Annotated in this window: 48 protein-coding genes and 4 pseudogenes (1 of these 52 running past the window's edge); 26 read left to right on the top strand and 26 right to left on the bottom strand. The window is 63.9% G+C overall.

Going from position 1 to position 57,671, the window contains the following annotated elements; translation table 11 throughout:
* Positions 1–5 precede the first annotated feature (5 nt).
* Both HU766_RS22895 and HU766_RS22900 read right to left on the bottom strand, forming a co-directional pair.
* Positions 6–644, bottom strand: a complete 639-nt coding sequence (locus HU766_RS22895) for a response regulator transcription factor (protein WP_186660873.1) — start codon at positions 642–644, stop codon at positions 6–8.
* A pseudogene (locus tag HU766_RS22900) lies at positions 644–1,360 on the bottom strand (sensor histidine kinase); the annotation flags it as partial. The pseudogene HU766_RS22900 and the gene HU766_RS22895, both read right to left, overlap by 1 nt.
* A 266-nt stretch (positions 1,361–1,626) precedes the next feature.
* Between HU766_RS22900 and HU766_RS22905 the strand changes: the two are divergent.
* Both HU766_RS22905 and HU766_RS22910 read left to right on the top strand, forming a co-directional pair.
* Positions 1,627–2,187 (top strand): PQQ-dependent catabolism-associated CXXCW motif protein, encoded by a 561-nt coding sequence (locus HU766_RS22905; RefSeq protein ID WP_186660875.1) that lies wholly within the window; start codon positions 1,627–1,629, stop codon positions 2,185–2,187.
* A 57-nt stretch (positions 2,188–2,244) separates the two neighbouring features.
* Complete coding sequence (locus HU766_RS22910; protein WP_033698488.1) at positions 2,245–2,910, top strand: response regulator transcription factor; 666 nt, start codon at positions 2,245–2,247, stop codon at positions 2,908–2,910.
* Here the strand turns inward: HU766_RS22910 and nahK are convergent.
* Positions 2,895–5,555, bottom strand: a complete 2,661-nt coding sequence (gene nahK / locus HU766_RS22915; protein WP_077068451.1) for a hybrid sensor histidine kinase/response regulator NahK/ErcS' — start codon at positions 5,553–5,555, stop codon at positions 2,895–2,897. The genes HU766_RS22910 and nahK overlap by 16 nt on opposite strands.
* Positions 5,485–6,648: a nitric oxide-sensing protein NosP gene (nosP, locus tag HU766_RS22920; protein WP_186660877.1), complete on the bottom strand. Its 1,164-nt coding sequence runs from the start codon at positions 6,646–6,648 to the stop codon at positions 5,485–5,487. Before nosP ends, nahK begins: the two co-directional genes overlap by 71 nt.
* Before the next feature lie 224 nt (positions 6,649–6,872).
* On the opposite strand from nosP, the gene HU766_RS22925 reads away from it, so the two are divergent.
* The 8 genes from HU766_RS22925 (at position 6,873) to HU766_RS22960 (ending at position 16,038) form a co-directional block, all read left to right on the top strand.
* On the top strand, positions 6,873–7,469 hold the full coding sequence (locus HU766_RS22925; RefSeq protein ID WP_033700120.1) for a paraquat-inducible protein A: 597 nt from the start codon (positions 6,873–6,875) through the stop codon (positions 7,467–7,469).
* Positions 7,466–8,110, top strand: coding sequence for a paraquat-inducible protein A (locus tag HU766_RS22930; protein WP_033698493.1), 645 nt, complete (start codon positions 7,466–7,468; stop codon positions 8,108–8,110). The genes HU766_RS22925 and HU766_RS22930 overlap by 4 nt, the downstream gene beginning before the upstream one ends.
* Positions 8,091–9,746 (top strand): MlaD family protein, encoded by a 1,656-nt coding sequence (locus HU766_RS22935; protein WP_186660879.1) that lies wholly within the window; start codon positions 8,091–8,093, stop codon positions 9,744–9,746. Before HU766_RS22930 ends, HU766_RS22935 begins: the two co-directional genes overlap by 20 nt.
* Before the next feature lie 17 nt (positions 9,747–9,763).
* On the top strand, positions 9,764–10,318 hold the full coding sequence (locus tag HU766_RS22940) for a PqiC family protein (RefSeq protein ID WP_238338656.1): 555 nt from the start codon (positions 9,764–9,766) through the stop codon (positions 10,316–10,318).
* A 111-nt stretch (positions 10,319–10,429) separates the two neighbouring features.
* On the top strand, positions 10,430–12,217 hold the full coding sequence (locus HU766_RS22945) for a thiamine pyrophosphate-requiring protein (RefSeq protein WP_186660884.1): 1,788 nt from the start codon (positions 10,430–10,432) through the stop codon (positions 12,215–12,217).
* A gap of 97 nt (positions 12,218–12,314) precedes the next feature.
* Entirely contained in the window at positions 12,315–12,842 is a 528-nt protein-coding gene (locus HU766_RS22950; RefSeq protein WP_186660888.1) for a (2Fe-2S)-binding protein, read from the top strand.
* On the top strand, positions 12,839–13,840 hold the full coding sequence (locus HU766_RS22955) for a xanthine dehydrogenase family protein subunit M (protein ID WP_186660890.1): 1,002 nt from the start codon (positions 12,839–12,841) through the stop codon (positions 13,838–13,840). The genes HU766_RS22950 and HU766_RS22955 overlap by 4 nt, the downstream gene beginning before the upstream one ends.
* Positions 13,837–16,038 (top strand): xanthine dehydrogenase family protein molybdopterin-binding subunit, encoded by a 2,202-nt coding sequence (locus HU766_RS22960; RefSeq protein ID WP_186660894.1) that lies wholly within the window; start codon positions 13,837–13,839, stop codon positions 16,036–16,038. The genes HU766_RS22955 and HU766_RS22960 overlap by 4 nt, the downstream gene beginning before the upstream one ends.
* A 143-nt stretch (positions 16,039–16,181) precedes the next feature.
* On the opposite strand, the gene HU766_RS22965 is transcribed toward HU766_RS22960, so the two are convergent.
* Positions 16,182–16,544 carry a hypothetical protein gene (locus HU766_RS22965; protein ID WP_339468965.1) on the bottom strand — a complete coding sequence of 121 codons (363 nt, stop codon included), beginning with the start codon at positions 16,542–16,544 and terminating at the stop codon, positions 16,182–16,184.
* A gap of 124 nt (positions 16,545–16,668) precedes the next feature.
* On the opposite strand from HU766_RS22965, the gene HU766_RS22970 reads away from it, so the two are divergent.
* Positions 16,669–17,871: a zinc-dependent alcohol dehydrogenase gene (locus HU766_RS22970; protein WP_186660897.1), complete on the top strand. Its 1,203-nt coding sequence runs from the start codon at positions 16,669–16,671 to the stop codon at positions 17,869–17,871.
* 44 nt (positions 17,872–17,915) lie between these two features.
* Here HU766_RS22970 and HU766_RS22975 read toward each other — a convergent pair whose 3' ends face one another.
* A complete protein-coding gene (locus tag HU766_RS22975; RefSeq protein ID WP_186660899.1) occupies positions 17,916–18,440 on the bottom strand; it encodes a hypothetical protein in 525 nt (174 codons plus the stop codon).
* A gap of 192 nt (positions 18,441–18,632) precedes the next feature.
* Here HU766_RS22975 and HU766_RS22980 point away from each other — a divergent pair, with 192 nt between their 5' ends.
* Positions 18,633–19,490, top strand: coding sequence for an SDR family oxidoreductase (locus HU766_RS22980; RefSeq protein WP_186660901.1), 858 nt, complete (start codon positions 18,633–18,635; stop codon positions 19,488–19,490).
* Between the two features lie 21 nt (positions 19,491–19,511).
* On the opposite strand, the gene HU766_RS22985 is transcribed toward HU766_RS22980, so the two are convergent.
* Entirely contained in the window at positions 19,512–19,745 is a 234-nt protein-coding gene (locus HU766_RS22985) for a hypothetical protein (RefSeq protein ID WP_186661003.1), read from the bottom strand.
* Between the two features lie 343 nt (positions 19,746–20,088).
* On the opposite strand from HU766_RS22985, the gene HU766_RS22990 reads away from it, so the two are divergent.
* A complete protein-coding gene (locus HU766_RS22990; RefSeq protein ID WP_238338658.1) occupies positions 20,089–20,298 on the top strand; it encodes a hypothetical protein in 210 nt (69 codons plus the stop codon).
* Positions 20,299–20,355: 57 nt separating this feature from the next.
* On the opposite strand, the gene HU766_RS22995 is transcribed toward HU766_RS22990, so the two are convergent.
* From HU766_RS22995 to HU766_RS26465, 7 genes and pseudogenes are all read right to left on the bottom strand, one after another.
* Positions 20,356–21,903 carry a histidine kinase dimerization/phosphoacceptor domain -containing protein gene (locus tag HU766_RS22995; protein ID WP_186661011.1) on the bottom strand — a complete coding sequence of 516 codons (1,548 nt, stop codon included), beginning with the start codon at positions 21,901–21,903 and terminating at the stop codon, positions 20,356–20,358.
* A 200-nt stretch (positions 21,904–22,103) separates the two neighbouring features.
* The gene (locus tag HU766_RS23000; protein WP_186660904.1) at positions 22,104–24,041 is read right to left on the bottom strand and encodes a response regulator; all 1,938 of its coding nucleotides are present in this window, start codon (positions 24,039–24,041) and stop codon (positions 22,104–22,106) included.
* On the bottom strand, positions 24,031–24,906 hold the full coding sequence (locus HU766_RS23005) for an ATP-binding protein (RefSeq protein ID WP_186660905.1): 876 nt from the start codon (positions 24,904–24,906) through the stop codon (positions 24,031–24,033). The genes HU766_RS23000 and HU766_RS23005 overlap by 11 nt, the downstream gene beginning before the upstream one ends.
* Positions 24,899–25,915, bottom strand: a complete 1,017-nt coding sequence (locus HU766_RS23010; RefSeq protein WP_186660906.1) for an anti-sigma regulatory factor — start codon at positions 25,913–25,915, stop codon at positions 24,899–24,901. Before HU766_RS23010 ends, HU766_RS23005 begins: the two co-directional genes overlap by 8 nt.
* Positions 25,906–26,310 carry an anti-sigma regulatory factor gene (locus HU766_RS23015; protein ID WP_186660907.1) on the bottom strand — a complete coding sequence of 135 codons (405 nt, stop codon included), beginning with the start codon at positions 26,308–26,310 and terminating at the stop codon, positions 25,906–25,908. Before HU766_RS23015 ends, HU766_RS23010 begins: the two co-directional genes overlap by 10 nt.
* Positions 26,307–26,543: pseudogene (locus HU766_RS23020) on the bottom strand (STAS domain-containing protein); the annotation flags it as partial. The pseudogene HU766_RS23020 and the gene HU766_RS23015, both read right to left, overlap by 4 nt.
* Positions 26,537–26,749, bottom strand: a pseudogene (locus tag HU766_RS26465) (fatty acid--CoA ligase); the annotation flags it as partial. The pseudogenes HU766_RS26465 and HU766_RS23020, both read right to left, overlap by 7 nt.
* Before the next feature lie 16 nt (positions 26,750–26,765).
* Here HU766_RS26465 and HU766_RS26470 point away from each other — a divergent pair.
* The 6 genes from HU766_RS26470 (at position 26,766) to HU766_RS23055 (ending at position 33,729) form a co-directional block, all read left to right on the top strand.
* The gene (locus HU766_RS26470) at positions 26,766–27,080 is read left to right on the top strand and encodes a helix-turn-helix domain-containing protein (protein WP_346656723.1); all 315 of its coding nucleotides are present in this window, start codon (positions 26,766–26,768) and stop codon (positions 27,078–27,080) included.
* 118 nt (positions 27,081–27,198) lie between these two features.
* Positions 27,199–28,704 carry a PLP-dependent aminotransferase family protein gene (locus tag HU766_RS23035; RefSeq protein WP_186660911.1) on the top strand — a complete coding sequence of 502 codons (1,506 nt, stop codon included), beginning with the start codon at positions 27,199–27,201 and terminating at the stop codon, positions 28,702–28,704.
* Between the two features lie 113 nt (positions 28,705–28,817).
* Entirely contained in the window at positions 28,818–29,879 is a 1,062-nt protein-coding gene (locus HU766_RS23040; protein ID WP_186660922.1) for a TIM barrel protein, read from the top strand.
* A 33-nt stretch (positions 29,880–29,912) separates the two neighbouring features.
* Positions 29,913–31,178, top strand: a complete 1,266-nt coding sequence (locus HU766_RS23045) for an MFS transporter (RefSeq protein ID WP_186660924.1) — start codon at positions 29,913–29,915, stop codon at positions 31,176–31,178.
* Positions 31,179–31,284: 106 nt separating this feature from the next.
* Positions 31,285–33,138, top strand: a complete 1,854-nt coding sequence (locus HU766_RS23050) for an ABC transporter ATP-binding protein (protein WP_186660926.1) — start codon at positions 31,285–31,287, stop codon at positions 33,136–33,138.
* Positions 33,139–33,264: 126 nt separating this feature from the next.
* Entirely contained in the window at positions 33,265–33,729 is a 465-nt protein-coding gene (locus tag HU766_RS23055; protein WP_033698571.1) for a MarR family transcriptional regulator, read from the top strand.
* 78 nt (positions 33,730–33,807) lie between these two features.
* Here the strand turns inward: HU766_RS23055 and HU766_RS23060 are convergent, their stop codons facing one another.
* From HU766_RS23060 to HU766_RS23095, 8 genes are all read right to left on the bottom strand, one after another.
* Entirely contained in the window at positions 33,808–35,550 is a 1,743-nt protein-coding gene (locus HU766_RS23060) for an acyl-CoA dehydrogenase family protein (protein ID WP_186660928.1), read from the bottom strand.
* Positions 35,551–35,563: 13 nt separating this feature from the next.
* The gene (locus HU766_RS23065) at positions 35,564–36,811 is read right to left on the bottom strand and encodes a thiolase family protein (protein WP_186660931.1); all 1,248 of its coding nucleotides are present in this window, start codon (positions 36,809–36,811) and stop codon (positions 35,564–35,566) included.
* Positions 36,808–38,667 (bottom strand): feruloyl-CoA synthase, encoded by a 1,860-nt coding sequence (locus tag HU766_RS23070; RefSeq protein WP_186660933.1) that lies wholly within the window; start codon positions 38,665–38,667, stop codon positions 36,808–36,810. The genes HU766_RS23065 and HU766_RS23070 overlap by 4 nt, the downstream gene beginning before the upstream one ends.
* A 79-nt stretch (positions 38,668–38,746) precedes the next feature.
* Positions 38,747–40,195, bottom strand: coding sequence for an aldehyde dehydrogenase (locus HU766_RS23075; RefSeq protein ID WP_186660935.1), 1,449 nt, complete (start codon positions 40,193–40,195; stop codon positions 38,747–38,749).
* A gap of 47 nt (positions 40,196–40,242) precedes the next feature.
* Positions 40,243–41,073, bottom strand: a complete 831-nt coding sequence (locus HU766_RS23080; protein WP_186660939.1) for a p-hydroxycinnamoyl CoA hydratase/lyase — start codon at positions 41,071–41,073, stop codon at positions 40,243–40,245.
* 89 nt (positions 41,074–41,162) lie between these two features.
* The gene (locus HU766_RS23085) at positions 41,163–41,702 is read right to left on the bottom strand and encodes a DUF3237 domain-containing protein (RefSeq protein WP_033698580.1); all 540 of its coding nucleotides are present in this window, start codon (positions 41,700–41,702) and stop codon (positions 41,163–41,165) included.
* Positions 41,699–42,931 carry a 3-(3-hydroxy-phenyl)propionate transporter MhpT gene (gene mhpT, locus HU766_RS23090; RefSeq protein ID WP_033698581.1) on the bottom strand — a complete coding sequence of 411 codons (1,233 nt, stop codon included), beginning with the start codon at positions 42,929–42,931 and terminating at the stop codon, positions 41,699–41,701. The genes HU766_RS23085 and mhpT overlap by 4 nt, the downstream gene beginning before the upstream one ends.
* 32 nt (positions 42,932–42,963) lie before the next feature.
* Positions 42,964–44,355, bottom strand: coding sequence for an alginate export family protein (locus tag HU766_RS23095; protein ID WP_186660942.1), 1,392 nt, complete (start codon positions 44,353–44,355; stop codon positions 42,964–42,966).
* Between the two features lie 283 nt (positions 44,356–44,638).
* On the opposite strand from HU766_RS23095, the gene HU766_RS23100 reads away from it, so the two are divergent.
* Complete coding sequence (locus tag HU766_RS23100) at positions 44,639–46,303, top strand: arylsulfatase (protein ID WP_186660947.1); 1,665 nt, start codon at positions 44,639–44,641, stop codon at positions 46,301–46,303.
* Positions 46,304–46,323: 20 nt separating this feature from the next.
* Positions 46,324–47,337, top strand: coding sequence for a formylglycine-generating enzyme family protein (locus tag HU766_RS26315; RefSeq protein WP_346656724.1), 1,014 nt, complete (start codon positions 46,324–46,326; stop codon positions 47,335–47,337).
* A gap of 4 nt (positions 47,338–47,341) precedes the next feature.
* On the opposite strand, the pseudogene HU766_RS23110 reads toward HU766_RS26315, so the two are convergent.
* Positions 47,342–48,826 (bottom strand): annotated as a pseudogene (locus HU766_RS23110) (PLP-dependent aminotransferase family protein); the annotation flags it as partial.
* A 90-nt stretch (positions 48,827–48,916) separates the two neighbouring features.
* On the opposite strand from HU766_RS23110, the gene HU766_RS23115 reads away from it, so the two are divergent.
* Positions 48,917–50,617, top strand: coding sequence for a M24 family metallopeptidase (locus HU766_RS23115; protein WP_186660953.1), 1,701 nt, complete (start codon positions 48,917–48,919; stop codon positions 50,615–50,617).
* 370 nt (positions 50,618–50,987) lie between these two features.
* Here the strand turns inward: HU766_RS23115 and HU766_RS23120 are convergent, their stop codons facing one another.
* Complete coding sequence (locus tag HU766_RS23120; RefSeq protein ID WP_050506076.1) at positions 50,988–51,758, bottom strand: helix-turn-helix transcriptional regulator; 771 nt, start codon at positions 51,756–51,758, stop codon at positions 50,988–50,990.
* A 175-nt stretch (positions 51,759–51,933) separates the two neighbouring features.
* Between HU766_RS23120 and HU766_RS23125 the strand changes: the two genes are divergently transcribed.
* From HU766_RS23125 to HU766_RS23140, 4 genes are read left to right on the top strand one after another with little or no spacing between them, the layout of a single operon-like run.
* A complete protein-coding gene (locus HU766_RS23125; protein WP_186660956.1) occupies positions 51,934–52,884 on the top strand; it encodes a PDR/VanB family oxidoreductase in 951 nt (316 codons plus the stop codon).
* A 31-nt stretch (positions 52,885–52,915) separates the two neighbouring features.
* The gene (locus HU766_RS23130) at positions 52,916–54,025 is read left to right on the top strand and encodes an aromatic ring-hydroxylating dioxygenase subunit alpha (RefSeq protein ID WP_186660963.1); all 1,110 of its coding nucleotides are present in this window, start codon (positions 52,916–52,918) and stop codon (positions 54,023–54,025) included.
* A 46-nt stretch (positions 54,026–54,071) separates the two neighbouring features.
* The gene (locus HU766_RS23135; RefSeq protein ID WP_186660965.1) at positions 54,072–55,322 is read left to right on the top strand and encodes an OprD family porin; all 1,251 of its coding nucleotides are present in this window, start codon (positions 54,072–54,074) and stop codon (positions 55,320–55,322) included.
* 31 nt (positions 55,323–55,353) lie between these two features.
* Positions 55,354–56,655 (top strand): MFS transporter, encoded by a 1,302-nt coding sequence (locus HU766_RS23140; protein ID WP_186660969.1) that lies wholly within the window; start codon positions 55,354–55,356, stop codon positions 56,653–56,655.
* A 56-nt stretch (positions 56,656–56,711) separates the two neighbouring features.
* Here the strand turns inward: HU766_RS23140 and HU766_RS23145 are convergent, their stop codons facing one another.
* Both HU766_RS23145 and HU766_RS23150 read right to left on the bottom strand, forming a co-directional pair.
* Positions 56,712–57,209, bottom strand: coding sequence for a RidA family protein (locus HU766_RS23145; RefSeq protein ID WP_033698594.1), 498 nt, complete (start codon positions 57,207–57,209; stop codon positions 56,712–56,714).
* A gap of 81 nt (positions 57,210–57,290) precedes the next feature.
* Positions 57,291–57,671, bottom strand: the 3' end of a protein-coding gene (locus tag HU766_RS23150) for an FAD-binding oxidoreductase (protein WP_033698595.1). Its footprint extends 1,035 nt past the window's final position; the window shows 381 of its 1,416 coding nt (coding positions 1,036–1,416); the start codon falls outside the window, past its right edge — the gene reads right to left on this strand; it ends in the stop codon at positions 57,291–57,293.

Consider the following 57,671-nt stretch of genomic DNA (forward strand, 5'->3'; position numbering starts at 1 on the left):
CACCCTCACCCCGCCACCCTCACCACCCCCATGTCGATCCCCAGATGCACCAGCTCGGCATGGGAACTGACTTGCAACTTGCTCTTGAGCAACGTCAGGTGGTTGGACACCGTCTTGGCGCTGATGCACAACTGCTCGGCAATCACCCGCATCGGTGTGCCCTTGGCCAGCATCACGAAAATCTCCATTTCACGCTGGGTCATGCGCCGCATGCGCGGGTCGCTGCCGCGCTGTTGTGGGGTACACGCCAGCTGGGTGGCCAACGCTTGTTCGATGTAGGCATGCCCGGCCAACACCCGCTGCACCGCTTCGATCAACACCTCGGGCGCCGCGTTCTTGGTCAGGTAACCCGAGGCCCCCGCATCCAGCGCCTGGCGCACCAGGGGCAGTTCATCGTGCAGGCTGAAAAACAGCACCCGCAACTGTGGCAGGCGCTGGCGCAGGCGGCGGGTGGTTTCCAGGCCGCTGATGCCTGGCAAGCCAAAGTCCATGATCACCAGGTTCGGCACTTGCTCCTGAACCCGGGCCAGGGCCTCTTCGCCGCTGGCGGCCTCGCGCACCTGCAACGCCGGCAGCACTGCCCGCAGCAGGCTGGCGTAACCTTGACGGACCACCGCGTGGTCATCGACCAGGACGATATTCATCAGACCTCCACGGGCATGTTCAGGGCCAGCGCCCAACCGGCACCCGGCCGGCTGAGGATGCGCAATTCGCCGCCCAGGCTGCGGGCGCGCTCGGCCATCGAATGCAGCCCCACCCCGGGGCGCTGGGGCTGGCATGCGCCGCAGCCGTTGTCGCGGATCAGCAGGCGCACGCCCTTGGCGCTGCGTTGCAGGCGTACCCGCACCTGGCTGGCGCCGGCATGCCGGGCGACATTGGTCAACGCCTCCTGCAGCAACCGATACAAGTGCACCCGGCTTGCCCCACTCAGCGTCGGCAGGTGCTCAGCGACCCGCAGGCGGCAATCGATGCCCTGGCTGGCCTGCCATTGGCTTACCAACTGGCCGAAGGCTTCGGCCAGCGGTACCTGGTGCAAGGCCACCGGATACAGGTCGTGCACCAGCGCACGAAAGCCCTGCTGCAGGTATTCGCAATGGAGTGCCAGGGCCTGCGCGGTCTGCTCCACCCGCGCAGGCTGGTCGGCCACCCTGCGCAGCAGGCAGGCCTGGGCGCGGATGCCCGCCAGGTATTGCCCGAGGTCGTCGTGCAGGGCCTGCGCCAGCCGTGTGCGCTCCTGCTCCTGCACCGCCAGCAGGGCCTGAGTCAGCTGGGCATTGGCGGCCTGGGCCTGGGCCAGCTCATCCAGCAACCCCCTGCCCCGGCGCACCGCCCAGCGGATCTGTAGCAACGGCAGAAGCAGCACTTTGACCAGGCGCATGGGCGGTTCTCCTCAAGGGTTGCGCGCCCAGCCTGGGGTGCGCTGCTGCCCATCGTAGAACCGAGCACCCCCAGCGGATTTACTACCTTGGTGCCGGGTAACCGCTACTTTCTGCATAGGCCCGCAACCCACTGGGGTCATCAGCCACGGCCAACTACTACTTTAGTACTGGCTTTGCTGTCTATCGTCGCATTCACAAAGCACCCCTGCTGGCATGTAATGGGCCTATAACAAAAAGGACAAAGCCCATGCCACGTGCCCTGCCCAGGCTGCCGCGCCCTTTGCTGGCGGCCCTTTCGCTGAGTCTGTCGCTGGGCGTCGCCCAGGCCGACACGACGCCGCTGTTCTCCGCCGAGGGCTATCGCACCGCCCTCTATCGCAGCCCGACCCCGCACCAGGTCGAGGGCGCCCAGGTTATCGATACCGCCACACTGCAGGGCCTGCTGGGGCAACAGCCCAGGCCGGTACTGGTCGATGTCTATCGCCGGCAATGGCTGCAAGGGCGCTTCATCGAAGACCACCCCCACACCAACCTCCCCGGCAGCTACTGGCTGGCCAACACCGGTGACGGTGAGCTGAGCCCGCCCTGGCAAGCCTACTTCGCACGCCATCTGCAAAAAGCCACCGGCGGCCATGTGGATCAACCGCTGGTCTTTTACTGCCGCGCCGATTGCTGGTTAAGCTGGAACGCGGTAAAACGCGCAGCGACCCTGGGCTATAAGAACCTGTATTGGTATCGCGATGGCCTGGACGCCTGGCAAAACGCCAAGCTGCCGCTGCAAGCCGCGCAGCCAGAGCCCTTTCCCTGAACTGACCGCCTGCGAACGCGTGCCCGCCCCATCCAATAACAACGAGGTGAAAAGGCCATGTACAAAATTCTGATTGCCGACGATCACCCACTGTTTCGCGAAGCCATCCACAACGTCATCAGCGATGGTTTCCAAGGCAGCGAAGTCATGGAAACTGCCGACCTGGACAGCGCCCTGGCGCTGACCCAAGCGCATGACGACCTCGACCTGATCCTGCTCGACCTGAACATGCCAGGCATGCACGGCCTCAATGGCCTGATCACCCTGCGCAACGAGGCACCGACCACACCGGTGGTGATCGTCTCGGCCGAGCAGGAAAAACAGATCGTGCTGCAGGCCATCACCTATGGCGCCGTGGGGTTCATCACCAAGTCCTCGCCGCGCTCACAGATGATCGAAGCGATCGAGCAGATCCTCAACGGCAATGTCTACCTGCCCCCAGACATCATCCGCGCCCAGAAGCCCGGCACCAGCCGACGCCTGAACGAGGCCCCGAGCTTCCCGCCGGAGATGCTCCAGGCCCTGACCCGCAAGCAACTGCTGGTACTGGAACGCATGACCAAGGGCGAGTCGAACAAGCAGATCGCCTACACCCTGGATATCGCCGAAACCACGGTCAAGGCCCATGTCTCGGCGATTCTGCGCAAACTCAATGTGCACAATCGTGTACAGGCAATCCTCAGTGCCGGCGATATCGACTTCGGCGACTACCTACGCCGCTGATCAGGCTGCGTGGCGTTGCCGGCCAGCAGGTGGCTCATCGCGGTCTTGAGTTTCATCGGCCGCACCGGTTTGTGCATCAGGGTGTGGCCCAACTCACGGATCTGTTGCTTGAGTTCGTTGCTGTAGTTGGCGGTGATCATCATCACCGCCAACGGCACCGCACGGCGGGCATTGATCCGCGCCACCGCATCAACGCCATTGCAGCCGTTGCCCAGGTGGTAGTCGGCGATCAGCAGGTCGGCTTCGGCGTGGTAGTTGTCCACCTGGCGCGCCAGGTCTTGCTCCGAGAGTGCCGTGACCACCCGGCAACCCCAACCTTCCAGCAGCGTGCGCATGCCGGCGCAGATCGCCGCGTCGTTATCCAGCACCCAGACCCGCGCCCCGCGCAGGCGTTCGAGCATCGGCTCGCTGATTGCCAGGCTCGGCTGTGGCTTGGGCGCGGTGGCGCTCAGCGGCACCTCGACAGCGAACACCGAGCCCTTGCCGAGCCATGAGCGCACACGGATCCGATGGCCGAGGATGCCGGCGATCTTCTCCACGATAGCCAAACCCAGGCCCAAGCCTCGGTCCTGGTCCGGGCGCTGCACATCGCCACGTTTGAACTCCTGGAACATTTCGTCAAAGCGTTCTTCGGCGATGCCGATCCCGCTGTCCCACACCTCGATCCACAGGCCGCGGTGCTGGCGCCGACAGCCCAGCACCACGCGGCCACTGCGGGTGTAGCGGATGGCATTGCTGAGCAGGTTGCGCAGGATCCGCGCCAGCAGCTGGATGTCGCTGTGCACCACGGCCGAACAGCCCACGAAGTGCAACTCAAGCCCTTCGCTGCGCGCCACCTGGGCGTACTCGGCAGCGAGGTTGTCCATCAGCTCGCTGAGGGCGAAGGGTGCGATATCGGCCTTGATAACCCCGGCATCAAGCTTGGAAATGTCCACCAGGGTGCCTAACAGGTTTTCCACGTCTTCAAGGGAATTGCTGACATTACGCACCAATTGAACACTCTGTTGCGGCTCGCGGCGCTCGAGCAAGGCGCTGGTGAACAGCCGCGCCGCGTTCAAGGGTTGCAGCAGATCATGGCTGACGGCGGCGAGGAACTTGGTTTTCGACAGGTTGGCCTGCTCGGCCTCGCGCTTGGCCTCGCGCAAGCGCGATTCAGCGTGGCTGCGCTCATCGATCTCGCGCAGCAGCTGGTCGTTGAGGCGGGTCAGTTCGGCGGTGCGCTCGCGCACCCGTTGCTCCAGGTTCTGGTAGGCCTGGTGCAGGGCCTCGGCGGTCTTGCGGCGCTCGGTAATGTCGCGGATCAGCACGAAGATCCCCACCACTTCACCGTTGGCCAGGCGGTTGGGGACGTAGGAGCGCAGCATGTAGCGCTCCTGATCGTTGATGTTGGTTTCGGCAAGCTCGAACGTCACGCTCTCCCCCGCCAGCGCCCGCGCCACGTAGGCTTCAAGGCGCTGGTAATGCTGCTCGCTGTGGGCCTCGCGCAGGCTCTGCCCGAGCATTACGCCGCGCGGCCAGCAATACCACTGTTCATAGACCTTGTTGGTGAACTCGTAGACCAGGTCGGCATTGAGGTAGGCGATCAGCGCCGGCACATGGTCGGTAATCAGCCGTATCCAGCGCTCGCTTTCGCTGAGGGCTTCGGCGTGCTGGTAGCGCTCGGTGATATCGGTGAAGGTGTTGACGAAACCGCCGGTGGGCAGCGGATGTGTACGGATTTCCAGCATGCGCCCGTCGTACAGGCGTTGTTCGCACTCGTGGATGACCCGCCCGTTGGCGTCGCGGCTGTCTGGGGTCAACAGGCTCAGTTCGCTGTCGCCGATCACCTCGGCAAAGGGCCGGTGGGCAGCGACTGGAGCCAAGCCGCTGAGCTCCAGAAAACGCCGGTTCCACAGTTCCAGAACCCCCTCGGCATTGACCATGGCCACCCCCTGGGACAGGTTGTCCACCGCCCGCTGCAACAGGTGCGACTTCTGTGCCACGGCCTGCTCGCGGCGCAGGGTTTCGCTGAGCTTGACCTCGGTGATATCGGTAAACAGGATCACCCGCCCGCCTTCGCAGGTCGGCCGTTCACTGACTTGCAGCCAGCGCCCGTTGTACAGCCGGTACAGCAGGTGCTCGTCGGCGTGCCCGCGGGTTTCTTCGCTGAACAGGCCACTGGCCGTCATCAGCCGCTTGACCTCGGCCAGGCGCATGCCGGCAATGATGCGCACCCGGGTGTTGGCCCAGAAGGCCTTGAAGCGGCTGTTGCACAGCACGATCCGCTGGTTCTGATCGAACAGCACGAAGGCGTCCGAGATGCTTTCGATGGCGTCTATCAGGTGCTGGTGGGCCGTCTCGGCCCGCAGTCGGGCTTCGCCGAGCAGATGGTTGCCGGCCTTGAGCTCGGCCATGGCCTGGTTCAGGGCATCGGTGCGTTCACGCACCTGCTCGGCCAGCACTACCGAATGCTGGAACGCCGCGTACGGGTCGTTGCCACGCGTCACGCCGGACTCGATGCGCTCGATCAGTGCGCCATTGATCCGCTGCAGCTTATGATTTTCGTGCTGCAGCCGGGCGACCTCGGCCTGCAGTTCAGCGGCTGAGCGCAGCTCGGTTGCGGGCAATGGCGACCCCGGTGAAGGTCTGGTTGATGTGCATGCCATTGAACTGCTCTCCGTAGGTGTTGAAGCCCATCACCCGCTGCTCGCGCAAGAACCCGCCGACCTGCGCCAGGCTGCCCTGGGCTTCCAGCTCCAGGCGCCGCAGGAAGCAGTCACAGCCGATGGTCAGCAGCAACGGGCCGAGGCGCCGGTGCAAGCCATCGAACACGTTGTGCAGGTTTGGCAACAGTGGCCCTGGGGCCATGGCCGTGAGCACGATGCCGTTCTCCACCGCGCAGTAGAAGCTCAGGCTCAGGTCCGGGTGCACTTGCTGGATCGCCCGCACGTAGTACTGGTCGTGGAGACGTACTGCCAGCGGGTGGGCGGCGAAAACCCGGTGATCGAGCTCGGCCACCGGCACGCCGATGTGCCGGGCGTACTCCTCGGCAGCGGGCTCGGCATTGAGCTCGAAGACCCGGCGCTGGGCACTGTCGGCGCCGGTCACCACCAGCTTTTCCTGGCGCGGCAGGATGTGGTGGGTGGTGAACACTTCGAAATCGAGCCAGGTGTTGACCAGCACCACCACCGCCGCACCGCTGTGGAAGGCGCCGCCGAAGTACACATGGGTGCGGGTCAGGTAGTTGTCATCGCCGGCCGAACCGCCGAAATGCGGGATGTCCCCCAGTGCTGCGCTAAGGGCGGCGAGGATCATCTCCTCGCGGCTGGACAAGCCGTCGAGCAGGGTCAGGGCAAAGCTGTGGCCTTTGATCGGCGCCAGGGTATTGCTGCGGCAGGTGCCGACCAGGCGCTCGACCCGCTGTTGGGCGTCGATCAGGCTGAAGCGCTCCATTTCATCGATCAGTTCGGTGGCGATGGAGAAATGCCGATGATCGAACCCCACTGCCGTCACGCAATTGCGGCCGTAGCCCAGCGGGGTGATTTCGCCGGCACTGGTGCAACCGACCAGGCGGATGCCGCCGAAACCTTGTTCGAGGGCCTCGCCCAGCTCGCGTAGATTGTATTCGGCCGAACAGAAGAACAGCACGAAGCCCAGGTGCGGGTGCAGCAGTTGCCGCGCCAGGTCCTGGGCCGCCAGCCGCGCGTCGGTTGCCTGGGACATGGCGCTGACAACACCATCGTTTTGGGCCTGCTGCATCGTGGTCTCCGGCGCGGGGTGTCTGAGGCTTGAGTGTACGGAGGGCGCACGGGGGGACGAATGCTACTTGGGTAGCGGGTTTGGGGTTCGATGGGTGTAGAGGGGGCGGATTGGGGCTTGGCCAGCCAAGGGCCAATCCGTGTTTCGTCCGCCGGCCATTTGCCTAATGCCAGAGCGCTTCTATATTCAGAAAGGCCTCACTGCCGGTTGATCAGAGCATCATGATGTCCACACCCGAGCAATTGATCATCTGCGAGCACTGCGATTGCGTTTATCAGAAGGCATTGCTCGCCAAACATCAGAAAACCGTGTGCACGCGCTGCGGCGGTGTGCTGCAGCGGCACAACGGCTTGACGGTGGAACAACGCCTGGCATTAAGCTTCACGGCTGCGGTGCTGTGGTTGTTTGCCAACTTCTACCCGGTGATGAGCATCAGCCTGCAGGGGCTTAAAAACAGCGCCACGTTATGGGACTCGGTGCTGGCGTTGAGCCAGGGGCCGATTACCTTCATGGCCATGGTCGCGGCCATTTCGATCATCATCGCCCCCGCCTTCCAGCTGCTGTTGCTCATCTGGGTGCTGGGTTTTGCCCTCACCGCCCGCCGCTCCCCCGCGTTCAAGCTGTGCATGCGCTGGCTGGAGACCTTGCGCCCCTGGAGCATGCTCGAAGTGTGCCTGCTGGGGGCGATGGTGGCGGTGTTCAAGCTCGCCGGTATGCTCGATGTGCTGCCGGGTATCGGCCTGCTCGCACTGGCTGTGTTGAGCCTGTTGATGATCCGTATCGCCGGGCGCGATATTCGTGACTTGTGGGACATGCCATGAGCCGGCCACCAACCGCCAGCGAGCTTGACTTGTGCCTGTGCCACAGCTGTGGCCTGGCCTGCGACATGCACGACGAACCGCACCAGTGCCCGCGCTGCGACGCCCCTTTGCATCGGCGCAAGACCAATTCTCTGGGCCGCACCTGGGCTTACCTGCTGGCCGCCCTGGCCTTCTATGTACCGGCGAACGTGCTGCCGGTGATGAACACCATGATGCTCGGCAGCGGCGCCGACAGCACCATCATGAGCGGCGTGCTGGAGTTCTGGGAGCACGGCGCCTGGGACATTGCGCTGATCATCTTCATCGCCAGCATCGCTGTGCCGGGGGTGAAGTTCGTGGCCCTGTCGATGCTCTTGATCACCGTCCAGCGCGGCAGTACCTGGGCGCAACAGCAGCGCTCGAAGCTCTACCGTTTCGTTGAACTGATCGGCTATTGGTCGATGCTTGATGTGCTGGTGGTAGCGCTGGTCGCGGCGCTGGTGAAGTTTCAATCGCTGGGTGACATCGAGCCGCGTCCGGGCATCCTGTTCTTTGGCCTGGTGGTGGTGTTCACCATGCTCTCAGCAATGAGTTTCGACCCCCGCATGATCTGGGACACGCCACCTGACAAGGAGCTCATGGATGACCCCATCCAGCAATGACCGCCCGCCCATTCCCGGCCCTGCACCGGTCAAGACTCGGCGCTTCGGCTTTTCCCTGGTGTGGATCGTGCCCATCGTGGCCGTGCTAGTCGGGCTTTCCCTGGTCGTGCACAACCTGATGCAGGAAGGCCCGACCATCACCCTCACCTTCAAGACCGGCGCGGGGCTGGCGGCCAACAAGACCGAGGTACGCTACCGTAACGTGGTGATCGGTCACGTCACCGAAGTGGCCCTGAGTGACGACCAGAAAAACGTCAACGCCACCGTCAAGCTCGACAAGCAGGCCGAGAGCTTCACCCGCGAGGACTCGAAGTTCTGGGTAGTCCGCCCGCGCATCGGCGCCGGTGGCGTGTCGGGCATCGACACCCTGCTTTCGGGCGATTACATCGGCGCCGACATCGGCCAGTCGAGCACCCGCGTGAAGCACTTCATTGGCTTGGAGAACCCGCCGGCCATCACCTACGGCGAGCCCGGCAAGCACTTCACCCTGCACACCCAGGACCTGGGCTCGCTGGACATCGGTTCGCCCGTGTATTACCGCAAGATCCCGGTCGGCCAGGTGGTCGCCTACGCCCTCGACCAGGAAGGTAAAGGGGTGGACGTGGAGATCTTCATCCATGCACCCAACGACGCCTTCGTGAGCGCCAACACACGCTTCTGGAACGCCAGCGGCATTGATGTGGAGGTCGGCGCCAATGGTTTTGCGTTGAAAACCGAGTCATTGTCGTCGATCCTGGTCGGCGGCATCGCCTTCCGCGCGCCGGACTACAACCCGAACGACACGGCCGCCAGCGAGAACCAGCGCTTTGAACTGTTCGCCGACCAGGCTGGTGCATTGGCCCCGCCCGCCGGCAAGGCGCAGTACCTGGCGCTACGCTTCGACCAGGCGATGCGCGGCCTCAAGGTCGGTGCGCCGGTCGAGTTCCTGGGCGTGGAGATTGGCCGGGTGGTCGCGGTGAACCTGGACTTCGATGAAGTCAAACGCAGTTTCCCGGTCAATGTCGGCATCGTCATCTATCCGCAACGCTTGGGCCGGGCGCACGAGAAGATGCTCAAGGTATTGCAGCACGACCCCAATGACGAAGCCTCCGCCGCCAAGCTGATCGGCACCTTTATCGACAACGGGCTGCGTGCCCAGGCGCGCAGTGGCAACCTGCTCACCGGCCAGCTGTACATCGCCCTGGACTTCTTCCCCAAAGCCGAGAAGGTGGCCTTCGACCCGGCGGCCCGCCCGGTGGTCATCCCGACCATTCCAGGCAGCCTGGAGCTGCTTCAGGAGCAGTTGCAGACCATGGTCGACAAGCTCAACCGGCTGCCGCTGGAGCGTATTGCCGGTAACCTCGATGCCAACCTGGTAGAGCTGCGCAAGGGCCTGACCCAGTTCAACGCACGGACCTTGCCAGGGGTGCAGAACACCCTGGCAGAGGTCAGCAATACCTTGAAGTCGGCCAATTCGACCCTGGCAGAAGACTCGCCACAGCGTGAACAGCTGACCCAGACGCTCGACGAGCTGGGGCGCATGTCGCGCTCCCTGCGCGAGCTTGCCGACTACCTGGGCCGCAACCCCGAGTCGCTGATCCGTGGCCGCCCGGACAACGCAGGGCCGATGGACCTGCAAGGGCCGCCCCGCAAATGACCACAGGAGTGTTGAACATGACCCCGTTGCCAAGGATTACCCTGCTGGTCGCGCTATTGGCCCTGGGCGCTTGCCGCAGCGACCCGATCCAGTTCCATACCCTCACGCCGGCGCAGCCGGCACCCACGTCGCACAACGCTGCGGACGAGATCCTGATCGAAAGTGTCAGCGTTCCACCACAGGTCGACCGGCCACAGCTGGTGATCCGCCAGGGCGACAGCAGCCTGGCGATTCTCGAGACGCAGTGGTGGGGCGCCACGCTGGTGGATGAGCTGCGCAGCGCGTTGGTCGACCAACTGAGCAATACCCGCCCCGCTCGCAAGCTGTCCCTGCGCGTGGATGTGCAACGCTTCGATTCACTGCCGGGGCAGTACGCACTGCTGGACGCCAGGTGGCGCTTGCGCGCCCGCGAAGCCAATACCCAGCTGACCTGCCGCAGCACCTTGCAGACCGCCGCTGGCAGCAGCATCGATGACGTGGTGATTGCCCAGCAAGCCAACGTCAAGCGCCTGGCGGCCCTGATCAGCCAGGCCGCCGCGTCGTCAAGCGGCACCTGCCCTGCCAATGGTTGAAGCTGCGGGGTCGTCACGCCAGCCGCCGCGCTAGCAGTTGTTCACACCGTTGAAACTTTCCCAGCGCAAGCCCAGTCCAGACCCCTATCGACCACAGCACGGGAGCAGACAATGACGGGCACGGTAGGCGACTTTCTGGTGGAGCGTTTGTATCAATGGGGGGTGCGGCGCATCTTCGGCTACCCCGGCGACGGCATCAACGGCGTGTTCGGCGCGCTGAGCCGGGCCAACGGCAAGATCCAGTTCATCCAGGCGCGCCACGAGGAGATGGCCGCGTTCATGGCCAGTGCCCACGCCAAGTTCACCGGCGAACTGGGCGTGTGCATTGCCACTTCAGGCCCCGGCGCATCGCATTTGCTCACGGGCCTGTACGACGCGCGCATGGACCACATGCCGGTGCTGGCCATCGTCGGCCAACAGGCACGGGCGGCACTGGGTGGGCACTATCAGCAGGAGCTGGACCTGCTGTCGATGTTCAAGGACGTGGCCGGTGCATTCGTCCAGCAGGCCTCCACACCTTCGCAGGTACGCCACCTGCTCGACCGCGCCGTGCGCACTGCCGTCGGCGAGCGGCGGGTGACGGCGGTGATTCTGCCCAATGACCTGCAGGACCTGCCCTACCACGAACCGCCACGTGCCCACGGCACCGTGCATTCGGGCATCGGCTACAGCAAACCCAAGGTGGTGCCCTATGACAGCGACCTGCAACGCGCCGCCGACGTGCTCGACGCCGGGCGCAAGGTCGCCATCCTGGTGGGCGCCGGGGCCTTGCAGGCAACCGAAGAAATCATCGCCATCGCAGACACGTTGGGCGCTGGGGTGGCCAAGGCGCTGCTGGGCAAGGCTGCAGTAGCCGATGACCTGCCCTGGGTGACCGGCGCCATCGGCTTGCTGGGGACCGAGCCCAGTTACCAGATGATGAACGAATGCGACACCCTGCTGATGGTCGGTTCGGGGTTCCCCTATGCCGAGTTCCTGCCCAAGGAGGGCCAGGCCCGTGGCGTGCAGATCGACCTGCAACCCGACATGCTGAGCCTGCGCTACCCCATGGAGGTCAACCTGGTCGGTGACGCTGGCGAGACCTTGCGTGCATTGCTGCCCCTGCTGCAACACAAGACCGACCGGCGCTGGCGCAAGAAGGTCGAGGGCTGGCGCGCACGCTGGGACAACACCCTGGCCAAACGTGCCATGGTCCATGCCGAGCCGATCAACCCGCAGCGCGTGGTGTACGAGCTGTCCCCGCGCCTGCCAGACGACAGCATCGTGACCAGCGATTCCGGCTCTTGCGCCAACTGGTATGCGCGCGACCTGCAGATTCGCCAAGGCATGCAGTGTTCATTGTCCGGCGGCCTGGCCTGCATGGGCGCCGCCGTGCCCTATGCCATTGCCGCGAAATTCGCCCATCCGCAGCGCCCGGTGGTGGCCCTGGTCGGCGATGGCGCGATGCAGATGAACAACCTGGCCGAGCTGATCACCGTGGCCAAGTACTGGCAGCAGTGGGAGAACCCGCAATGGATCTGTGCGGTGTTCAACAACGAGGACCTCAACCAGGTCACCTGGGAACAGCGGGTCATGGAAGGCGACCCCAAGTTCGAAGCGTCGCAGTCGATTCCCGACGTGCCCTACCACCTGTTCGCGATCTCCATCGGCCTGCAGGGCATTTTCGTCGACCGTGAAGAAGACATCGCAGCCGCCTGGGAACGCGCACTGAACGCCGATCGCCCGGTGCTGATCGAGTTCAAGACCGACCCCAACGTGCCGCCCCTGCCGCCGCATATCAAGCTGGAACAGGCGAAGAAATTCGCCAGTACCTTGCTCAAGGGCGACCCTGACCAGGCCGGGGTCATCGTGCAGACGGCCAAGCAGGTGCTCAGTTCGGTGCTACCGGGGAAGAAGTGACGGCAGCTGGGCAGAAACGCTGAACGTTTGCCCGCCAGGGTCAGTCGCACACCGTAGACGCAGTCGACTGTGCGACCCCCAACCGTGAGGACACCCAATGAGCGCAAACTCCCCCCAGAGTGGCGAAGCACATCCCCTCCGCCTGACGATCAACGGCCAGGCCAGGTCGCTGCAGGTTCACCCCTGGACGACACTGCTCGACCTGCTGCGCGAGCAACTGGATCTGATCGGCACCAAGAAAGCCTGTGACCATGGCCAATGCGGTGCCTGCACGGTGTTACGGGACGGCAAACGCGTCAACGCCTGCCTGACCCTGGCCGTCATGTGTGACGGCGCTGACCTGGTCACCATCGAAGGCCTGGCCGAAGGTGACAAACTGCACCCCCTGCAGCGCGCATTCATTACCCATGATGCCTTCCAGTGCGGTTACTGCACCCCAGGCCAGATCTGCTCCGCCGTTGGCCTGGCAGAAGAAGGGCGCGCCTGCACGCGCGAAGCCATTCGCGAGCAGATGAGCGGCAACCTCTGCCGCTGCGGGGCCTACAGCAACATCATCGCGGCGGTGGAAGAAGCACTGCCGCTGATGCGCGCCAAGGCCAACCTGCAGGGAGGGCCGCGCGCATGACGCCGTTCAGCTACCACAAGCCGGCATCGGTCGGCGAAGCCGTCGGCCTGGCCGACGTGTCCTCACGTTTCATCGCCGGTGGCACCAACCTCGTCGACCTGATGAAAGAAAACGTGGTGCGCCCCGAGCGCCTGATCGACATAACAGGCCTCGGGTTGAACGGTATCCAGCCCACCGCGAACGGTGGCGTGCTGATCGGCGCACTGGTCAGCAATGCCGAGCTGGCCTGGGCCTCTGTGATCGAACAGCACTATCCCCTGCTGGCCGAGGCCATTCTGGCAGGCGCCTCGCCGCAGTTGCGGAACATGGCCAGTACCGGCGGCAACCTGTTGCAACGCACCCGCTGTTACTACTTTTATGACACCGGCACACCCTGCAACAAGCGCGCGCCAGGCAGCGGCTGCCCGGCGCGCACAGGCCTGAACCGCATCCACGCCATCCTCGGTGCCAGCGATGCCTGCGTTGCGACACACCCTTCGGACATGTGTGTGGCGCTGGCAGCGCTCGAGGCCGTGGTCCATGTTCAGGGCCGGGCCGGCAAACGCCAGATACCCTTCGCCGACTTTCACCGCCTGCCCGGGGACGCACCGGAGCGCGACAATCAGCTGGCCGCCGATGAGCTGATAACCGCCCTCGAACTGCCGCCCCCCACGTTCGAAGACCACTACCGCTATTTGAAGATCCGCGATCGGGCGTCTTATGCGTTTGCACTGGTATCGGTTGCCGCCGGGTTGAACCTCAATGGCGGCGTGATCCAGGACGCACGCCTGGCGCTGGGTGGCGTGGCCCACAAGCCCTGGCGAGACCCGGCTGTCGAACGCACGTTGATCGGCCAGGCGCCCACGCAGGCGCTGTTCACCCAAGCGGCCGACGCCCTGCTGCAGGGGGCAGAACCCTTGGCCCACAACGGCTTCAAGGTGCCCCTCGCGCAACGTACCATCGTGCGCGCATTAAGCGATGCGGCGCTCGGGGCAAAAGCCAGGGGGGCAACTTCATGAACATCAAAACAGCGGTAGTGGGCACGGCCATGGACCGTGTCGACGGTGTGGCGAAAGTCACCGGGCAGGCGCGCTATGCGGGCGAGTACCCACAGGCCGGGTTGCTGCATGGCAGCGTGGTGTCCAGCACGATCGCCCGTGGGCGGGTGCTGAGCATCGACACTGCCCAAGCACTGAGCGTGCCGGGGGTAATCGCCGTGCTGGACCATGCCCATCGCCCTCGCGTTTCCAGCTACGACGACGATTACAGTGACGCCGACTCGGCCGAGGGCACGCCCTTTCGGCCGTTGTTCAACGATCGCGTGCTGTACAGCGGCCAGCCCCTGGCGCTGGTGGTCGCGCAAAGCCTGGAGCTGGCAAGGTATGCAGGCTCGCTGGTGAAGGTCGAGTACCTCGAAGAACCCCATGAAACCGACCTGGCCAGCGTACTCGACAAAACGCACCCGGCACCCGCCGAAACGCCCGACCCTCGCGGCGATTTTGCCGGGCAGTTTGCCAACGCCGCGGTGCAGGTAGACGCGACCTACCTCACTGCCAACGAACACCACAACCCGATGGAGCCCCATGCTTCGACGGTGCTGTACCAGGCCGACGGCAGCCTGGAAATCCATGACAAGACCCAAGGTACGCAAAATTGCCAGGACTACCTGCACAAGGTATTCGACCTGCCCAAGGAAAAAGTCCGGGTGCTGGCAGCGTTCGTCGGCGGTGCCTTCGGCTCGGGGTTGCGCCCGCAGTACCAGCTGCCCCTGGCGGTGATGGCGGCCTTGCACCTGCAACGTTCGGTGCGTGTCACGCTGACCCGCCAGCAGATGTTCACCTTCGGCTACCGGCCCCGCACCCAGCAACGACTGCGCCTGGGGGCCGATTCGCAGGGGCGGTTGCTGGCGATTGCCCATGACGCGCTTGGCCAGACCTCACGCTTCGAGGACTTCACCGAGCACCTGGTGGAATGGAGCGGCATGCTCTACCAGTGCGACAACGTTGCCCTGAGCTACCGCCTTGCGCCCCTGGATGTGTACACCCCGCTGGACATGCGCGCACCAGGCGCCGCGTCCGGGATGATCGCCCTGGAATGCGCCATGGATGAGCTGGCGTGCGCAGCCGATATCGACCCGCTAGAGCTGCGCCGTCGCAATTTCGCTGCCATCAATGGTAACGAGGGCAAACCCTATTCGAGCAAGGAGCTGTTGGCCTGCTATGACCAGGGTGCCCAGCGTTTTGGCTGGGGCAACCGCCGCCCACAACCTCGCAGCATGCGCCATGGGCAGCAGTTGGTTGGCTGGGGCATGGCAGGCGGGGTCTGGGAGGCCATGCAGATGAAAGCCAGTGCCAAGGCGCGCATCGATGGCGCAGGGCATTTGACCGTCAGCAGCGCGACTACCGACATCGGCACCGGCACCTACACCGTCATGACGCAGATCGCGGCCGACGCCGCTGGCGCCCGTGTGCAAGACGTGACCTTTGTGCTGGGGGACTCTTCGCTGCCGACCGCGCCGCTGCAGGGTGGGTCTTTCACGGTGTCGTCGGTAGGTTCGGCCGTCCGCCAGGCGTGCCTGGCCCTGCGCAGCAAGGTGCTTGCGCATGCACGCCAGCATTACCCTGAGGTCGGCAACACGCCGGTGGAAGCAATCGCGTTCGCTGACGGCTACCTGCTGGCAGGTAACCACCGCCTTGCACTCGCGGACATCGTCGCCAGTGCCCCCGAGGGGTTTTTCGAGGTGCAGGTCGAAGCAGCGCCCAGCGCCAAGCGCAAACCCTTCGCCACCGCGACCCATTGCGCCGTGTTCGTCGAAGTGCAAGTGGATGAAGACCTGGGCTCGGTCAAGGTCACCCGGGTGGTCAGCGCTGTGGCAGCGGGCCGCGTCGTCAACCCCAAGACCGCACGCAGCCAGATCCTCGGCGGTGTCATCTGGGGTATCGGCATGGCATTGCACGAAGCGACGCAAACCGATCACCGCTTGGGGCGAATCCTCAACCACAACCTGGCGGAATACCACATACCGGTACACGCCGACAGCGGTGAAATCGAGGTCATCTTCGTCGAAGAGCACGACGACATCGTCAACGAACTGGGCTCCAAGGGCGTGGGGGAAATCGGCGTGGTCGGGGTGGCAGCGGCGGTGGCCAACGCCATTTACCACGCCACCGGCAAGCGGGTGAGGGAATTTCCGATCACGCTCGATAAACTGCTGTAGCACGCCCTCAGCTCAGGCAGGCCAGCGTTGTCAGGGCATTGCCCAAGGCTGCGCCCGAAGCGGTATTGTCGAAGATGCACCAGGTTTTGCATCGGCCTCAAACCGCGCCGGGCTGGCAGCCACTCAGGCGATCTGAAAATCAATCATCCTGGTGTTCCTGAATGAGGTGCCGGCGCTGTAACACGCCCGTATGCATGCACAACGGGGGTATGAAAAGCATGATAATCCAGGCCCGCCACCGCCTTGAGAAAGGCCCAATCGGCCAGGCGCCGCAAGTCACGCCACTCTTGCCATTCGATCAGGTGCAAGCGGTCCATTTCATCGGCCTGGCGTAGCAGCTGCTCGTGGTAGCTGCTGGGGCAATCGCGGCGCAATTGGTGGTCATCGAAATGCTGGAACCATCGGTTGATGGCTTCGAGGCGGCGCTGCGCCAGCCCTGTCTGCTGTGTAAACGCATTCATCCCGGTCATCCCGCGCGCTTCTGACAATCGAGCCGTCGGCAGCACGATAGGTTCATTCAGAACTATCAACGGTCGAAGTCGCCGCTGAACCTGTTGGTCTGAACTTTGCCGTGCCCGCCAGTTTCCTCTGCTTAGCCTCGTACATCCACCACTGCAGGAGATGCATGCCATGAGAGCGTTGACCTATCACGGAGCCAACGATGTCCGGGTCGATACCGTGCCTGACCCCAGCCTTCAGGAGCCGGACGACATCATCCTCAGGGTGACGGCCACCGCCATCTGCGGCTCGGACCTGCACCTCTATCGGGGCAAGATCCCGCAGACTGAATCGGGCGATATCTTCGGCCATGAATTCATGGGCATCGTCGAGGCCACCGGCAAGGACGTCACCCACCTGCAGGTTGGCGACCGTGTGGTGATCCCCTTCGTCATCGCCTGCGGCAGTTGCTTCTTCTGCCAGCACGATTTGTTTGCCGCGTGCGAAACCACCAATACGGGGCGCGGCTCCATCGTCAACAAGAAAGGCATCCCACCGGGGGCAGCCTTGTTTGGCTACAGCCATCTGTATGGCGGCATTCCTGGCGGGCAGGCCGACTATGTGCGCGTGCCCAAAGCCAATGTCGGCCCCTTCAAAGTGCCCACCGACCTGGCCGACGACAAGGTACTGTTTCTCTCCGATATCCTGCCGACCGCCTGGCAAGCGGTGGTCAATGCTGAAGTCGGCCCGGGTTCGTCGGTGGCAATTTACGGTGCCGGGCCGGTGGGGCTGCTGAGCGCTGCCTGTGCGCGAATGCTTGGGGCACAGACCGTGTTCATGGTCGACGACAATGACTACCGCCTGGCGTATGCCCAAGAGGCTTACGGGGTTGTCCCGATCAACTTCGAGCAGGATGACGACCCGGCCGACAGCATCATCCGCCACACACCGGGGATGCGCGGTGTGGATGCCGTGATCGATGCAGTCGGCTTCGAGGCCAAGGGCAGCACCGCAGAAACCGTGATGACGGCGCTGAAGATCGAGGGCAGCAGCGGCAAGGCCTTGCGCCAAAGCATCGCTGCCGTGCGTCGCGGCGGCGTGGTCAGCGTGCCCGGGGTGTATGCCGGCTTCATTCATGCCTTCATGTTCGGTGACGCGTTCGACAAGGGCCTGACATTCAAGATGGGCCAGACCCATGTGCACAAGTACTTGCCTGAACTGTTGGAGCATATCGAGGCCGGGCGCTTGCAACCGGAGATGATCGTTACGCACCGACTTGCCCTGGAAGAAGCAGCCCTTGGCTACAAGCTGTTCGACCAGAAACAGGACAGTTGCCGAAAAGTCATTCTTGTTCCGGGGGCGGCACCCGGAACCCTGGGCAGCGAGTTCGCATAGCGCTGATGAGGGCGGTGCAATCAGGCCCCGCCCTCCCCAACCGATCAGGCCAGCTGGATGTACACCGCGTAAGTGCCCAGCAACACCCAGAAGCCAAGAAAGATCCAGGGCGTGCGAAGTGAGAACAGCAGGGATTTGCGATGCCCCGCCCGGGAGGTTTCAGCCTCACAGAACAGCGGCGATTCATCGTAGGCCAAGCCCATCATCGGCTCACTGCGCAGCAGGTGGCTTTGCTTGAGCTGCCAGTGATCGATGATCCGATAGGCAGCGCGAATACCCGGCCAGGCATTGAGCGAACTCAGAACACCCAGCAGCGCGAGAAAGGCAGGCACGATCAGGGTGAACATCTCACCCCAGCTCTGGTTCAGGTTGCCCATGGATGACACGAACGCAATCACCAGAAAAGACTGTGCAGCAAGATAGGCGTCGGTCCGGTTGGCCAGGATGGTGGTTTCGTACTGGATTTCCCTTCGATAGAAATCAAGACGTTCCTTGGCGGTACCAAACATTCTTGCATTCTTTTCCTCGACCTCATGTTCAGGCGTCGATGGCGTGATGATACGAGGCACTTGCAGGCTCCGGTGTCGTTAAGCCTTACGCGAAATGCGGGCTGTTCAGCGATAGAGCCATCAAGCGAGCGAAAAATTCAGTGTATCCGCGTGGCCTGACCGTCCGTCGTTGAAACCCGGCATCCACTCCAACACTCGCGATACGACCCTTTCGAATCGGTATGAACGTTCTCAACTGAAGGAGCTTCTGCCATGCGCGACTACCCCACCCCACCCTTCCCGTCACAGCCGCAAAACGTGCCAGGCGCTCAACGCAAGATGGAGCCCTACCCCGATTGTGGCGAGCAGACGTACACCGGCAGCGGCCGCCTCGATGGCAAGATCGCGCTGATTACCGGTGCCGACAGCGGCATCGGCCGTGCGGTGGCCATTGCCTATGCCCGCGAAGGGGCAGACGTTGCCATTGCCTATCTCGATGAGCACGACGATGCGCAGGAAACCGCGCGCTGGGTCGAGGCCGCAGGCCGGCAATGCCTGCTGCTGCCCGGTGACCTGCGGCAAAAACAGCAGTGCTACGACATCGTCGACAAGACCGTGGCGCAATTTGGCCGTATCGACATCCTGGTCAACAACGCGGCGTTTCAGATGGCACATGAGTCGCTTGATGAAATCGACGATGACGAGTGGGTGATGACCTTTGATGTCAATATCACTGCTATCTTCCGCATTTGCCAACGGGCTTTGCCCTCGATGCCCAAAGGCAGCTCGATCATCAACACCAGTTCGGTCAACTCCGATGACCCCTCGCCCAAGTTGCTGGCCTATGCCGCCACCAAAGGCGCCATCGCCAACTTCACTGCAGGCCTGGCGCAATTGCTGGCAGACAAGGGCATCCGGGTCAACAGCGTGGCACCTGGGCCAATCTGGACGCCGCTGATCCCAGCGACCATGCCCGATGAGGCTGTGAAGAACTTTGGCTCGGGCTACCCGATGGGCAGGCCGGGGCAGCCCGTCGAGGTGGCGCCGGTGTACGTATTGCTCGGGTCCGATGAGGCCAGCTACATCTCTGGCGCGCGCTACGCAGTAACGGGCGGCAAGCCTGTGCTGTGAAATGCCCTGGCCCTTGCCAGCTCAACCGCTGCCGGCGAAGTTCACATCATTGGCATCGTCGTAAGTGTTGCGGGTTGCACATTCGAACTCAGCTTCGGCGCGTGTTGGAAAACTCAAACTGAGGCGGATCTTGTCTTGTGTGTCGTATAAGTCGTAGCCCTCACCCAGGGCACTGGGGAAAGCGATGCGCCGAGGCAAGATCTCTTGTTGACGAGGTACGGCGGGAACCACAACAAAGCGCCTGTGCATGATCAGCCCTCTTCCGGCAGTTCTTTAGTATTAGTCCGACTATGACAAAGACTCAAGACGACTCATGCAAAGTTTTTTATTTCGCAGCATCCAATGCCAACAGCACCGAGGCTATTGGAGCCACAAATGCCGCCCCCCCAGTTGTTCAGGCGTTTTGTCTGAATCTGGCGCAATAAATGAACAGCCTCAAACGGTCACGGAGTCACAACTGAACACAGACCTTCCTGTGTTCGAATAGAGGTATGCGGTCATGGCTAACAATCAGGACAGGGGCGCAAATCAAGGCGACAACGCCGACTCCAAGGCCGGCGATGCAGGCCAAAGAGGTGGCCAGGGTGCAGGCGGTGACATGCCCGACAAAAAAAAAGGCAGCCAGCAACCTGGGCAAAAGCCTGAAGACAAGATGAACAAGGATTGGGAACGCTCCAGCGACACCGGCAGCCAGGGTGGGCAGGCAGGTACAGATCAATCCACCGGGCAAAACCCGTCTGGCCCTGGCCGTATGGGCGGCGGTCAAGCCGATCAAGGCAATACGCAGCACCAGGACAAAAATCGTTGATGCCATTGGCCCCGGGGTGGCATTGCTGCCCTGGGGCCAGAACGCAGGCGCATGTCGCTAGAGTTTGAAGCGCACATGAATCGTGCTTTTACGTTCACTGCGATCCACCGTGATCGCCAGGCTGCCATAGCCCGAATAGCTTTTTACCAGGCGCATGCCCAGCCCGGTACCGGTAGGTTTGGGGTAAGACTCCGGAAAGCCATCGCCCTCGTCCGAGACCGTGATCAGGGCATGATCACCGTGGCCCATTACGCTGACGTCCACCGTGCCTCTTCCATACTTCAGCGAGTTGGTGATCAGTTCGGATATCACCAGGCCCAGGGGCGCCATTCTTTCGGGCGCAAGAATGAACGTGTCAGCATGCAGCACTATCTTGCGGTCGGCCAATGCCTTGCCCAGATCACCCAGCAGCGCCTCTAGATAATCCGAAACGCGCACGTGTTGCGTTTCAGCATTCTGATAAAGACGCTCATGGACGCTGGCAATAGTCAGTACGCGGGTCGCGGCTGTTTCCAGTTGCAGTTTGACCGCTTCATCAGCGGCCATGTTTGCCTGCAACAGCAATAAGGTGTTGACCAAGTGCAGGCTGTTCTTCACTCGGTGGTGGATTTCTTCCAGGTGCAGGTCGGTTTTATTCAACTTGGTATTTTGTGCATCGATCAACGATAACAATTGGGCTTCATGATGCCGACGTTCGGTAATGTCACGCGACACGGCGATAATCTTTGCAAATTCGCCCTGCTCGCCAAATATTGGCGCCACCGTCACATCCCACCATTTCGGCTCATTCTGCAGGGTTGGGCAGAACGCCTCGAAGCGCGCTGACTCCCCACCCGTTACTCTTCTGATAGCGTCCAGCACCACACTGCGGGATTCATCTGGCCAGATCTGCGGCCACGCCACCCCACGTATCTGAGCGAGGTCGCCGATGTGCAACAGGCACATGCCGGCCTCGTTCATGAACTCGATGTCGCCACTCGCCGAGAGGATTATCACGCAGTCGGGGCTGGCGTTCAGCACACTTTCGGAATACGGGTCCGAAGACTGCATGTCTGCGCCTGCAGTGATCCTTTCCACCGCCATGGAGATGACATTGGCAATGCCTTCCAGGAACACCAGGTCGCTTTCGATGAAGTCCTCGCCATTGCTGCTGTCCGCTTCGAGTACACCGAATGGGGCGGTGGTGCCTCGAATAGGCACGTTGATCGCTCGCTCGATGCCGTATTTCTTGAGCAGCGAGGGGGTTCTGAAACGTTGCTCCTGCCCCAGATGGTTCGACAGCACAGGCCTGTAGGTCGAGATGGCGTAGCCCGCAGGGCTGGCGATATCCCCCCCCACCGTGGCGTGCCCGATATCAGCGTCATCCCAACCCACACCATGGGACAGCAAAAACTCATCGCTGTCAGGTATCGGCGTAAGCACCTTGGCAAAGCGGGTGTCCATGCCCTTGGCCACGGCAGAGCAGGCTTGGGTCAGCAACGTATCCAGGTCAGACGACTTGAGTGACATGACGCCGTACTCGACCACCAGTTCATGCTGGCGATGAAGCCTGGCGTGCGACTTCTGCAACGCGGCGCGAATCGTTTCGTCAGGGGTTTGATGCATGGGGACGATATCCAAAGCTGGTTGAGATGCACGCTGAAACGGTTGCGCCGCTGTGCCAGACGTCACGTAACATAGCAGCAGATGCCACGCTAAGAACATGGCTGACAGACGTGAATTCAGCTATCTGGTTTATCACCGCTCATCGCCTGGGCGCAACGACGAAAACAGTCTAACTGCGCGGCAAGCAGATGCGCCCTGCGCTACCCAAGGCCTGTTCGCACCTTATGGAGCAGGTCACTGACCTGAAACGGTTTGATCAGCAGGTCCATCCCGGTATCCAGGAACGCCTGACGATCCAGCGCAGTCTCGGCGTAGCCGGTCATGAACAGCACCGGTAGCGCCGGGCGGTAACTACGTGCCATATCCGCCAGCTCGCGGCCGCTCATGCCTGGCAGCCCGACATCGGTCAAGAGCAATTCGATACTGGCGTCTTCACGCAGGCGGTCCAGCGCTTGTTCGGTGGTCTCCGCCAAGGTGCAACGATAACCCGCATCGGCCAGCACTTCTGCCACCGACAGGCGTACCGAGGCCATGTCTTCGACAACCAGCACATGCTCGCCGGCGCCCTGCTGGTTCAACGGCGACGCTTGCTCCTCACAGGCCACCTGACGGCTACTGGCCGGCAACATCAACGTCACCTCGGTGCCCTGCCCTGGCACGCTGCGGATCGACACATGCCCGCTCGATTGGCGGGCAAAGCCGTAGATGGTCGACAACCCCAGCCCGGTACCTTGGCCGACCGGTTTGGTGGTGAAAAAGGGGTCGAAGACCCTTTCCAGAACCTCAGGCTCGATGCCAGCGCCATCGTCGCGTACGGTCACCGCCACATAGGGGCCGTCTTGCAGGTAGGCATTGCCGTGCGACCAACTCGCGGCAGTGTTGACCCAGATATGCCCACCCTGGGCCAAGGCATCACGGGCGTTGATCACCAGGTTGAGCACTGCACTCTCCAGCTGGATCGGGTCGACCAGGGCAATCGTCGGCTCGCTGGAAAGCTCCAGCTGCAGCACAATACGTTCGCCAATGGTGCGGGTGATCAGCTCTTCAAGCGAGCGAACCCGTTCGTTGACGTCCACCGGGCGGGTGTCGAGCGGTTGCTGACGTGCGAACGCCAACAGCCTGTGGGTCAGCGATGCTGCGCTCATGGCCGAACTGAGCGCAGCGTCTGCGTAGGTGGGGATTTTCTCCAGTTGGTTTTGCCCCACCCGTTTGCGGATCAGTTCCAGGCTGGTAATGATACCGGTCAGCAGGTTGTTGAAATCATGGGCGATCCCGCCTGTGAGGCTGCCCAGGGCATCCATCTTCTGCAATTGCAGCAATTGCGCCTCGGTCTGCGCCCGCTGCGCCATTTCCCGCGCCAGGCGGGTATTGGCGTCGTCCAGGCGCGCCAGGTGCGAGCGCTCGCGGTGGCGATGCTCGGTGACGTCCTCGACAAACACCAGGCATAACCCCGGCGCCCGGTAGGGCGAGAGCTGCCATTCGGTGTCGCGTTGCAGGCCGCGCACGCTCATGCCCAGGGTGCCACGCCAGCGCCGGCCATCGGCCATGTGCTGGCGCAAGGCGACAATGGCGGCTTGCTGGCCGTCGACAAAGCACTCCTGCAGTGTGTCGGGGTTGCGGTTGTCCTGGATCAGCTGGGCAAATGCACGGTTGCACTCATGCACCTTGAGCCCGGCACCGAGCACGGCGATCGGTGCCGACACATTGTTGAAAATTTCCCGGAAGTTGGCCTCGCTTGCGCGCAGCGCCCGCTCGGTATCGCGCACCCGCATCAGGGTCCGAAGGGTGGCGACCAGTACGTCCGGGTCCACCGGGTGCACCAGGTAGGCGTCGGCACCGGCATCGAGCCCGGTAATGATGTCGCCGGTTTGGATCGACGCCGCCGACACGTGAATCACCGGCAGCAAGGCGGTCTCAGGGTCGGCACGGAGCAACCGGACAATATCGAAGCCGCTCATGTCGGGCAGGTTGACATCCAGGATCAACCCATCGATCTGCTCACTGTGGATCAGTGCCAACCCGTCGCCACCGGTGCCCGCTTCAAGGATCTGGTAGCCATGCAACGCCAGGCGCCGGCGCAGCGCATAGCGGGTGGCTGCGTTGTCGTCGATGATGAGCAGGCGAATGTCAGGGTTCATCAGCGCTCTCCTGAGCCAGAGCCAGCGCAATGATGACAAAGAACGTGGAACCGGCGCCCGGTACGCTCTCCACCCCCACCTCGCCGCCCAACAAGGCCGCGAAGCGTTTGCACAGTGACAAGCCAAGGCCGGTGCCGCGCAGGCGTTTCTGCAGCGGCGAGTCGATCTGGGCGAAGTCTTCGAACAAGCCACCCAGCAGCTCAGGGGCGATGCCGATGCCGGTGTCGGTGACAGCAAAACGGATCTGGTCGTTGCCCAGCAGTTGCGCCGACACCCGCACCTCTCCGCGGGTGGTGAACTTGAGCGCATTGGCGATGAAATTGCGCAGGATCTGCGCCAGCTTCTTGTCATCGGTGTAGATCTGCGGCACCCCCTCTGGCTCTTCGAAGATCAGGTCCACGCTAGCGGTGTCGACGATTGGCCGGAACATCCCGCGCAAGGCGGCGAACAGGTCGAGCATGTCGAACCAGGCTGGCGAGATGGTGATACGGCCGGCCTCGATCTTGGCCAGGTCGAGCAGGTCGTCGACCATGTCGCTGAGTTCGCGCGTTGCAATGCTGACGAAGGCCACCTGCAATTGCTGCTCCTTGCTCAGCGGCCCGTCCACCTCATCGGCGAGCAGGCTGGTGATGCTCAGGATCGAGCCCAGCGGCGTGCGGAACTCATGGCTCATGTAGGAAAGGAAGCGGCTTTTCAGGTCCGATGCCTGGCGTAACTGCTCGGCTTGGGTGTCCAGCTCTGCATAGAGCGCCAGCACCCCCTGGTTGGTTTCTTCCAGTTCTGCGCGCAGCGCTTCATTTTCGGCCTGCAGGCGTGCCACACAGGCAGCCTGCGCGGCGCGGTTTTCGGGCGTTGACTCAGGCATGCACGGTCTCCAGGTCGAGCACCAGCACAGTCACATCGTCCCGCCCACGGCAGAAGTCGCGATGCAGTACCGCAGCGATCACGGCCGGGTGGCGGTGTAGCAGGCCCGGGTAGGCTTGGAGGTTCCAGCGCGATTGCAGGCCGTCACTGAACATGATCAACAGATTCCCCTTCACACGAGCGTAGTCGAACACTTGCCCCTTGCGGTATTGCCCGCCGACGATGCCCGGGTGAGAGGCCAGGCCACGCGGTCTATCGCCACCGACCAATGTTGCGCCAATGTTACCGATGCCGATGAACTTCACGCTGTCGTGCCCCCCTTCATACTGGGCAATCGCAACAGCCCCACCGCGCGTACCTGCCATGGCCTGGTGCAATTCGCCCAGCAGATGTAGCGGTGCACTGAACGGGCTCTGGGCGAACGCCTGGGCACCGGCCTTGGCGGCGCGTTCAGCCTCCTCGCCATGGCCCAGGCCGTCGATCAGCAACACACTCAATCGCTGCTCGCCGAGCGTCACGTGCCACGTATCACCGCAGGCCGGGTCGTCATGCAGCGAATGCTGGCTGATACCCAGGCGAATGTCCCTGGGCGTATCAGCCTGTTTATAAAGGCGCGCCAGCACCACGGCCCCTTGGGCATCGCTGTGCACATCGAATACCTGCGCCAAGCGGCTGACAGCGCCCAGGCCAATACCCGCGGTTGCGCCGGTGGAGTAACCGTCGACCAGGCAATGGTTGAGGTCGAAACCTTGGCCGCGATCCACCGCCAGCAGTTCGATGCCAGGCTGGCTGGCAGGGCCAAGCACGCGCAGGTGCAGTTCGCCGCATTTGGCATGCTTGAGCACATTGCTGGCCAGTTCGGTCGCGACAATGGCCGCCCGGCCCGCATCGGTGGCGTCAAAGCCCTGCTGTTCGGCGAGTTTCTGCGCGACCCGTCGGGCGTGCCCGACCTGGGTGCCATCATCAATGCGCAGGACCTGGGTCAGGCTTGCGGTCAGGTTCAAATCCATCGGGTGATCATTACCCGGGTGCCTTGCCCGGGCGCGGTATTCAGTTCGAACTCATCGACCAGGCGTCGCGCCCCGGTCAGGCCAAGGCCCAAGCCACTGCCGGATGTCCAGCCATCGGTCAAGGCCAGTTTGATGTCGGCAATGCCTGGCCCCTCATCCCGGAAGACCAGACGTACACCCGTACGCCCAGCCTCTTCGATGACCTCCCAGTCCATGTCGCCGCCCCCGCCGTACACCACGGTGTTGCGGGCCAGCTCACTCACGGCCGTGACCAGCTTGGTCAGGTCGACCAGGCGCATGCCGCAGTCACTGGCGAGCTTGCGCGTCAATTGGCGGGCCAGCACGACGTCCTGTTCGATGCGTACCGGCTGGCTGCCATGCTCGCGAATGGTCATGGGCGGCCTACCCGCTTGCGCAACAGGTGCATGCCACGATCGACATTGAGTGCAGTGCTGACCCCGGGCAGGGTTAGCCCGAGCTCCACCAGAGTGATCGCGACCGCTGGCTGCATGCCGACCAGGACGGTCTCGGCATCCATGATCCGTGACAACCCCGAAATAGTGGCGATCATGCGGCCGATGAACGAATCGACCATGTCCAGCGCCGAGATGTCGATCAGCACGCCACGGCGCTGACCGCCGCATGCTGGCTGATCAGGTTTTCCAGGGTCAACGAGCTGATCCACTCCCCGCCCGTCTTGATCACGTCCTTGATCCGGTCCTTGATCTCCAACACCCCGTGGCGGTCGATCGAGCCCATGTCACCGGTGTGCAGCCAGCCGTCCTGCCACAGTTCGGCGCCTTTGAGCGGCTCGTTCAGGTAGCCCTGGGTCACACCGGTGGATATCCGCGTGATTGCCGCCACCCATTGCGACTTGCCTGCGCGCATCGCCAGCGGGCAGTTTCGCGCCGCCCTGTGTGCCCCCGCCCTGGAGGGCGCCGATGGCCTCGCCCTGGCCAGCCTGTTCCCGGAGTTTTTCCAACAGCCGCAGGCCCCCACCCAGCCACTGGCCTTCAACGACAACCTGCGCAGCCTGGGCAAGGCCGCCGAGGCGGCGCATGCCCGGCGTACGCTGGCCAGCTACGACGGCAACATGGAGCAAGCCGCACGTAGCCTGGGTGTCAGCCGCAGCACCCTGTGGCGGCGGCTGCGGGCGCAGCCCTGAGCGGCGGGCGCAGCCATGCTTAGCTTACGGATGACTTATCGCGTAACGCCCGATACCCTTGGCTTCTGCAGGCCTGAGGGTTTCAGGCTCAATTACTTCCCCCGCAGACGAACATGCCATGAAAACTGCCGCAGGTTTGCTGCTGTCTGCCATCGAGCTGGACCGCGCCAGCACCCTTCCCCTGTACCGCCAACTGTACCTGCAGATTCGCAAGCAGATACTCAACGGCAGGATGCAGGGCGGCGTCCGCCTGCCCTCGACCCGCACGTTGAGCCACGAGTTGGGGCTGTCGCGAATCACCATTCTCAACGCGTTCGATCAGTTGATTGCCGAAGGTTTCCTGGCCTCGCGCACCGGCGCCGGCACCTATGTCGGCAGCGAGTGGGAGAGCCGGGGCGGCCAGGCCGAGCAACAGCAGCCGCCACCGCGCCTGTCCGACCTGAGCCAGTCGATGCTGTCGCTGCGTAGCGACCATTTTCGCGGCATTTCGTACGCCGATTGGGACCCCGCCACACCGACGTCTTTCCTGCCCAGCCACAGCACCTATGAAGCGTTCCCCCAGGCGGTCTGGCGACGCCTGATGAACCAGCACCTGCTCAAACCCACCAGGGCGATGCTGGGGTACGGCGAGTTGCAAGGCTTGCACGCCCTGCGCAGCGCGATCGCCGAGTACGTATTCGATGCCCGTGGCATTGACTGCGAGGCCGGGCAGGTGGTGATCGTGTCCGGCGCGCAGCAAGCGTTCAACCTGCTGGGCATGCTGTTGCTCAACCCTCAGGACAGCGTGTGGATGGAAGACCCGGGGCACATCGCCGCGCGCATTGCGTTGCAGGCGCAAGGGGCACGGGTGACGGCGTTGCGTGTCGACCCTGACGGAATCGATGTTGAACAAGGATTGTGCGAGTGCCCTGAGGCGCGGCTGGTGTTTTGCACACCCTCGCGCCAGCACCCGCTGGGCGTCACCTTGAGCTATGCGCGGCGCCAGGCACTGATCGACTGGGCCGCACAGCAACAGAGCTGGATCATCGAGGACGATTGCGACAGCGAGTTGCGCTACAGCGGCCGCCTGCTGCCCGCGCTGTACGCCCTGGACCAGATGGCCCGGGTGATCTATGTCGGCACCTTCAGCAAAGTGCTGTTTCCATCACTCAGGCTGGGCTACGTGATTCTGCCGCCGGCGCTGGTCGAGCCCTTCTGCACCCTGCGTGCAGTCATGGACCGCAGCCCGCCGACGCTGCTGCAGGCAACCACCGCAGACTTCATGGCCCAAGGTCACTTCATTGGCCACATCCGCCGCATACGCGGCCTGTACAAGGCGCGCCAGCAGGCGTTGATCGAACAACTTGAACTGCAGGTTGGCGGCTTCTTCACCCTCACCCCGGCCGATGCCGGCATGCACTTGATCGCCTGGTTGCCCACCCACCTCAGCGACGCAGACATCGCCCGGCAACTGGCCGAGCATGGCATCCACACCTACCCCTTGAGCGACTACAGCATCGCCCATGCGCAACCGCCGGCGCTGCTGATCGGCTTTGCCGGCACGCCTGAAAACCAGGCCGCGACGCGGGTCGAGGCGCTGGCCCGGGCCCTGCGCGCACTGGGGTATCTGCCCGGCAACGCTTGAGGCCGGGCAAGTGGTCCTATCGATTGATGGATAATGGATCTATCGAACGTTCCTGACTGGCGCGATAAAGGCTGGGCCGGCAAAACCCGGCGTCTGAACCAGGAACGACGCTAATGAACAATAAGATCCAGGAACGTTTCAACGCCTTGCTCAGCCACAACGTGGTCGAACACGCGGCAGCCCCCATGCTGACGCCCGCCTTGGCCCAACGGTTGCTCGAACGCCTTGCACAGGTGCGCCTGTTTGCCCACGCCTATCCGCTGTTGACCAACCTCACCCACGGCCACGTCACCCCCGCCGACCTGCTGGACTTCGCCTATCGCCACGAACTGCAAGGCCTGAGCCTGCACGTGCTCGACGGCGAGCAGAACAGCCTGAGCCAGATGTCCCCCGGCCAACTCCAGGCGTTTGCCGACAAGGCCCAGGCACTGGGGCTGGACGTGCACGTGGAAATCAGCAGCACGCTGAAACAGGATGTCGACCAGGTGATCGCCATCGCCAAGGCCCTGGGGATACGCAACATCCGCGTCTACTCGCGTTACGAGGGCACGCTGTCGCGGGTCATGGACATCATCGAGAGCGACCTGCACTACCTGGCGCAACAGGCCGACGCCCACGACCTGTACTTTGACTTCGAGCAGCACGAAGAGCTCAAGAGCGACGAGATCGCCCAACTGCTCAAGCGCCTCGACCACCCACGCATGCATGCCCTGTTCGACTTCGGCAACATGATCAATGCCTGCGAACAGCCGCTGCAAGCCCTGCGTAACCTGGCGCCGCACATCCGCCAAAGCCACCTCAAGGGGGTGCGCATCGTCGCCGAACAGAACGGCTTCGGCCATTACGGCGTGCTGCAGGGCAGCGCCGAGGACGACCTGCCCAGTGCACGCATGCTGTACGAATTGCTGATGCTGGGCGACACAGCCCCGCAGGTGATCGCCTTCATCCTCGAACAGGAAAACCACTACGTGGCCCCGGCCTTCCGCCAGCAGCAGGAAGCGGCCGACCCCTTCATCGCTTATCGGGAAATGAGCGAAACACCGCTGCCTGCCGGTTTCACCCTGGCGCGCATGCTGGCCGACGAACACCGTTGGGCCAACAACCAGGTGGCCTACGTGCGCGGCCTGCTGGGCGAATTTCGCACCCTGGCCGAGCTGACCTTGGCCAACGCTTGACCCTGGCGACCCGATTACCTGCGGAGAACAACAATGACATCCCAGAACAAAGCCAAATGGCTCCGATTCCTGATCCTCATCCTGGGCGGCGGCACCGTCTACAAGCTGGCGAACCTGAAGGACGCTTTCTACGTTCCCATGCAGGAATTCATGGGCCTGAGCCACACTGAAATCGGCCTGCTGCTCAGTGCCAACGCGGTCATCGCCACAGCCCTGTTCGTGGTTGGCGGCCTGCTCGCCGACCGCTTCGAGACGCGCAAGCTGATCCCCCTCGGGCTGATCGGCACCGGTTGCCTGGGCGTGTACCTGGCGACCTTCCCCCCGTTCAGCAGTTTGTTGATCGTGTTCAGCCTGCTGGCCGTGTGCGCCGATTGCCTGTTCTGGCCCTCGCTGCTCAAGGCTATCCGCAACCTGGGTAACGACCAGGAGCAAGGGCGCCTGTTCGGCCTGCTCGAAGGCGGGCGTGGCGTGGTGGATACACTGGTCGCCTTTGCCGCACTGGGGGTGTTCGTTGCCATGGGCTCGGGCGAAAACGGCCTGAAGTCGGCGATCCTGTTCTACTCGGTGATCGACTTGCTGGCCGGTACCCTGACCTGGTTCCTGCTCAAAGGCGGCAACGCGCCGTCGGTGGCCAAACCGAAAAACAGCCTGGCGAACCTGATGGAAGCGATCAAGGTACCGGGGATCTGGCTGGTCAGCCTGAACGTGTTCATGGTCTACATCGTCTACTGCGGCCTGACCTACTTCATCCCCTACCTTAAGGAAATGTACGGTTTGCCCGTGGCGTTGGTGGGTGCCTACGGCATCATCAACCAGTACTTCCTGAAGATCCTGGGCGGGCCTGCCGGCGGTTTCATTGCCGACAAACAGTTCAAAAGCACCAGCCGCTACCTGAAATGGGCATTTCTGGCGCTGTTGCCAGTGATGGCGGTGATCCTGCTGATCCCCAAAAGCCCAGGCTTCATCTATGCCGGCATGGCCGCCACCCTGTCCTTTGCGCTGATCGTGTTCTCCATGCGCGGCGTGTTCTGGGCCCCCATGGGTGAAGTCGGCATACCCCAGCACATCACCGGGTCCGCCTTCGGCATCGGTTGCCTGATCGGCTATGCACCCGGCATGTTTGCCTACGTCATCTACGGCGCGATCCTCGACCACTTCCCTGGCCAGCAGGGTTATACCGTCGTCTTCACCTTGATGAGCCTGCTGGCCCTCGCAGGGTTCATGGTGTCCAGCCTGCTCTATCGGGCAGTGCGCAAGCAATCCGTGGCCTCTGATGGGATGCGTGCGGCGCAGGCCTGACCCGCGCAGCGCATGGGCCAGTGGCAAGCCTGAGGGGTTCGGTTTCCATGCCGGTCTGGCATCTGACGCCAGCGCGCGGTACAACTGAACCTTTTGGGAGCCCACCATGCTTGGTGTTTTTGAACGACGGCTAGACCCCTTCCCACCCGACGAGGCGCCACCCCCACCGGTCGGCCTGCTGCGCTTCCTGTGGGCGTGTACGCGTGGTGCCCGTGGCTATGTGCTTGCGCTGGCCTTGCTCAGCGCGGCGGTGTCGATCTACGAAGCCTGGTTGTTTTCCTTCCTTGGCCAGGTCGTCGACCTGCTCTCGACCTGGCAGGCCGGCGGCGCTGCAGCCGGGCAGGAACGCCGCGTGCTGTGGGGTATCGGCATCGTGCTTATGACCAGTATCGGGCTGGTGGCACTGCGCACGATGGTGCAGCACCAGGTGTTGGCGATCAATTTGCCGCTGCGCCTGCGCTGGGACTTCCATCGCCTGATGCTGCGGCAAAGCCTGTCGTTCTTTTCCGACGAGTTCTCTGGCCGGGTCACCACCAAGGTGATGCAGACGGCGCTGGCGGTGCGCGAAGTGCTGTTCACCCTCATCGAGATCGCCCCCGGTATCGGTGTGTACTTCATCGCCATCATCGCCCTGGCGGGCGGCTTCGCCTTGAAGCTGATGCTGCCGTTCATTGCCTGGGTCGCGCTATTCGGGCTGGCGATGGTGTACTTTGTGCCACGCCTGGGCAAAGTCGGCCAGGAACAGGCCCATGCGCGCTCATCGATGACCGGGCGAATTTCCGACGCCTACACCAATATCACCACCGTGAAGCTGTTTTCGCACTCCAAGCGCGAAGCGCACTTCGCGCGTGCGGCGATGGAGGATTTCAAGCAAACCGGCTTTCGCCAGATGCGCCTGGTGAGCCAGTTCGAGATCGTCAATCAGGCCCTGGTGGTCGGTTTGATCCTTGGCGCAGGCGGCTATGCCCTGTGGCTCTGGCACCAGGGTGAGGTAGGCACCGGCGCCGTGGCGGCGATTACCGCCATGGCCTTGCGTGTCAATGGCATGTCGCACTGGATCATGTGGCAGATGACCGCGCTGTTCGAGAACATCGGCACCGTGCAGGACGGCATGGCCACCTTGACCCGCGGCCCCAAGGTGCAGGATGCGCCGAACGCGAGCGTGCTGGAAACCCGCGGCGGCGCAGTGGCCTTCGACAAGGTCAGCTTCAACTACAACGGTGAACGGCAGGTGCTCGACGGCCTGAGCCTGAACATCCGCGCGGGCGAAAAAGTCGGCCTGGTGGGGCGCTCCGGCGCCGGCAAGTCGACGCTGATCAACCTGCTGCTGCGGTTCTATGACGTGGACAGCGGCGAGATTCGCATCGACGGGCAGAACATCGCCCAGGTCACCCAGGACAGCCTGCGCAGCGCCATCGGCATGGTCACGCAAGACACTTCCCTGCTGCACCGCTCGATCCGCGACAACATAGCCTACGGCCGCCCCGACGCAACCGACGCGCAAATCCGCACGGCTGCGGCCAATGCCCAGGCCGATGGTTTCATCGAACAATTGAGCGACCGGCAAGGCCATAGCGGCTACGACACGCTGGTGGGTGAACGCGGTATCAAGCTCTCCGGTGGCCAACGCCAGCGCATTGCCATCGCCCGGGTGATGCTCAAGAACGCGCCGATCCTGTTGCTCGACGAAGCGACCAGCGCGCTGGATTCGGAAGTCGAAGTCGCCATCCAGGAAAGCCTCAACGAGATGATGCAAGGCAAGACCGTCATCGCCATCGCCCATCGGCTGTCCACGATCGCGGCCATGGACCGGCTTATCGTCATGGATGAGGGGCGCATCATCGAGCAAGGCACCCACGCCGAACTGCTGGCCCGCAACGGCACCTACGCCAGGCTCTGGCAGCACCAGAGTGGCGGGTTCCTGGGTGAGGACCAGGGGGTGGCGGAGGCTATGGAGTAAGCCTGAGCGGTGGCAGCCGGTTGCGAAGGCTGCCCCTCACCCGGAAGGTGGCGCTGTTTGCAGGCGCTCGGCATCGGTTATACTTGTTAATCATTTTTTCCCTACCCCCCTGACACACGAGACCGCATGAAGACTTCCCCTGCACTCCAATCGGGCGCCGACGGCAGCGAGGCCAGCGCGCCGGCAGACCTCAATGACCTGGTTGGCTACGCCTTGCGTCGCGTGCAGATGAAGGTGTTTCAGCACCTTGTCGATTGCCTGACACCGTACGAGCTGCGGCCTGCACAGTTCTCCGCGTTGGCGATCATCGCGCAGAACCCCGGCCCCACGCAGGCCGAGCTGGCCAAGGCGCTGAACATCGAGCCGCCCCAGGTCGTGCCCCTGCTCAACAAACTGGAAGAAGCCGGGCTGGCCCTGCGGGTGCGCAGCAAGGCAGATAAGCGCTCGTATGGCCTGTACCTGAGCAAGGCGGGTGAGAAGCTGCTGAAAACGCTGTACGGCGTCGCCGAAGAAAGCGACCGCGCCGCCACTGCCAACCTGAATGATGACGAGCGCCAGCAGTTGCTCGCCCTGCTGCGCAAGGCTTATTAGGCTGCCGGAAGGGTTGCCCAGCCCTTTGAACTGCGCTGTCGCGCAGAGAACCTGTGGGAGCGGGCTTGAAGGGGGGTGTCAGCCCACGAACGGCAATGGCAGCTGCGCCGCGTGCAGCCGCTGCAGCCGATAGGCAAAACGCAACCACAGATGGTCAAAGAAATACGCCGCCGTCTGGCGTTTGCGCCGGTAGAACGGTTGATCCGCGTGCACCAGTGCCAGGCGCGCCGACCGGGCCCAGGCATGGCCCAGCAACAACATTGCCAATGCCTGGAGAAAATCACCCGCAGCGCGGTAGGCGTACTCCTGGTCATCATGCTCGACAAGCCCACCCACCCACGTCTGCAAGCCGTCGCTGGCAACGCGCAGCTGCTGCGCCCAGCGCATGCCTTCAGCGTCGCTGGCCAGGCCTGCTTCTTCCAGCACGTGGGCCAACAGTGCTTGCAGGGCCTCGCCACCATCGCCCAAGACCTTGCGCAGCAACAGGTCGTTGGCCTGGATCTCGTTGGTGCCCTCGTAGATCATCGCCACGCGGCTGTCGCGCACGGTTTGCTCGATGCCCGACTCGGTGACATAACCGTAACCGCCGAACACCTGCAGCGCGTCACTGGCCAGTTGAAACCCTTGCTCGGTGAAAAAGGCTTTGACCACCGGGGTGAGCAAGGCGATGCGCGCCTCCAGCGCTTGCCGGGCCATGCTTTGCGCCTGTTCGGCAAGGTCAATCAGGTGGGCGCTCCAATAACCGATGGCCCGCATGCCTTCGGTCATCGCCCGAGACTGCCAGAGCACCTGGCGCACGGCCGGGTGAAAAGCCACAGGGTCCGCCGCAGCGGCCAATGCACCTTCGGGGCGTAGCACCGCGCGCATCTGCAGGCGCGCCTGCGCATACGCCAAGGCGCGCTGGCCGGCGCTTTCGGCATGGGCCAGGCCCTGCAGGCCCACGTAGGTACGGGCACTGTTCATCATCACGAACAACGCTGCCAAGCCACCCTGCGGCTCGCCGACAAGCCAGCCTTCGGCCTGGTCGAAACTCAGGCTGCAGGTGGCGCTGGCGTGAATACCCATCTTGTGTTCGATGCCGGTGCAATGAACGCCATTGAGCTGGCCTTGCTCAGTCAGCTTGGGTACCAGAAACAGCGAAATCCCACGGCTGCCTGCGGGCGCATCGGGCAACCGCGCCAGCACCAGGTGCAGGATATTGTCGGTCAGGTCGTGCTCGCCGCCGGAAATGAATACTTTGTTGCCGGTCAGCCGATAAGCCCCGGCTTCATCTACCCGCGCTTGTGTGCGCAGCAGCCCCACATCGCTACCGGCCTGGGGTTCGGTCAGGCACATGGTGGGCAGGCACTCACCGCTGACGATTTTGCCAAGCCAGGCCTGGCGAAGCTCGGCAGAGCCAAACTGACGCAGGCATTCGTAGGCGCCATGGGCAATGCCGCTGTACATGGCCCAGCCATGGTTGCAGGCGTAGATCACTTCGTGCAGCGCAGCGCCGAGCAGCAGCGGCAGGCCCTGCCCGCCGTGCGCCTGCGCGCAGGCCAAGCCTGGCCAGCCGCCGTCCACATAACGCTGGTAAGCCTGGCGAAACCCGGTTGGCGTGCTCACATGGCCGTCCTGGAACCGGCAGCCTTCGCGATCACCGGGCCTGTTCAGCGGCACTAGTTGCTGTTCTGCAAAGCGCGCGCCCTCCTCCAGCAACTGTTGCGCCAGGGCACTGTCGACGCCAGCGAAGCGCTCGCATTCGGCCCACGCCGCCGGTGCCTGCAGCCAATGATCGATCACAAAACGGATGTCTTGCAGCGGAGCGCGATAGCTGTGCACGTGAAACTCCTTGTCAAACCATGGCCAGCGGGTTTTCCAGCAGCAAGGCCATGCCCTGGCCGCCACCGACGCAGGCCGAGACCACACCAAAACGCTGGCCACTGGCGCGCAGTTGCCGGGCCACACTGATGACCAGGCGCAGGCCGGTAGCGGCCAGCGGATGGCCCAAGGCGATAGCGCCGCCGCAGGCATTCAACCGCTCGGGGGCAATGCCCAGCGCTTGCTGCACCGCTACGATCTGCGCTCCTTGGGCTTCATTGATTTCAAAGCAGGCAATGTCGTCCAGCGCCAGGCCGGCTCGCGCCAGCAGCAAGCGGATGGCCGGTACCGGGCCCAGCCCCATCACCTCGGGCGCCACGCCCACCACGCTGCTGGCCCGCAACCAGGCCAAAGGCGTACGCCCGGCCAGCGCGTCGGCCGAACACATCAGCACCGCCGCCGCCCCATCCACCACCGCACAGCTGTTGCCCGCAGTCTGCACCCCCTGCGGGTAAAGCGCGGGCAGTTGCTGCAGACGTTCGAACGCGGTCGCACGTGGGTGGCTGTCTTCAGTGACAGCTTCAACGCCACGCGGCAGGCGAATACCGCGCGGCAGCAAGCCGGGCGCTTCGAACACTTCGCTGCAGACGCTGACGCATTCGTCGCTGAACCACCCGCGCGCCCGCGCCTCCATGGCCCGCGCAAAGCTCATGGCAGCCCAGGCGTCTACAGCCTCGCGGGGGATGCGGTATTGCCGGGCGATATTCTCGGCGGTCTGGATCATGCTGATGCCCACCGCAGGGTCGAACAATGCCTCCCACAGAAAGTCCTTGAAGCCGACCTCGCCGCCCAGCTTGAACCCGCCACGGTGGGTGTAGGCGACAATCGGGTTACGCGACATCGACTCGGCGGCCACGCACAGCACGGTGCCCGCCTCCCCCGCCTGAATCTGCTCACCGGCCTGGCGCAGCAGCTCGAAACCGGTGGCACAGATCCGTTGCACCATCAGCGCCGGCACTGCCTGGTCGACACCGCAATAAAGCCCGATATGCCTGGGCAGCATGTAGGCATCGAAGTCTGCCTGGGCCATGGAGCCGGCCAGTACGCTGTCGACTTCACCGGCATCGAGCCTGGCACGCTGCAACACCGCGCGGCCGGCCTTGATGCCCAGGTCGGTCGGCGAGACCAGGCCGAATGCGCCATTGATATCGACCCACGGCGTACGGATGCCCTCGAGCAACGCGGTCGCCGCAAACGTGCGGAACTGCCCCCGGGCCGTCATGGTGCGTCTACACGCAACGGCCCAGGCCCTGCATACAGGCTGTCGATCAGGCCGTGCCGCAATTGCAGGACCACGCGCTGGTTGAGCGAGCCCTTGTCGGTGATCTCACCACGGTCGATGGACGGTGCGTCGGCGGCCAGGCCGGCGAAGCGGATATAGCTGGCGTTGCCTGTCGCGCCCCGGTTGAGCGTGGCCAGCAGGCTGGCCAGCCAGTCACGCACGGCGGGCGATGCCAGCACCTGGGCGTCACTGGCCTGGGCGCCAAGCCCGGACAACTGCCGGCATTCCGGCAAGCGCGGGAAGATCAGCAAACCCAGGCATTCGCGGTCCGGGCCCAACACCACCACATCCAGCACATAGGGCGCACCCTGCAAGATCACCTGGGTGCGCATCGGCCCAACGCTGACGAACACCCCGGAGGACAACTTGAAGTCCTCGGCAATGCGCCCGTCGAACATCAGACCCAGCTGCGGGTTGCCGGGGTCGCACAGGCGCACCGCATCACCGCTGCGGTAGAACCCCTCTTCGTCAAACGCCTCCTGGGTCTGCTGCGATGAGCGCCAGTACCCCGGCATCACGTGGGGCCCGCGAAACCTCGCCTCGAGCTTGCCGTCCACCGGCACCAGCTTGACCTCGCACCCCGGGGCCGGCAGGCCGATGTAGCCGGCCACCGACAGCGGCCCGGTGGTGAAGGTGCACGACGGCGAAGTCTCGGTCATGCCCAGCCCCGCCATCATGCGGATGCGTTCGCCGCAGTGGGCCACGGCCACGGCGTCAAGGCGGTCCCAGATGGCCTGGGACAACCCGGCACCGGCGAAAAAGAACAGCTTCATGCGCTGGAAGAACCGCTCGCACAGGGCGCTGTCCTGCTCCAGTGCCTTGACCAGTTCCTCCCAGCCTTTGGGCACGGTCAGGTACGCCGTGGGGGAAATGTCCTTGAGGTTGTGCAGCGTCTGGGCAAAGCCCTGCGGCGTCGGCTTGCCATCGTCGATGTACAGCGTGCCGCCGTTGTACAGCACGATACCGACGTTGTGGCTGCCGCCAAAGGTGTGGTTCCACGGCAGCCAGTCGACCAGCACCGGCGGCACTTCGGCGAACTCCGGGAAGGTCTGCAACAGCATCTGCTGGTTGGCACACAGCATGCCCTGGGTGGTGACCACCGCCTTGGGCAGCTTGGTGGAGCCGGAGGTGAACAGGAACTTGGCCAGGCTGTCCGGGCGCAAGGCGGCAAAAGCCTGGTCGGCACAGGGTTGGGCGACGGTGGCCAGTACCTCGGCGAATGGCGTGCTCGCCCACCCCGCCAGCTCGTCCTGGCCCAGCACCAGGGTAATCGAGGGTTCGAACACCGCATTGATGGCCCTGCCGTAGGCGGCATCAGCCGCGAAGACCAGGCCCGGTTGCAGTGTCTGGACGATATGGCGCAGCTTGCCAAAATCCTGGGACAACAGTGAATACGCTGGCGATACCGGGCAATAGGGAATGCCGGCATACAGCGCGGCCGTGGCCAGTTGCACGTGCTCAAGGTCGTTGCCCGAGAGGATCAGCAGCGGGCGTTCGGCGCTCAGGCCTTGGCCCAGCAACCACGTGGCGATACGTCGAACACGCTGCAACATGGCGGCGTAAGTGATGTGCTGCCACTGCCCGTCGGCAGCGCGGCGTGCGACAAACGTCTGCTCGCTGCGCTGCTGCGCCCAATGCAGCAAGCGCTCCATCAGCCGTGCCGGGTAGGCGTCGAGCGTTTCCACGGGGTCCAGGTACAGCACGTCGCCCTGTTGGCGCACCTGTACCTGGGGCTGCCCGATCTTGACGGCGCGCAACGGCGCACGCTGGGCAACGGAGAGGGTTTCGCAGTCCATGAAGGCTACCTCTGCGTGAGTGCGCCAAGGGCCGAGGGGCCGCCAGGCGCATTCGCTATTGTTGTTGTGAGGTTGTGGGTCAAATCGGGTAGTGCCGCGCGCCATGCTGCACGGTAACCCAACGCAACTGGGTGAAGGCATCGATGGCCGCCGTGCTGCCGAAGCTGCCGTAACCGCTGGCCTTGACCCCGCCAAACGGCATCTGCGCTTCGTCATGCACCGTCGGGCCGTTGATATGGCAGATGCCCGACTCCAGGCGCTGGGCAAGGGCCAGGGCACGTTGGGTATCACGGCTGAAGATCGCCGCGCTGAGGCCGAACTCGGAGTCGTTGGCCAGGGCCAGCAGCGCTTCGTCGCCGCTGGCGCGCAGCACCACTGCCACCGGCCCGAACGACTCTTCGCGGTACAGCCTCATGCCCGCATTGACGTGGTCGAGCAGTACCGGCTGCATGACGCTGCCCGTACGTTCGCCGCCTGCCACCAGGGTCGCACCCTTGCCGACGGCGTCATCGACCAGCGCCTGTATGCGCTCACCGGCCCCGGCATCGATCAATGAGCCCAGCGGCGCGTCGGGTTGCGAGGGGTCTGCCGCACGCAAGCGGCGCACCTTCTCACCCAGCTTGGCCACGAACTCATCGGCCACCGCCTGGTCGACGATCAGCCGCTCGGTCGACATGCAGATCTGGCCCTGGTTGAAGTAGGCACCAAAGGCCGCCGCATCGACCGCAGCCTCCAGGTCGGCATCGGCCAGGACCAGGAACGGTGCCTTGCCACCCAGTTCGAGCACTGCAGGCTTGAGGTGACGCGCCGCCAGTTGCCCAACGATGCGCCCGACATGGGTAGACCCGGTGAAATTCACCCGCCGCACCGCCGGATGGGCGATAAGACGCTCCACCACTGCCGGTGCATCGTGCGGGGCATTGCAGATGACGTTGACCACACCGTCGCCCAAACCGGCCGCCTGCAATACCTGACCGAGCAGGCCATGCACCGCCGGGCTGGCTTCGGAGGCCTTGAGCACCACGGTATTACCGCACGCCAGTGGCATGGCAATAGCGCGTGTGGCCAGAATCACCGGGGCATTCCAGGGGGCGATACCCAGCACCACCCCACAGGGTTGGCGCAGGGCCATGGCAAAGCTGCCGGGCACGTCGGAGGGGATGACACTGCCCTGTATCTGCGTGGTCATCGACGCCGCTTCACGCAGAATATTGGCCGCCAGCATCACATTGAAACCGTACCAGTTGGCCTTGGCCCCGGTTTCCCCGGCCATGGCCAGGAATTCGTCGCGCCGGGCATCCAGCGCATCGGCTGCCTTGAGCAAGCGCGCACGGCGCTCGCCCGGCCCCAGCGCGGCCCAGGCGGGGAACGCCGCCTGCGCCGCTTCGACCGCCGCGTCGGCGTCGGCCAGGGTGGCGGCGGCCACCACCGACACCACCTCGCCGCTGACCGGATGGCGACGCTCGAACGTGCCGCCGTCGCTGGCCGTACGGGCCTTACCGCCAATTAACAAGGGCACCTCGAACATCGGGCATTCCTCTTTTCTGATTGTTCGGGAATGAAAACCGCGGCTGCTCAGCGCTTGTAGGCTTGCAGGCCTGGCTTGATGCTTTTGTCGTCGAGGAACTGCTTCAGGCCTTGCGCGCGGCCGTGCTCCGGGTCACGCAGCTGGGCCTGGTCCAGCTTGGCGTACAGGTAGTCCTCGTTCTGCTCCCAGGTCAACTCGCGGCAGCGCTTGAAGCCGTTTTTGGCGGCACGCAGCACAACCGGGTTCTTGTCGAGAAGGTCCTGGGCGAGCAGCACCACTTCATCGCGCAACTGCGCCAACGGCACGCTCTTGTTGACCAGCCCCATCTGCGCGGCTTTCTGCCCGTCGAAGGTCTTGCCGGTCATGATGTAGTACAGCGATTCACGGTGGCCCACGGTGTCGGCCATGGCCTTGCTGACCAGGTTGCCCGGTGGAATACCCCAGTTGATTTCAGACAGGCCGAAGGTGGCCTCGTCGGCGCAGATGGCCAGGTCGCAAGCGACCAGCGGGCTGAAACCACCGCCGAAGCACCAGCCGTTGACCATGGCGATGGTGGGTTTGCTGTAGAAGCGCAGCAGCTTCCACTGCCATTCCGAGGCATCGCGGCGGATGCGCTCCTGAAGGATCTCGGGGCCTGCGTCCACCTCGCGGAAGTACTCCTTGAGGTCCATGCCGGCGGTCCAGGCGCTGCCCTCACCGGTCAACACCAGCACGCGTGCGTCGGCGTCCTGCTCGACGGTTTCCAGTACATCGCGCATTTCACGGTTGAGCGTTGGGCTCATGGCGTTGCGCTTTTCAGGACGGTTGAAGCTGACCCAGGCGATGCCTTGCTCGACGGTGACTTTCACGGTCTGCCAGCGGTTTTCGTATTGGCCCATCACACACCTCTTGTACTGATTGTTCGTTGTGGTTGGCCGAACATTAGCTCGGCCATATAGTTAGGTCAATTAACCATTAATAAAATTATCTATTTTACTTCGAATGCGTCGTAGACCACGGCGTTGCCCAGGCGCATGGCGCTGCCCACGCCCACCGTGCGGTTCAGCCAGGCGTATTGCGGGGCCGAGGTTTCAAAGCGCAGCGTGATGCGGAACTGGTACAGGCTGGGGTCGACGTCCTCGCCGGCGGCGACTTTCTTCATTACCTCGGGCGGGCCGAAGCGGTAGCCCTCGGTGCGCAGGTAGATCAACGCACCGTCATCGGTCTGCAGCAGGTAACGGGTGTCGATAATGGCCACCCCCTCTGGGGTGACCACTTGCCAGTCCGCGCCGTTGTTGAGGATGGTGCCCTTGAGCCGAGCGCCCTCGAAATGCCCACCCGTGATGGGGATGATGCGCCGCTTGCCCTGCCCGCTGGTGCTGCCCAGCTCCCAGATGGGTGCCACCAGGTCGACACTGAAGCGCGCCAGTGGCTCAAGCTTGAGCGGCGGCGGTTCATAGCTGGCCGCCTGGGCCAGTGCGGCGCAACCGCTCAACAGCATGACGGCAAGTGCTTTACCCAGGCTCATGGCGCAACACCTCCCGAGGCTGCAGCTTCGGCCTGCGCTGCACCGCGCCCCAGCAGTGCCATCGCCGCCACGGCAGCCACCACCAGCCCCGGTGAGGCCGCCAGCAACAAACCGCCTACGCCTGCGCCGGCAGCGAGGATCTGCCCGGCCGCCAACGGCCCGGCCATCGACCCCAACCGGCCCACGGCCACCGACGCGCCCACCCCCGTGGCGCGCACGTGTGTCGGGTACAGCGTGGGGGCCAGCGCATACAGCACCAACTGGCCGCCGATGGCGCAATAGCCTGCGGTAAAGCCCGCCAGCAAGAGCAAGCCGAAGCTCGTTGACAGGCCCAGGCCTGCCAACGAGGCGAGCATGCCGGCATAGGCGATGCACACCGCACGCCCCGCATGGCCACGGTCCATCATGCGCCCGGTGAGGAATGACCCCGCCGCGCCGCCCAGGTTGAACAGGATCTGCACCGCGCCGGCCTGCGGCCGCGTATAGCCCTGGCCAATCAACAGCGAAGGCAGCCAGTTGAGCAGCATGTACAGCACGGTCAAGGTAAAGAAGCACGCCAGCCACAGCAGCAGCGTGCGGCTCGCCCGGCCTGGGCCGAACAGTTGCGCTGCCAGCCCGTTCTGCGTGCCCGTGGTCGCGGCCTGGGCACGAAACGCCTGGGATTCAGGCAGCCAGGCCATCAGCACGAAGGCAATCGCGATCGGTGCGAAACCGCCGACATAGAACACCAGGCGCCAGCCCTCACCCAAGCCTGCCATGCCAATCACAGACGCGATGGCGCCGCCTAGGGGGACACCACAGTAAGTCAGGCTGACGGCCGTGCTGCGCAAGCGTTCGTGGGCCGCTTCACTGGCCATGGCGATGAGGATCGGCAATGCCGCCCCCAGCCCCAGCCCGGTCATCAGCCGGGCAACCAGCAGCGAGGCATAGTCCCAGGCATGTGCGGTGCCCAGGGAGAACAGCCCGAACAGCAATACGGCCATGATCAGGATGCGTTTGCGGCCCAGGCGGTCGGCCAGCCAGCCGCCAACGAAGGCGCCAGGCAACAGGCCGAGCAAGCCGGCACTGAACACCCACCCCAGCATCGCCGGGGTCAAGGCGAATTCCTTGGCCATGTGCGGCGCCGCAATACCGGTGGCTTGCAGGTCGAGCCCTTCGAGCAGGGCGACGAGAAAGCACAAACCGATAGTCAGTACCGGTCGGTGCGAATGTGCGATTGAACCACTCATGTGCAGCCCTCTTGTTGTTATGCGTAAGGTAATCAGAGCCTGAAGGTGGCGCGCATGGACACGAACGAGGCGTCGTCGCCCCCGGCATCGCGAATGGCAGCGCCTATGTCGTAGTACTTCAGGTCCAGGTCGAGCGTCAGGTTAGGCGTTGGCAACCATCGGGTGTTGACCCGGTAGATGGTGCCCACGTGTCGGCCAGTGCCGCGGGTGTTGGCAAGTACGCTCATGCCAGGCATGTATACCCCGTCGCTGGTGTTCTGTTTCCACACTTCGAACACGCCGGGCTCGAAGCGCAGGTTGCGCCAAGGTGAAAAACCGAAGGTCGGGCCAATGACGATGACGTTGCTCAAGGTGGTCAGGCTGGCCTCGCCGTAGACGCCATTGCGCGGGTACAACGGGTCGAAGGTACCGACCTTGCCATCGCCCACCTCGCTGTCACCACTGGCGGCGTCCAGGCGCATGGCCAGGCGCGGGTTCCACGGATGGCTGAAGGTGTACCCGGTGTCGCTGGACACCGCCCAGGCCCGAATGTCGGCGTTGCCCAGGTGCCCGCGCTGGGCCGCCAGGTCCCAGCTCCAGTCGATGGCCTGGTAACGGCCGAACACGCGGGTGCCGAAGGTGTAGCGTTTTTCGTCACCGGTTTCCCCCGCCAGGGTGCGGTCGTCGGTTTCCAGGCCGAAGGCGAACAGGTCGATGTTCCACGCCTGGGTCAGCGGCTGCGTGCCATACAGGCCATAGAACTTGACTGCATTGTTGCTGCCGTCATCCCAGCTGTCCTCGCCGGTTTCCACGGGCCGCACGGCAAAGGCATCGAGCTTGCGCCCGTCCTTGAGGTTGAGGCTGGCGCGCAGCCCATCGAAAGTCTGGCGGATGTTGGGCGAATCGCGGTAGGTCACGAACACCTGGTTGCCATAGGCCATTTCCTGGCGGCCGAGGCGTGTGGTGTAGCGCCCACCGGTAAAGTCATGGTTCAGGTCGATAAAGGCCTGGCGCACTTCATTGCGGCTTTCGTCATTGGGCGAGTACAGGTCCTTGCCGAAGGCGCGGGTATTCTCGACCTGCACGAAGGCGCGCAGCGCATCGTCGAACAGGTGCAGGTCGGCGTGCGCCTGCAGGCGTTGCATCAGGTAGGAATCGTCCTTGATGCCGCGCAAGCCGAAGAACGGTTTGTCCATTGCATCGGCGCGGTAGCGCGCCTCTGCGCCCAATTGCAGCCAAGCGCTGTCGGACAAGCGATGGTAGCGCAGGCCATCGAACGGATCGGTGGCTTTGCCCGGTGCATCCAGAAAGCGGTAGTCCTCGACCCAGCGCGGCGCGCCGGGACGCCCCGGCCGACTGTCCTCCAAGGGGCTGGCAGCCTGTGAAAGCGGAGCGATTGATAACAGCGCCAGGGACAGACATGCCCCCGTCAACGGCTTGGTCATCAGAATATCCTTTCTTGTTGTTGTGAAAATGGATAACTCTGTTAACGATTATTTTGATTAACGATGATGCCGTCAATAGGCGCCAGCGCATATCACCGCTGCGGCTGTGCGATCAGTGTTCGCTGATCGAACACTTTTGAAACCCCCGATTCAGGGCCGTTGCCTGGCAAAGCCCGTAAAGAAGCGTTTCAGCCACGGGCGCCTGCGGTTTGCATTCCTTGACAAGATCATTAAATAAAAAAATCATGTGGCGCATTCCACCCACAATAATAAAGAGAACCCCATGACACCCTCGAAGCCCTTGCTTGCTTTCGGCCTGCTTCTGCTCGGCGCGAGCCAAGCGTTCGCCGCGCCAACCGTTAAACAACCCAACATTCTGCTGGTGGTCGCCGATGACCTGGGGTTTTCCGACCTGTCTGCGTTGGGCAGTGAAATCGCTACCCCCCACCTGGACAAGCTGCTGGCGGACGGGCGCCTGATGCTGGACTTTCACGCCGCACCCAGCTGCTCCCCCACCCGCGCCATGCTGATGTCCGGCAACGACCCGCACCTCTCCGGAGTTGGCATGATGGCCGAGTCGCGCGGGCGCCTGCCGGCGGGCAGCGAAGTGCAACCGGGGTATGAAGGTGTGCTGGGGGCCAACGTGGCCACGCTCGCCGAGTTGTTGCGCGATGCCGGCTACCGCACCTACATCGCCGGCAAATGGCACCTGGGCATGACCCCGGCGCAGCAGCCGCACAACCGCGGTTTCGACCAGGCTTATGTACTGCTCGAAGGGGGCGCGGCGCACTTCAAGCAAACCAACATGGGCCTGCTGCCCAACTACAGCTGGACCTTCCGCCACAACGGCGAGCCGGTGGAGCTGCCTAACGATTTCTACTCGACCCGCTGGTTCACCGACCGCCTGATCGACGCCATCGACCAGGGCAAGGCCAGCCACAAGCCGTTCTTCGCCTTTGCCGCCTATACCGCACCGCACTGGCCGCTGCAGGCACCCGACGCGTACCTGGCGCAATACCGCGGCCGCTATGACCAAGGCTATGAGCAGATTGCCCGCGAACGGCTTGAGCGCCAGCGCAAGGCGGGGTTGGTGCCCGCCGACTTCCCGCTGGAGCCGCAACTGGAAGGCGTGCCGGCCTGGGCGTCGCTGAGCCCTGAGCAACAGCAGCAGTCAGCCCGCACCATGGAGGTTTACGCAGCCATGGTAGCGGCGCTGGACGCCGAGGTCGGACGCTTGGTGGAGCATCTGCGGGCCACGGGCGAACTCGACAACACCCTGGTGTTGTTCATGTCCGACAATGGCCCGGAAAATGCCAACCGTGTAGACCCGGCGTGGATCAAAAGCAACTTCGACAACCGCCTGGAAAACTACGGTCGGCCCGATTCTTTCCTGATGATCGGCTCGGCCTGGGCCCAGGTCAGCGCCCTGCCCAGCCGCCGCTACAAGATGACCACCTACCAGGGCGGCATTCGCGTACCGGCCTTCGTCCACTACCCGGCGACGATAAAACCCGGGCGCAGCGAAGCGCTCGCCAGCGTCCGCGACATCATGCCTACCTTGCTGCAGCTGGCCGGTGCGTCCTTGCCAGGCATCAAGTACCGCGACCGCGATATCGTGCCACCCCAAGGCACATCAGCTTTGGCTTACCTCGAAGGCAAGGACACCCAGATCCACCCCCGCGACGAGGCCCAGGGCTGGGAAATCAACGGGAATGCCTCCTTGCGCAAGGGCGACCTCAAGCTGTTGTTCGATACCACCGACGCAGCGCCGGCCTGGCGTTTGTTCGATTTGAGCAAGGACCCAGGCGAACGCCATGACCTGGCCCCGCAACAGCCCATGCAAGTGGCCGAACTGCTGCGCGACTGGAAAAGCTACGCCCAGCGCAACAACATCGTGACCACGGCCGAGGGGCGGCCTGTTTCCCCCGCGTTGGTCCGCACGCCATGACCCCCCGGAGGCTCGGGGGTGTGGTACTCGCCCTCGGCGTGCTTGCCGCCGCGTATGCCGCCTGGCCGGTGCCCCCTGCACCGGCGCTGCTATGCAGCAGTTACAGCGGCGTGCCAGAGCCCCACCAGGGGCCTTGGCGAGACGGTATGGTCCGCGTTGCCGGGGGCACGTTCAGCTTCGGCTCAGACCGCTTCTACAGCGAAGAAGGCCCGCCGCACCGGGCCAAGGTCTCGGCCTTCTGGGTCGACGTGCACCCGGTCACCAATGCCCAGTTCGCCCGCTTCGTACAGGCCACCGGCTACGTGACCCAGGCCGAACAGGGCATCGACGCCCAGGCCGCCCCCGACCTGCCAGACCCGCTGCGGGTGCCAGGCGCAATGGTGTTCAAGCAAGGCGCGCAGGTGTTGCGGCCCGGCTGGCAATTCGTTGCCGGGGCGAACTGGCGCCACCCCCTGGGGCCCGGCAGCCACTGGCACGAGCGGGCCAACCACCCGGTGGTGCAGGTGACCCTGCGCGATGCCCAAGCCTACGCCCGCTGGGCCGGGCGCACACTGCCCAGCGAGGCGCAGCTGGAATACGCGATGCGCGGCGGCCTGCAGGATGTGGACTTCAGTTGGGGCACGGCTGAGCGGCCCAACGGCAACCCCATGGCCAATACCTGGCAGGGCCAGTTCCCGTATCACAATCAAGCGCTCGACGGTTTCACCGGCACCTCCCCGGTGGGCTGCTTCGTGGCCAATGGCTTTGGCCTGTTCGACGCGGGCGGCAACGTCTGGGAGCTGACGCGCAGCGGCTATCGCCCCGGGCATGATGAGGCACGCGACGCCGCCCTCGACCCCACGGGCCCGGCGCTGGGCGACAGCTACGACCCCGTACAACCCGGTACGCCGGTGGTGGTGATCAAGGGGGGGTCACACCTGTGCTCGGCAGATGCCTGCATGCGCTACCGGCCTTCGGCACGGCAGCCGCAGACGGTGTACCTGGCAACGTCTCATGTGGGGTTTCGGACGGTGCGGGCAGCTGCGGCCGACTGAGGCTGCCCAGCTCGCTTGCCGCCTGTGCCAGCCGCTGGGTGGCACGGCGGATCTCGTCCACATCGAGCGAGGCAAAGCCCAGGCGCAAGGCATTTTCGCGGTGGCCGAACGGTGAAAACTGGCCGCCGCCGCGCAGCACCAGGTCCAACTGCAACGCTTTGGCCGCCAACTGGTCGACATCGATCGCATCGTCGAACGTCACCCACAGTGCCAACCCGCCTTCCGGTGCCTGCACCGCTATCTGCTCGCCAAAGGCATCGCGCAGGCAATTCAACAAGGTCTCCCGACGCCGACGGTACTCGCTGGACACCCGCCGCAGGTGCTTTTTCAGCTCGCCGTCATTGATCAGGTCCGCCAGCATCCGTTGCATGACCGCATCCCCCTGCCCCAAGGTCAGCACCGCGGTACGCTCAAGCACCTCGATCACATTCGGCGGCGCCACGATAAAGCTGCAACGAAAGGTGCTGCCCAACGACTTGGACAGCGAACCGATGTAGATCACATGGCGCTGCGAAGGGTCGCTGGCCAGCGGCAAGTAGGGGCGCCCGGCAAAGTGATACTCGTGGTCGTAGTCTTCTTCGATCACGCAAAAATCATGCAGCCTGGCCAGCTCCAGCAATTGCTGCCTGCGTGCGGCATGCAGGCTGACTGTGGTCGGGAACTGGTGATGCGGGGTGAGGTACATCATGCGAACGTCGTGTGCCCGGCACAACGCGTCGACCTGATCGACCCGGCAACCCTCCTCGTCCAGGTCGACGGTAACCAGCCGCGCCCCCAGCTGGCGGAAGATCTCCCACGCCGGCGGGTAGCTCAGGCGCTCGACCAGTACCACATCACCCGGCTTGAGCAATGCGCTGGCCGTCAGGTACAGCGACATCTGCACGCCTTGGGTCAGGCAGATGTGTTCTGCCCCCACGTTCAGGCTGCGGTTATGGCGCAGCATGTCGGCCAATGCGCTGCGCAGGTATTGGCTGCTGCCCTCGCAGCCATGGCGCACGGTGTTGGTGGTGAAACTGGTGCGCAAGGCCTTGCGGTAATAGCGATGCAACACAGCCTGGGGCAGCAGGCGATGGTCACAGGCGCCGTTATCGAAAAACAGCGCGCCCGGCCGATGGTGCAGCGTCGTCACCTGCTCGCTGTGGGTGAAATACGCCACCGCAGGCGCGTCGTTCAGCGCCAGGGCGAAGGTCGGCGGCGCGCCGCGCGCAGGCAGCGTGCCCGCCGCGAGCCGGGTACTGACGAAGGTGCCCCGGCGCTGCACGCTCTCCAGCCAGCCTTTGGTGACCGCCTCTTCGTAGGCGAGGATCACCGTCTTGCGATTGACGTCGAGCAGTTGCGCCATCTCCCGCGTGCCGGGCAACAGTGTGCCGGGGCGCAGGCGGCCCTCGACGATGGCGGTCACCAGGCCTTCGACGATCTTGCGGTACGAGGCCTGCGGCTGAGCCCCATCGAGCTTGAGCAGCGGCCGCCATTTGCGAAGCTGGACCATGTGAATTATCCAGAACTGGAGGTTCTTGTGGTCCTAGTCTAAACGCAACAATCAGGCCTCTCCAGCCCACCCTTGCGCCCTGAGGTCTGTATGCACGATCGCCATGTCATTGAACTCTCGCCCTCGGGCAAGCGCTTCGAAGCCGCCGAAGGCTTGCTGCTCGATGCAATGCTCGCCAGCGGCCTGTCCGTGCCCTTCTCGTGCCGCCGCGGCGCCTGTGGGTCGTGCAAGGTCAAGGTGGTGGCGGGCCAGTATCGGGCCAAACAATGCAGCGACGACACGCCCCCGCCCTGCTACCCCCTCGCCGCCAACGAGATGCTGCTGTGCCAGAGCCATGCCTGCAGCGACATGCGCCTGGAAATCCCCGGCTGGTCAGTGGACACGCCGACCCTGCAGATCAGCGCCCATGTGCTGAGCAAACGCGCCCTGAGCGTGGACATCACCGAACTGGTGCTGCAACCCACGCAGCCCCTCGAGGTACGCGCCGGCCAGTACCTGAGGTTTTGCCTGGCCAACGGCGACAGCCGCTGTTTCTCCATCGCCAACCTGCCAGCGCAGGACCAAGGGCGGTTGGTGTTTCATATTCGCACCCTCAGCGGCGGGCTGTTCACCGCAGGCACCCTGCCGTCCCTGCAGGTGGGCGACGCGCTGCAGCTCGAAGGGCCCGTGGGCGCCTGCACCTGGCAACACGAAGGTGAACGCCCCGTGGTGTTGTTCGCCACCGGCACCGGCTATGCCGGCATCAAGCCGTTGTTGCTGACGGCCCTGTCTGGCACTGCCCAGGTCACGTTGTATTGGGGCGGTTCAGCGCAGGCCGACTTCTATGACAGCGCGTTTCTCGACCAGGCCAGCCAGGCCCATCCACGGTTTCGCTGGCACCGGGTGCTGTCGGCACAAGCCCGCGTGCAACAGGTTGCGCTGACGCATGCTCACCCGTGGGCCGACACCCAGGTCTATGCCTGCGGCAACCCTGCGATGATCAGCCAGGCCCGCGCACTATGCCTTGCAGCGGGCGTGCAGGCACACCGTTTTGTCGCCGAGGCGTTTGTGCCCAGCGGCGCATCGGTGCCGGCGACCGCGATGCTCGACACGCTGGACCCGGTACTGGAAAAAGTCGGCCCGCGCTACTCGCTGGACGGCATGCTCGCCGCCCGCGAGCAGTCGGTACGGGCCCTGGCGGCCATCGCCAGCCAGCTGAAAGTCGGCATGACCACCGCCGAGGCGTTGCACATGGCAGGCCAGACGTTGCAGGCAATGGGCGCGTCGCACACCTGGCACCCGACTTATATTCGCTTTGGCGACGACACCATCCGCACACCGCGCCAGGGCATCGACCTGCAGCGTCGGCTGCGTGCCACCGACATCGCCGTGGTCGACCTCGGCCCGGTGTGGGATGGTTATGAAGGCGACTATGGCGACACCTTCGTGTTCGGCGAGCACCCGCTTTATCAGGCCTGCGTCACCGCCCTGCACGAGGTGTTCGAAGAGACGCGCCAAGCCTGGTGCGACGGGCTGACCGGCCGTGAACTGTACGACGTCGCCGAGCGCAGCGCCCTGGTCAAAGGCTGGCAGCTGGAGCGCAACCTGGCCGGGCACCGCATCGCCGACTTCCCCCATGCGCTGTTCGGCCAGGACAAACTGGCCGATCTGGACATCGTACCGAGCGAGATGGTCTGGGTACTGGAGATTCAGCTGTGCCACCCCACGGAGCCGGTCGGGGCGTTTTTCGAAGACATTCTGGTTGGGCAAGCCAGGCCGGCCAAACATGTGGTGCTTCAGAAACACCAATGAAACGCCTGGAGATTCTATTCGGGGCCACCAGGTGCCTGGCTTGGCATTTTCAGCGCCTATCAGATCGAGCGCCGCCCGCGCGGCGCATCGCGACGCAAGGCCGCTCCTACATTTGTTTCGGGCCAGTCATGTCTGTGCCAGCGCGCGCGAGCCCTTGTTTGTACGGCGCGAAATCGAGGCGGGCGCCAAGGGGCCGCGCGCCAATGCTTCAGGCGTAACTGGCCCGAAACAAATGTAGGAGCGGCCTTGCGTCGCGATGCGCCGCGCGGGCGGCGCTCGATATCTGCCCCACCTCCAAACCCAAGACAGGCACCTAGCCGCCATCACTCCATCTCCCGACAAGCACATTTGATCGTGCTGCCAGGGCGCCCTACCCCTGGGCCGAGAACAACGCGAACAGCTGGCTGCGAAAATGGATGCCTAGCCGGTCGAACGCCCGGTTACGGTAAGTCTTCACGGTACTTTCCTTGATGCCCAGGTCGGCGGCGATGCCAGCGTGGGTCATGCCCTGTAGCAGGCGGGCACAGATGTTCAACTCTTGCGTGGTGAGCTCGGGGCAGCGCTGCAGCAACTGCTGCTGAGGGTTCTTGACCGGGTTCAGGCTGTTCAGCGCCAGGTGCCCGCGCAACAGCTGCAGCAGCGCCGGGCTGAGCGCTTCGCACATCTGCAATTCCTGGTCGTTGAAAAAACCCTGATCGTGGTGCCGGTAGAGGTTGAACTGCACCGGGCGCGCCTGTTCGTCCAGGTACACGCTGGACAACCGTTCGATCATGCCATTGCGCTGGTAGATCGCCTCGCGGTATGGCCCATGGCGGATGTCCTGGGCCAGCAGGTGGCCGACCTGCCCGGGGGCCTCCTTCAACGGCTCGAACAAGGGGTCATAACGATGGTAGTGCTCGATGTACGCCTGGCCGCAGCGCAGCACCAGGCTGGCGTCAGGGTGGCGGGTGCCGGCCGCCAGCAGTTGCGGCCGCGCCCCGTCCATGCGCAACACGGAAAAATGCTCGCAGGCCGCCCACTGGCCCAGGCAGTCCAGCAACGCAGCGGGAAAGCCAGGCGTGCCCAACGTGCGGGTCAGGTCGCTGAAAGCGCGAATTTGCGCGGGCAAGGTCGATGCCTGTGGGGTGCTGAGACGAATCATGGCGGCACTCGGCTATTTATTGTTATTGGCTCGGGCAAACAGCGCCCGATAAATAGTTAACCTATTAACTATCAGTCTGCCGCCAATCCTCGGCCTTGTCCACCTCACGGGTGACAGCCCTGGCAAACGCACGTCCGTAAGCTGGCCCCGACAACGACAATGATCGGGAACACCCATGAACCAGCACCCACTGAACCTGCGCGTCACGCGCTACGCCGCAGAAGCCAAGGACGTGGCACTGATCGAGCTGCGTGCAGACGATGGCCGGGCACTGCCGCCCTTCAGCGCGGGTGCCCACCTGGAAATCCTCGTCGCAGGCGACCTGCCGCGCCACTACTCACTGCTCAACGCGCCCGATGAACGCGACCGCTACCTGATCGGCGTGGGCCTGGCACCTGATAGCCGCGGCGGCTCGCGTTTCATCCATCAGCAACTGCGCCTGGGCGACACCCTCGCCAGCAGCCTGCCGCGCAACCACTTCGGGCTGGACGAGCGCCTGCAACGCTATTGCCTGGTGGCGGGCGGCATCGGCATCACGCCGATACTGGCGATGCTGCGCTGGTGCCAGGCGCACGACAAGGACTGGCGATTGGTGTACAGCGCCCGCAACCGGCAACGCGCCGCGTTCTACGAAACCCTGCGCGCACTGGACCCTGCCCGGGTGCAACTGCACTTCGACGACGAAGCGGGCGGCCATCTGGATACCGCGCAACTGCTCGACACCCTGCGCGATGACGAGCACCTGTACGCCTGCGGGCCAGCGCCGATGCTCGACGCTTTGCAAGCCGCTGCCGGGCCACACGCCGATCGCCTGCACATCGAACGCTTCAGCGCCGCACCGGCCAGCGCCGAGGGCGACCGTGGCTTCACCGTGCACCTGAACCTCAGCGACCGCAGCATCTGGGTCGCCCCCCAGCAAAGCATCCTCGAAGCCCTCGAGGCCCACGGCATCGAGCTGCCGTTTTCGTGCCGGGCCGGCATCTGCGGCAGTTGCCAGACCCGCGTCTGCGCAGGCGTGCCAGACCACCGCGACCTGATCCTCTCGGATGCCGACAGGGCCGCAGGCCACAGCCTGATGATCTGCGTCTCGCGTGCCCTGGGCGACAGCCTGGTGCTGGACCTCTGAACCGCCTCACCCTTCTTCAAGGAGCATCCCCATGTCACTGCCCACCAGCAACCTCATTGCGCATGCCCGCAAAGCCAGCGAACCGATGGCCAACCGCGAGACCCCGTTCATCTACAACGAGTGGTATGTCGCCGCCTTTGACGATGAAGTCGGCCGGCACTTGCTGGCCCGGCGCCTGCTCGACCGCCGCGTGGTGATGTACCGCACAGAGGCAGGCGAGCCGGTCGCCCTGGAAGACCGCTGCGCGCACCGCTCGTTCCCGCTCTCGCGCAGCCATCTGCAAGGCGACAGCATCGTCTGTGGCTACCACGGCTTCCGCTACGACGCCGCCGGCGACCTGACCGAGGTGCCGTCACAGAAAAACTGCCCACGTGGTATTGGCGTACGCCGCTACCCGCTGGTGCGCCAAGGGCCGTTACTGTGGATCTGGCTGGGCGAGGAAGCCCTCGCCGACGCGGCGCAGATCCCCCATCAGGCATGGATCGACGACCCGGCCTGGGCCTGCACCTCCGGGTATTTCCATCACCCGGGCAACTACGTCAGCCTGCATGAAAACCTCATGGACCTGACCCACCTGAGCTTCCTGCATGCCAACACCATCGGCACCCCGGACTACGCCAGCGCGCCCTACAAGCTGGACCTCAAGGAAGGCCATTACACCCTGATCCGCGAAGTGGTGCCGACCACCCTGTCGCCAGTGTGGGGCAAGACCACAGGGCTGGAAGGCTGCGCCAGCGCGGCACGCATTGCCACGTCGGAGTTTCTTTCGCCGGGGCTGCACCGGGTCAGCGTGACCTTCTACGACAACGCCCAGCCGCTGGAGCAGCGCCAGCAGTTCCACATCCGCACCGCGCATATCCTGACCCCGGAAACCGCCAACAGCCTGCACTACTTCATCGTCCATGGGCGCGACTTCGCCCAGCACGACGAAGCCCTGGGCGAGTACATGCACGAGCAGCTGTTCGCCGCCTTCAACGAAGACGTGGAAGGCCTCGGTGCACTGGAGGCCGCGCTCGACGACCGCGACGACCACCACTACGAAATATCCGTGGCCAGCGACGCCCCTGCCGTCGCCACCCGCCTCTACCTGAAGAAACGCGCCGATGCCGAGCGCCAGCACGACAGCCGCAAGGTCGGCTGAAGGCAGCGCTGGCCGCCGTCCATAACAACAATAAAAGGGACATCACATGTTCAAGCCTGAACCGGCTATCACCTGCCTGCGCCTGGCGCTGGTGGCAGCGCTGGCCTTGCCACTGCCCGCCCGCGCCGACTTCATCGGCGACAGCCAGGGCAGCCTGGAGCTGCGCAACTTCTACCAGAACCGCGATTATCGCCAGCACGGGGCCCAGGCTTCCCAGGTCGGCAACTGGTCGCAAGCCTTCATGCTGCGAATGCAATCGGGCTTCACCGAAGGGCCGGTCGGCGTTGGCCTGGACTACCTGGGCCTGCTGGGGGTCAAGCTCGACTCGGGGCGCGGCCGCAGCGGGGACGGCACGCTGCCCTTCGGTTCGCAGTCAGGCCGGCCGGTGGACGACTTCAGCCACATGGGTGTCACCGGCAAGCTGCGGGTGTCGAAGACCCGCCTCGATGTCGGCATTCTCACCCCGACGCTGCCCGTGGTCTTTCGCGATGACATGCGCCTGATGCCCCAGACGTTCGATGGCGCGCTGCTGCAATCGCAGGACGTCGAGCGGCTGACCCTGACCGCCGGGCAGCTCTGGCGCTCGCGCACCCGTGAGTCGTCGGGCAGCGACCGCATGTACCTGGCCGGGCGCAGCGCCGCGTTCGACAGCGGCGCCTTCGATGTGCTGGGCGCCAGTTATGACGTGGGCCACGGCTTGATCGCCAGTGCCTTTCGCGGCGAGCTGCATGACGTGTACCGGCAAGACTTCTACGGCCTGGTGCACACGCTGCCATTAGGGCCGGGGTTGTCGCTGCTCACCGACCTGCGTTACTTCGACAGCACCAGCGCCGGCACTGCCAAGGCCGGCAGCGTCGACAACCGCAACTTCAACATGATGAGCACCCTCAGCGTGGGTGCGCACAAGGTCGGCGTGGGCTACCAGCGCATGTACGGCAACGATGCCTTCCCCACCCTGAACGGCTACACCCCGCCCTACACCGCCAACCTGGTCACGATCGGCACCTTCACCAGCGCCGGCGAAGTGTCGTGGCAAGCCCGCTATGACTACAACTTCGCCGCCCTCGGGCTACCCGGGCTGAGCTTCATGACCCGCTACGTGCGCGGCGACGACATCCGCACCCACGCGGCCGACGGCCATGAGTGGGAACGCGACACCGACCTCGCCTACGTCATCCAGGCCGGCTACTTCCAAGGGCTGGGCGTGCGTTGGCGTAACGCGGCCTATCGCTCCAGCTACGCCAGCGACATGGACGAGAACCGGCTGATCCTCAGCTACACCCTGAAACTCTGGTGACCCCCTTACACCTGCCCTTCGAGGTAACCCCATGAGCCAGACCTTCGAGTCTCTGCAACACGCGCAGAGCGCTGCCAATACCCACCGCCAGATCAGTTGGCGGATCATGCCGCTGCTGCTGATCAGCTACGTCTTCGCCCACCTGGACCGCATCAACATCGGCTTCGCCAAGCTGCAGATGAGCAACGACCTGCAGTTCTCCGATACCGTCTACGGCCTGGGTGCCGGGCTGTTCTTCGTCGCCTACGCGATGTTCGGCGTGCCGGCAAACCTGGTGCTCGACAAGCTTGGCCCACGGCGCTGGATCGCCCTGATGATGGTGACCTGGGGGCTGCTCTCCAGCGCCATGCTGCTGATTGAAAGCGCCCACGGCTTCTATGCCCTGCGTTTCGGTCTGGGGGTGGCCGAGGCCGGTTTCTTCCCGGGCATTCTGGTCTACCTCTACCGCTGGTTCCCGGCCGGGCGCCGGGCCTCGATCACCGCCCTGTTCACCCTGGCAGTCCCCATGGCCGGCGTGGTCGGCGGCCCGGTATCGGGCTGGATCCTCGAACACATGCAAGACACCGCCGGGCTGCGCGGGTGGCAGTGGATGTTTCTGATCGAAGGCCTGCCGGTCGTGGCCTTGGGCCTGGTGATACTGGCGCGGCTGGACGACCGCATCGAAGACGCACGCTGGCTCAGCGACGAACAGAAGCATGCCCTGCGCCAGACGCTGGCCCGTGAGGAAGCACGCAAACAGATCAGTTCCTGGCGCGGGATCTTTGCCAATGGCCAGGTCTGGCTGCTGGTGGCGATCTATTTCGCGGTCATGCTGGCGGTCAACACCCTGGCGTTCTGGATGCCGACCCTGATCCACGGCGCGGGCGTTGCCCACGACAGCCAGATCGGCCTGCTCAGTGCACTGCCCTATCTGGCCGGGTGTTTCTTCATGATTGCCGTGGGGCGCTCTTCCGACCACCACAAAGAGCGGCGCTGGCACCTGTGCGTGCCGATTCTGATGTGCGCGGTGGGGTTGACCCTGACCGGCCTGCAGCCGCAGTCACCGCTGTGGGTGATGACAGGCCTGGCCATTGCTGGCATGGGTGCCAGCAGTGCGTTGCCGATGTTCTGGCAATTGCCTCCGGCCTACCTGGCCGGGCCGATACTGGCGCCGGGGTTGGCCCTGATCAGCTCGCTGGGCAGCGTGGCGGCGTTTGTCGCGCCTTACCTGATCGGCTGGATGCGCGACAACACTCAAAGCGCCAGCCTGGCGCTCTACTTGTTGTCGTTGGTGATCGCCTTGGGCGCCTTGCTGGTGCTGCGCACCTCGGCTGCGGTGGTCAACCCACGCTGAGGCAAGGTACGCAGGCAGGCGTGGCTGGGCCACGCTTGCTTCAAGCAACGGTCTTGTCAGGGACGAACCGCCGTGACTTCGATCTCGACGCGCCAGGCTGGGTGTGCCAAGCCTGCAATCTGGAACGCCGAGCGGGCAGGCAGTACTGGCTGCTTGGCCGCTGGCCCGAAGAACTGGGTGTAGCCGGCCATGAAGCCGTCGAAGTCCATCTTGCCGCCGTTCTCCGGCCCGCCTACCAGGAATACCTGCATCTTAACCACATCCTTGAGGCCCAGACCGAGGTCTTTGAGCTGCTTCTGGATGTTTTCAAGCACATTGATGGTCTGCGCTTTGGTATCACCGAAGGATTCCAGCGAATCCTTGGCGGCGTCGGGGTGGATGACCGACGGAACGGAGCCGCTCAGGTAAACGACTGTCTTGCCAGCAGGCACTTCCACAGCGGCCGAAATGGGGAAACTACCTGCGCTATGGCGCACAACATCCTGTGCATGAACGCTCCCGGCACCGGCGATCGTCAGGGCCAATGCAGCAACGGTCTTGAAAGCGACCTTCATGTGTTTCTCCTAAATGATTACCAAGGGTGATGCGCACGCATCGATGACGCGTGCACGGGTCATTCCATTGTCGTAGCAGGTTTAGAATCGATACAAGCTAAACGGCTCTGGATCAAGCACTGGCGCCTTGCCCAGCAGCAGGTCAACCGTCAACTCGGAGGACACCGGGCTCTCCGTCATGCCCCAGCCGGTCGCGGTGTTGATGACCAGGCCAGGGTATTCTTTGACCGTCGAAATGATGGGGTTCTCATCCGGCGCAATGGCCATGGCGCCGCTCCACTGATCGATCAGCTTCGAGTCGTTGAAGGCAGGGAATTCGACCTTGAGTTTGGCCAGGGATGCATCGAGCTCTGGAATGTCAGGGGCCGCAGTCATCAGCCTGTTCTTCTCGAACGGCGACACCTCATCCAGCCTCCAGCTGGTTGGCTGAGTGAACGAGTCGATCAGCTGCTTGTTCAGCGA

Origin of the sequence: Pseudomonas sp. SWRI77, from assembly GCF_014269105.1 — a bacterium.
GTDB lineage: Bacteria > Pseudomonadota > Gammaproteobacteria > Pseudomonadales > Pseudomonadaceae > Aquipseudomonas > Aquipseudomonas capeferrum.

What these genes read in the sequence shown, in the direction of transcription:
- HU766_RS23055 (WP_033698571.1), top strand. Translation starts at nt 33,265, where the DNA reads ATGAAGACTTCCCCTGCACTCCAATCGGGCGCCGACGGCAGCGAGGCC.
- HU766_RS23085 (WP_033698580.1), bottom strand. Translation starts at nt 41,702, where the DNA reads ATGAGCCTGGGTAAAGCACTTGCCGTCATGCTGTTGAGCGGTTGCGCC.
- HU766_RS23065 (WP_186660931.1), bottom strand. Translation starts at nt 36,811, where the DNA reads ATGACGGCCCGGGGGCAGTTCCGCACGTTTGCGGCGACCGCGTTGCTC.
- HU766_RS22935 (WP_186660879.1), top strand. Translation starts at nt 8,091, where the DNA reads ATGACCCCATCCAGCAATGACCGCCCGCCCATTCCCGGCCCTGCACCG.
- HU766_RS23080 (WP_186660939.1), bottom strand. Translation starts at nt 41,073, where the DNA reads ATGGGCCAATACGAAAACCGCTGGCAGACCGTGAAAGTCACCGTCGAG.
- HU766_RS23130 (WP_186660963.1), top strand. Translation starts at nt 52,916, where the DNA reads ATGTCACTGCCCACCAGCAACCTCATTGCGCATGCCCGCAAAGCCAGC.
- HU766_RS23050 (WP_186660926.1), top strand. Translation starts at nt 31,285, where the DNA reads ATGCTTGGTGTTTTTGAACGACGGCTAGACCCCTTCCCACCCGACGAG.
- HU766_RS22970 (WP_186660897.1), top strand. Translation starts at nt 16,669, where the DNA reads ATGAGAGCGTTGACCTATCACGGAGCCAACGATGTCCGGGTCGATACC.
- HU766_RS22925 (WP_033700120.1), top strand. Translation starts at nt 6,873, where the DNA reads ATGTCCACACCCGAGCAATTGATCATCTGCGAGCACTGCGATTGCGTT.
- HU766_RS23000 (WP_186660904.1), bottom strand. Translation starts at nt 24,041, where the DNA reads ATGAACCCTGACATTCGCCTGCTCATCATCGACGACAACGCAGCCACC.
- HU766_RS23040 (WP_186660922.1), top strand. Translation starts at nt 28,818, where the DNA reads ATGAACAATAAGATCCAGGAACGTTTCAACGCCTTGCTCAGCCACAAC.
- HU766_RS22995 (WP_186661011.1), bottom strand. Translation starts at nt 21,903, where the DNA reads ATGCATCAAACCCCTGACGAAACGATTCGCGCCGCGTTGCAGAAGTCG.
- HU766_RS23100 (WP_186660947.1), top strand. Translation starts at nt 44,639, where the DNA reads ATGACACCCTCGAAGCCCTTGCTTGCTTTCGGCCTGCTTCTGCTCGGC.
- HU766_RS22950 (WP_186660888.1), top strand. Translation starts at nt 12,315, where the DNA reads ATGAGCGCAAACTCCCCCCAGAGTGGCGAAGCACATCCCCTCCGCCTG.
- HU766_RS22955 (WP_186660890.1), top strand. Translation starts at nt 12,839, where the DNA reads ATGACGCCGTTCAGCTACCACAAGCCGGCATCGGTCGGCGAAGCCGTC.
- HU766_RS23135 (WP_186660965.1), top strand. Translation starts at nt 54,072, where the DNA reads ATGTTCAAGCCTGAACCGGCTATCACCTGCCTGCGCCTGGCGCTGGTG.
- HU766_RS22990 (WP_238338658.1), top strand. Translation starts at nt 20,089, where the DNA reads ATGCCCGACAAAAAAAAAGGCAGCCAGCAACCTGGGCAAAAGCCTGAA.
- nahK (WP_077068451.1), bottom strand. Translation starts at nt 5,555, where the DNA reads ATGGCATGCACATCAACCAGACCTTCACCGGGGTCGCCATTGCCCGCA.
- HU766_RS23015 (WP_186660907.1), bottom strand. Translation starts at nt 26,310, where the DNA reads ATGACCATTCGCGAGCATGGCAGCCAGCCGGTACGCATCGAACAGGAC.
- HU766_RS23140 (WP_186660969.1), top strand. Translation starts at nt 55,354, where the DNA reads ATGAGCCAGACCTTCGAGTCTCTGCAACACGCGCAGAGCGCTGCCAAT.
- HU766_RS22960 (WP_186660894.1), top strand. Translation starts at nt 13,837, where the DNA reads ATGAACATCAAAACAGCGGTAGTGGGCACGGCCATGGACCGTGTCGAC.
- HU766_RS23095 (WP_186660942.1), bottom strand. Translation starts at nt 44,355, where the DNA reads ATGACCAAGCCGTTGACGGGGGCATGTCTGTCCCTGGCGCTGTTATCA.
- HU766_RS22945 (WP_186660884.1), top strand. Translation starts at nt 10,430, where the DNA reads ATGACGGGCACGGTAGGCGACTTTCTGGTGGAGCGTTTGTATCAATGG.
- HU766_RS22910 (WP_033698488.1), top strand. Translation starts at nt 2,245, where the DNA reads ATGTACAAAATTCTGATTGCCGACGATCACCCACTGTTTCGCGAAGCC.
- nosP (WP_186660877.1), bottom strand. Translation starts at nt 6,648, where the DNA reads ATGCAGCAGGCCCAAAACGATGGTGTTGTCAGCGCCATGTCCCAGGCA.
- HU766_RS22905 (WP_186660875.1), top strand. Translation starts at nt 1,627, where the DNA reads ATGCCACGTGCCCTGCCCAGGCTGCCGCGCCCTTTGCTGGCGGCCCTT.
- HU766_RS22930 (WP_033698493.1), top strand. Translation starts at nt 7,466, where the DNA reads ATGAGCCGGCCACCAACCGCCAGCGAGCTTGACTTGTGCCTGTGCCAC.
- HU766_RS22980 (WP_186660901.1), top strand. Translation starts at nt 18,633, where the DNA reads ATGCGCGACTACCCCACCCCACCCTTCCCGTCACAGCCGCAAAACGTG.
- HU766_RS23045 (WP_186660924.1), top strand. Translation starts at nt 29,913, where the DNA reads ATGACATCCCAGAACAAAGCCAAATGGCTCCGATTCCTGATCCTCATC.
- HU766_RS22940 (WP_238338656.1), top strand. Translation starts at nt 9,764, where the DNA reads ATGACCCCGTTGCCAAGGATTACCCTGCTGGTCGCGCTATTGGCCCTG.
- HU766_RS23115 (WP_186660953.1), top strand. Translation starts at nt 48,917, where the DNA reads ATGCACGATCGCCATGTCATTGAACTCTCGCCCTCGGGCAAGCGCTTC.
- HU766_RS23145 (WP_033698594.1), bottom strand. Translation starts at nt 57,209, where the DNA reads ATGAAGGTCGCTTTCAAGACCGTTGCTGCATTGGCCCTGACGATCGCC.
- HU766_RS23005 (WP_186660905.1), bottom strand. Translation starts at nt 24,906, where the DNA reads ATGCCTGAGTCAACGCCCGAAAACCGCGCCGCGCAGGCTGCCTGTGTG.
- HU766_RS23120 (WP_050506076.1), bottom strand. Translation starts at nt 51,758, where the DNA reads ATGATTCGTCTCAGCACCCCACAGGCATCGACCTTGCCCGCGCAAATT.
- HU766_RS23070 (WP_186660933.1), bottom strand. Translation starts at nt 38,667, where the DNA reads ATGGACTGCGAAACCCTCTCCGTTGCCCAGCGTGCGCCGTTGCGCGCC.
- mhpT (WP_033698581.1), bottom strand. Translation starts at nt 42,931, where the DNA reads ATGAGTGGTTCAATCGCACATTCGCACCGACCGGTACTGACTATCGGT.
- HU766_RS23035 (WP_186660911.1), top strand. Translation starts at nt 27,199, where the DNA reads ATGAAAACTGCCGCAGGTTTGCTGCTGTCTGCCATCGAGCTGGACCGC.
- HU766_RS23075 (WP_186660935.1), bottom strand. Translation starts at nt 40,195, where the DNA reads ATGTTCGAGGTGCCCTTGTTAATTGGCGGTAAGGCCCGTACGGCCAGC.
- HU766_RS22895 (WP_186660873.1), bottom strand. Translation starts at nt 644, where the DNA reads ATGAATATCGTCCTGGTCGATGACCACGCGGTGGTCCGTCAAGGTTAC.
- HU766_RS23125 (WP_186660956.1), top strand. Translation starts at nt 51,934, where the DNA reads ATGAACCAGCACCCACTGAACCTGCGCGTCACGCGCTACGCCGCAGAA.
- HU766_RS23010 (WP_186660906.1), bottom strand. Translation starts at nt 25,915, where the DNA reads ATGGATTTGAACCTGACCGCAAGCCTGACCCAGGTCCTGCGCATTGAT.